The organism is Catenulispora pinisilvae (genome assembly GCF_015356865.1).
GTDB classification, from domain to species: Bacteria; Actinomycetota; Actinomycetes; order Streptomycetales; family Catenulisporaceae; genus Catenulispora; species Catenulispora pinisilvae.
In genome coordinates this window covers 1-50588 of record NZ_JAAFZA010000057.1, presented here as the reverse complement: position 1 = coordinate 50588, position 50588 = coordinate 1, and the positions used below count along the sequence as shown (strand labels likewise).

Annotated in this window: 37 protein-coding genes; 16 read left to right on the top strand and 21 right to left on the bottom strand. The window is 69.7% G+C overall.

Translation table 11 applies throughout. The features are described 5' to 3' along the window. On the top strand, positions 1-1350 hold a 1350-nt coding region (locus tag IZR01_RS18045), incomplete at its 5' end, for a C39 family peptidase (protein WP_228559689.1). A 156-nt stretch (positions 1351-1506) separates the two neighbouring features. Here the strand turns inward: IZR01_RS18045 and IZR01_RS18040 are convergent. Both IZR01_RS18040 and IZR01_RS18035 read right to left on the bottom strand, forming a co-directional pair. Continuing rightward, the gene (locus tag IZR01_RS18040; RefSeq protein ID WP_194893780.1) at positions 1507-2088 is read right to left on the bottom strand and encodes an RICIN domain-containing protein; all 582 of its coding nucleotides are present in this window, start codon (positions 2086-2088) and stop codon (positions 1507-1509) included. A 108-nt stretch (positions 2089-2196) separates the two neighbouring features. Continuing rightward, complete coding sequence (locus IZR01_RS18035; RefSeq protein ID WP_194924473.1) at positions 2197-2652, bottom strand: hypothetical protein; 456 nt, start codon at positions 2650-2652, stop codon at positions 2197-2199. 259 nt (positions 2653-2911) lie between these two features. Here IZR01_RS18035 and IZR01_RS18030 point away from each other — a divergent pair, with 259 nt between their 5' ends. Further along, positions 2912-4153, top strand: a complete 1242-nt coding sequence (locus IZR01_RS18030; RefSeq protein WP_194924472.1) for a DUF2690 domain-containing protein — start codon at positions 2912-2914, stop codon at positions 4151-4153. Here IZR01_RS18030 and IZR01_RS50680 read toward each other — a convergent pair. After that, complete coding sequence (locus tag IZR01_RS50680) at positions 4145-4462, bottom strand: hypothetical protein (RefSeq protein WP_228559687.1); 318 nt, start codon at positions 4460-4462, stop codon at positions 4145-4147. The two genes, IZR01_RS18030 and IZR01_RS50680, sit on opposite strands and share 9 nt — an antisense overlap. 217 nt (positions 4463-4679) lie before the next feature. Continuing rightward, the gene (locus IZR01_RS52400; RefSeq protein ID WP_194924471.1) at positions 4680-6059 is read right to left on the bottom strand and encodes a cellulose binding domain-containing protein; all 1380 of its coding nucleotides are present in this window, start codon (positions 6057-6059) and stop codon (positions 4680-4682) included. Between the two features lie 328 nt (positions 6060-6387). Here IZR01_RS52400 and IZR01_RS18015 point away from each other — a divergent pair, with 328 nt between their 5' ends. Continuing rightward, positions 6388-8022, top strand: coding sequence for a glycoside hydrolase family 27 protein (locus tag IZR01_RS18015; protein ID WP_194924470.1), 1635 nt, complete (start codon positions 6388-6390; stop codon positions 8020-8022). Positions 8023-8031: 9 nt separating this feature from the next. Here the strand turns inward: IZR01_RS18015 and IZR01_RS18010 are convergent, their stop codons facing one another. The 7 genes from IZR01_RS18010 to IZR01_RS17980 all read right to left on the bottom strand — a co-directional run bounded on the left by IZR01_RS18010 (position 8032) and on the right by IZR01_RS17980 (position 14625). Next, positions 8032-8751: a GH12 family glycosyl hydrolase domain-containing protein gene (locus tag IZR01_RS18010; protein WP_194924469.1), complete on the bottom strand. Its 720-nt coding sequence runs from the start codon at positions 8749-8751 to the stop codon at positions 8032-8034. A 231-nt stretch (positions 8752-8982) separates the two neighbouring features. Continuing rightward, complete coding sequence (gene larE, locus IZR01_RS18005; RefSeq protein ID WP_194893776.1) at positions 8983-9789, bottom strand: ATP-dependent sacrificial sulfur transferase LarE; 807 nt, start codon at positions 9787-9789, stop codon at positions 8983-8985. Continuing rightward, positions 9786-10946 (bottom strand): nickel pincer cofactor biosynthesis protein LarC, encoded by a 1161-nt coding sequence (gene larC / locus IZR01_RS18000; protein WP_194924468.1) that lies wholly within the window; start codon positions 10944-10946, stop codon positions 9786-9788. Before larC ends, larE begins: the two co-directional genes overlap by 4 nt. Next, entirely contained in the window at positions 10943-11674 is a 732-nt protein-coding gene (gene larB / locus IZR01_RS17995; RefSeq protein ID WP_194924467.1) for a nickel pincer cofactor biosynthesis protein LarB, read from the bottom strand. Before larB ends, larC begins: the two co-directional genes overlap by 4 nt. Beyond that, the gene (gene larA, locus IZR01_RS17990; protein ID WP_194924466.1) at positions 11671-12951 is read right to left on the bottom strand and encodes a nickel-dependent lactate racemase; all 1281 of its coding nucleotides are present in this window, start codon (positions 12949-12951) and stop codon (positions 11671-11673) included. Before larA ends, larB begins: the two co-directional genes overlap by 4 nt. Further along, positions 12948-13814 carry an amidohydrolase family protein gene (locus tag IZR01_RS17985; protein WP_194924465.1) on the bottom strand — a complete coding sequence of 289 codons (867 nt, stop codon included), beginning with the start codon at positions 13812-13814 and terminating at the stop codon, positions 12948-12950. Before IZR01_RS17985 ends, larA begins: the two co-directional genes overlap by 4 nt. Positions 13815-13923: 109 nt before the next feature. Further along, positions 13924-14625 carry a FadR/GntR family transcriptional regulator gene (locus IZR01_RS17980; RefSeq protein ID WP_194924464.1) on the bottom strand — a complete coding sequence of 234 codons (702 nt, stop codon included), beginning with the start codon at positions 14623-14625 and terminating at the stop codon, positions 13924-13926. A 131-nt stretch (positions 14626-14756) separates the two neighbouring features. On the opposite strand from IZR01_RS17980, the gene IZR01_RS17975 reads away from it, so the two are divergent. Further along, a complete protein-coding gene (locus tag IZR01_RS17975) occupies positions 14757-16145 on the top strand; it encodes a serine hydrolase domain-containing protein (RefSeq protein WP_194924463.1) in 1389 nt (462 codons plus the stop codon). A gap of 21 nt (positions 16146-16166) precedes the next feature. Here IZR01_RS17975 and IZR01_RS17970 read toward each other — a convergent pair whose 3' ends face one another. After that, a complete protein-coding gene (locus IZR01_RS17970; protein WP_194924478.1) occupies positions 16167-17942 on the bottom strand; it encodes a cellulase family glycosylhydrolase in 1776 nt (591 codons plus the stop codon). Positions 17943-18299: 357 nt separating this feature from the next. Between IZR01_RS17970 and IZR01_RS17965 the strand changes: the two genes are divergently transcribed. Next, positions 18300-19622, top strand: a complete 1323-nt coding sequence (locus tag IZR01_RS17965) for a glycoside hydrolase family 6 protein (protein WP_194893768.1) — start codon at positions 18300-18302, stop codon at positions 19620-19622. On the opposite strand, the gene IZR01_RS17960 is transcribed toward IZR01_RS17965, so the two are convergent. After that, complete coding sequence (locus tag IZR01_RS17960; protein WP_194924462.1) at positions 19600-20676, bottom strand: LacI family DNA-binding transcriptional regulator; 1077 nt, start codon at positions 20674-20676, stop codon at positions 19600-19602. The genes IZR01_RS17965 and IZR01_RS17960 overlap by 23 nt on opposite strands. A gap of 141 nt (positions 20677-20817) precedes the next feature. Beyond that, the gene (locus IZR01_RS17955; protein WP_194924461.1) at positions 20818-22284 is read right to left on the bottom strand and encodes an endo-1,4-beta-xylanase; all 1467 of its coding nucleotides are present in this window, start codon (positions 22282-22284) and stop codon (positions 20818-20820) included. A 352-nt stretch (positions 22285-22636) separates the two neighbouring features. Here IZR01_RS17955 and IZR01_RS17950 point away from each other — a divergent pair, with 352 nt between their 5' ends. From IZR01_RS17950 to IZR01_RS17940, 3 genes are all read left to right on the top strand, one after another. Next, positions 22637-24133 carry an arabinofuranosidase catalytic domain-containing protein gene (locus tag IZR01_RS17950; RefSeq protein WP_228559683.1) on the top strand — a complete coding sequence of 499 codons (1497 nt, stop codon included), beginning with the start codon at positions 22637-22639 and terminating at the stop codon, positions 24131-24133. Between the two features lie 117 nt (positions 24134-24250). Then, positions 24251-25681, top strand: coding sequence for an arabinofuranosidase catalytic domain-containing protein (locus IZR01_RS17945; RefSeq protein ID WP_194924476.1), 1431 nt, complete (start codon positions 24251-24253; stop codon positions 25679-25681). 117 nt (positions 25682-25798) lie between these two features. Next, positions 25799-27787: an alpha-L-fucosidase gene (locus IZR01_RS17940; protein ID WP_194924460.1), complete on the top strand. Its 1989-nt coding sequence runs from the start codon at positions 25799-25801 to the stop codon at positions 27785-27787. 12 nt (positions 27788-27799) lie between these two features. Here the strand turns inward: IZR01_RS17940 and IZR01_RS53325 are convergent, their stop codons facing one another. Next, a complete protein-coding gene (locus IZR01_RS53325; protein WP_194924459.1) occupies positions 27800-29905 on the bottom strand; it encodes an alpha-galactosidase in 2106 nt (701 codons plus the stop codon). 176 nt (positions 29906-30081) lie between these two features. Here IZR01_RS53325 and IZR01_RS17930 point away from each other — a divergent pair, with 176 nt between their 5' ends. The 3 genes from IZR01_RS17930 (at position 30082) to IZR01_RS17920 (ending at position 35348) form a co-directional block, all read left to right on the top strand. Next, positions 30082-31947 (top strand): RICIN domain-containing protein, encoded by a 1866-nt coding sequence (locus IZR01_RS17930; RefSeq protein ID WP_194924458.1) that lies wholly within the window; start codon positions 30082-30084, stop codon positions 31945-31947. A gap of 115 nt (positions 31948-32062) precedes the next feature. Next, the gene (locus tag IZR01_RS17925; RefSeq protein ID WP_194924457.1) at positions 32063-33082 is read left to right on the top strand and encodes a LacI family DNA-binding transcriptional regulator; all 1020 of its coding nucleotides are present in this window, start codon (positions 32063-32065) and stop codon (positions 33080-33082) included. Between the two features lie 121 nt (positions 33083-33203). After that, entirely contained in the window at positions 33204-35348 is a 2145-nt protein-coding gene (locus IZR01_RS17920; protein WP_194924456.1) for a beta-galactosidase, read from the top strand. Positions 35349-35367: 19 nt separating this feature from the next. On the opposite strand, the gene IZR01_RS17915 is transcribed toward IZR01_RS17920, so the two are convergent. Continuing rightward, positions 35368-36813, bottom strand: coding sequence for an alpha-L-fucosidase (locus IZR01_RS17915; RefSeq protein WP_194924455.1), 1446 nt, complete (start codon positions 36811-36813; stop codon positions 35368-35370). Then, complete coding sequence (locus tag IZR01_RS17910; RefSeq protein WP_194924454.1) at positions 36813-38309, bottom strand: glycoside hydrolase family 43 protein; 1497 nt, start codon at positions 38307-38309, stop codon at positions 36813-36815. The genes IZR01_RS17915 and IZR01_RS17910 overlap by 1 nt, the downstream gene beginning before the upstream one ends. 341 nt (positions 38310-38650) lie before the next feature. Between IZR01_RS17910 and IZR01_RS17905 the strand changes: the two genes are divergently transcribed. Beyond that, positions 38651-39661: a LacI family DNA-binding transcriptional regulator gene (locus IZR01_RS17905; RefSeq protein ID WP_194893758.1), complete on the top strand. Its 1011-nt coding sequence runs from the start codon at positions 38651-38653 to the stop codon at positions 39659-39661. 89 nt (positions 39662-39750) lie between these two features. Then, positions 39751-41781: a glycoside hydrolase family 31 protein gene (locus IZR01_RS17900; protein WP_194924453.1), complete on the top strand. Its 2031-nt coding sequence runs from the start codon at positions 39751-39753 to the stop codon at positions 41779-41781. Positions 41782-42593: 812 nt separating this feature from the next. Here the strand turns inward: IZR01_RS17900 and IZR01_RS17895 are convergent. Both IZR01_RS17895 and IZR01_RS17890 read right to left on the bottom strand, forming a co-directional pair. Further along, positions 42594-43718: a hypothetical protein gene (locus IZR01_RS17895; RefSeq protein WP_194924452.1), complete on the bottom strand. Its 1125-nt coding sequence runs from the start codon at positions 43716-43718 to the stop codon at positions 42594-42596. A gap of 84 nt (positions 43719-43802) precedes the next feature. Further along, positions 43803-44678 (bottom strand): LysR family transcriptional regulator, encoded by an 876-nt coding sequence (locus IZR01_RS17890; RefSeq protein ID WP_194899863.1) that lies wholly within the window; start codon positions 44676-44678, stop codon positions 43803-43805. A gap of 105 nt (positions 44679-44783) precedes the next feature. Here IZR01_RS17890 and IZR01_RS17885 point away from each other — a divergent pair, with 105 nt between their 5' ends. Both IZR01_RS17885 and IZR01_RS17880 read left to right on the top strand, forming a co-directional pair. Continuing rightward, positions 44784-45710, top strand: a complete 927-nt coding sequence (locus IZR01_RS17885; RefSeq protein ID WP_194924451.1) for an MBL fold metallo-hydrolase — start codon at positions 44784-44786, stop codon at positions 45708-45710. A gap of 310 nt (positions 45711-46020) precedes the next feature. After that, positions 46021-47628, top strand: coding sequence for a Na+/H+ antiporter (locus IZR01_RS17880; protein WP_194924450.1), 1608 nt, complete (start codon positions 46021-46023; stop codon positions 47626-47628). A 76-nt stretch (positions 47629-47704) separates the two neighbouring features. Here IZR01_RS17880 and IZR01_RS17875 read toward each other — a convergent pair whose 3' ends face one another. Together IZR01_RS17875 and IZR01_RS17870 are read right to left on the bottom strand one after the other, a co-directional pair. After that, positions 47705-48319, bottom strand: coding sequence for a hypothetical protein (locus tag IZR01_RS17875; protein WP_194924449.1), 615 nt, complete (start codon positions 48317-48319; stop codon positions 47705-47707). A 16-nt stretch (positions 48320-48335) separates the two neighbouring features. Beyond that, positions 48336-49316: an oxidoreductase gene (locus tag IZR01_RS17870; RefSeq protein WP_194899790.1), complete on the bottom strand. Its 981-nt coding sequence runs from the start codon at positions 49314-49316 to the stop codon at positions 48336-48338. A 70-nt stretch (positions 49317-49386) separates the two neighbouring features. Here IZR01_RS17870 and IZR01_RS17865 point away from each other — a divergent pair, with 70 nt between their 5' ends. Continuing rightward, positions 49387-50424 (top strand): helix-turn-helix transcriptional regulator, encoded by a 1038-nt coding sequence (locus IZR01_RS17865; RefSeq protein ID WP_323747030.1) that lies wholly within the window; start codon positions 49387-49389, stop codon positions 50422-50424. Positions 50425-50588: the final 164 nt, after the last annotated feature.

Here is a 50588-nt window from a genome sequence, read left to right as displayed (position 1 = left end):
GCGTTGGGGGTCGCGGGGGCCGGGACGGCGGCGGCATCGACGTCCGCGTCGGCGGCTACGAACGGTATGGAGATGGAGAACGAGGCCGCGGGCAGCGGTGCGGCGAAGAACGCTGACCAGGCACGAGTACGGTTCGACCGGTGGACCACGTGGTCCGACTTCCAGGGCGGGGTGTCCGACGGCATCCTGGCGTTGCCGGGGCAGCGGTTGGGCGTCGTCATCGCGGAGGCGGTGGGGACCACGTCGTACACCGACCCCTACCTGAACACCACCACGCAGTACGAGTACGCGACGTGGACCTCGCCGGTGCGCCGGCTGGCCTTCGGCGCTACACAGCTGACCGCGCACTGGAACGCGGACACGCCGAAGGGCACGTTCCTGAAGGTGGAACTCCTGGCGACGATGGAGGACGGCCACAGCGACACCTGGGTGATGGGGATCTGGGCGTTCGACGACAGTGAGCTGGACCGCACCTCGGTGAACGGCCAGAGCAACGCCTACGGCGAGGTCGACACCGACACGTGGAGCTCGGAAACCGGGCACTCGATGAGTGCCTACCAGCTGCGCCTGACTCTGTTGCGCCACCCTGGTTCGCCCGCGACGCCGCGGGTCTGGCAGATCGGCGCGGCCGCGTCCGACGTGCCCACGCGTACCACGGTGCCGGCCAGCACGCCTGGACCGGCTACCGGGGTCACTCTGGCGGTCAAGCCGTACGCGCAGTACGTGCACGACGGGCAGTACCCCGCGTACGGCGGCGGCGGTGAGGCGTGGTGCAGCCCGACCTCGACGGAGATGGTGGTCGAGTACTGGGGCAGGCGCCCCACGGCCGATCAGTTGTCCTGGGTCGATCCGGGCTACGCGGACCCGGCGGTGGACCAGGCGGCGCGGTACAGCTACGACTACGGGTACCAGGGCACTGGGAACTGGCCGTTCACCTGCGCGTACGCGGCTTCGTACGGGTTGGACGCGATGGTCGTGCGGCTGAACTCGATGACCGAGTTGGAGGTGCTGATCGCGGCCGGGTTCCCGGTCGTGACCGCGCAGTCGTTCACGCTGGCGGAGAACGGCCGCTACGCGAGCAACGGGCACTTGTGGCTCGTCATCGGGTTCACGGACACCGGCGACGTGATCGTGAACGACCCGGCCGCCCAGACCGACGCCGAGGTGTACACGGTGTATCCGCGGCGGACGTTCGAGAACGTGTGGCTGCGGACCAACTTCACGAAGGCCGACGGGAAGCCGGGGTACAGCTCCGGTGGGGTCGCGTACCTGATCAAGCCGCATGACAAGGGGCTGCCGGCCGTCGTGGATCCGCGGAACCCCAGCTGGCCTTGCGATCCCTGGGGATGAGAGCTGATTGAGCCCCCTGCGTGGCCACCATGTGACCTACCAGGGACACCTGTTGCAGTAGTAGGCAACGCCGATTGCCCGTGGCCATGACGGCCACGGGCAATCGGCGTCGGCACCGCCGGACCCCCCGCGATCCGACGGGGCCGGGCGGTCAGGTCACCGCCAGTAGCTGCGGGCAGGGGACTTCTCCAGCGTCACTACATGGCCGTACCCGTTGTCCTCAAGGCCGTAGTCCAGGTTGCCCTCTGTCCGGATGAGGGTGTCGCCGGAGCCGAAGGTGAAGCGCTGGGCGATGGTGCCGTTGCAGGTGTGGATCCACAGATCCTGATTTGCCGCGTAGCGGCCGTTGGGCACGTCCATGCACAAGGACAGGTCATAGGACGGGTGGAAATACCAGCCGCCTTCGGACGCCGGCTCCATGCACCAGTACTCGTTGCTGGCGCTCGGCGAGGAGTACCAGGTGATCACCCACGAGGTGTTGCCTCCGCCACCGTCGACGTTCAGGTATCCGGCCGGCGAGCTGTCGTTCAGGCCCATGGACTGGAAGGTCCACTTGTGCAGGCACTGGTTGGCTGCCGCCGTGGGCTGGTGAACGTGCGGTGTCGCGTTGGCCGGCGAAGCCTGAGCAGTGACGGGGCGGACGCCTGCTGCGGAGGCCGGTGCCACGGCGCCCGCGCAGGCGAGAGCGACCGCCGTGGCGGCCACGGCCACTCTCGCGGTCTTGGTTCCGATCATCATGATTGATCCTCCTGTGCTGTGATGCGTTGCGGTGTGCTGTGATGCGTTGCGGTGTGGTGTGCTGTGACGTGGTGTGTTGCTCGTTGTGTGTTCACACGACTGCTCCGGTTAGGCGGCCGTGCAGTAGTCGCTCAGGTCGTCAGCTCCGTGCTTGCGGTCGTAGTGATTGAAGGAGCCGTTGGGGAGATAGAGGCAGATGCCCCAGTCCCCGCTCAGACCCTTGTGCTTGGAACAATCCGCGGTGGATTGGCGGACGTCCCCGTCCCAACGGTCGACTCCGTAGGCCGCCCGGTAGTCCAGGCACAGAGCGATGGCCTTGTATGACGAGGGCCCGGTGCCGCTGCAATATGCGGTGAATTGCCAGTAGTTGTTCCAGCCCGAGCAGGATCCGAGCCCGGCCGGGGTGAGGGCGCTGGTGCTGGCGCTGGTGCCGGTGCTCGCGCCGGCCGTGCCCACCACGTTCGTGGTCGCGTGCGGGGAGGCGTTGGCGTACGCCGGGGCGCAGAAGCCGAGGGTGGTGGCTGCCGCGAAGGTGGCGGCGGCGATGCGGTTGAGCTTGCGCATGGAGATGTTCCTTCGTTCGGCGACCCGCTCGCGATGCGGAGAGCGGGAGGCAGTGCGGTGGCGTCATCAACAGCCGGTCAGTGCCCAGATATAGGACCTGGGCCCGGGTGTTGAGGCGGTACGGCAAGCCTTGTGGGCCAGGCGGCGCTCTGACTACAGTTCGTGTTCGGATGGGGATTTTTGGTGACGTCTCCAAGCGCTGGTCTGCGCTTTGGGAGACGGCCGGGGACGGGGTGAACGCTTCATTGGGGAGAGGCTTGTGTGGGGGAAGCTGCCCGAGGACCTCAGCGAGGAGCAACGTGCTTTGGTGGAGGCGTTGCGCGGGGCCAAGGACGAGTCGGGCCTGAGCTTGCAACAGCTTGGTCGGCAGACGCACTACAGCGGTTCGTCTTGGGAGCGCTGGCTCAACGGCAAGCGTCCGGTGCCGGTGCAGGCGGTCGCCAAGCTCGTCCAGACCGGGATCGGATCGGACGGGCTGGTCGAGTTGGCGCGTCGAGCGCGTCAGCCTTCTTCCGCCGGCCCGAGTGAGACGGCGGGCGCCGGCCGACAGGAGGGTGCAGACTCCGACCTGGAAGCGGCCGACGTCGCCCGGTCGTTGAACGTGGACGCCCTCGCCGACCGCCGACCAGTACGGCGGCGCGTTCTGCGGCTGGCTTCGCGGACGTCGGTGACGGCTGCGGGGGTCAGCATGGTTCTGCTGGCGCTCCTGGTGCCGGTACTGGGCGGCGACAGCCCGGCCGTATCGGTTGGGCTGGTCAAGACAAACCCGACGTTGAACGCGGAGGTCGCTCCCCGATGCCACGGGCAGTTGTGTGCCGGGGCGGATCCTCAGATCGCGAACTGCGGATACGACGCCCGAACAGTGACTACTCGCACGCTGCTCGGCGACACGGGGCCGTTGCTGAACGTGCAGCTTCGGTATAGCCCGGCCTGCCAGGCGGCGTGGGCGAAAGTCGCCGACGGGCGGCCGGGTGACACCGTCTCGATCCAGACCGCCGCCGGGCAGCAGCAGTCCTCACTGATCCACTACGGCATCGACGACTACACGCCCATGGTCGACGTCACAGCCCCGACGAGCGTGACAGCGTGCGCGACTGACGCCGGTGCCCGGGTGTGCACCGTGGCGCAGACCCTGCCCCCGACCGGCCCGCTCCCGGCCCAGGGCGCGACGACCGCGATCCAGGGCAGCTCACCTGCGTATATCCGCCCCGGCGACGTCGGCACCGGAGTGCGCTGCATCCAGCAGGCCCTCAACTACTGGGACCACGCCGGACTCCCCGTCGACGGCGTCAACGGCGACACCACCACCGGCGCCATCGAGCGCTTCCAGCGTGAGCAGAACCTCTCCGTCGACGGCGTTGTCGGCCCCGACACCGCAGGACCCATCTACGCCATCGACAACACTTACCTCCACTTGGGCGGAGTGTGCCGGTCTGCGCTGCCCACACCCGCGTCCGCCCAGCTACCTAGCGGGAACCCCACGGTGCCGGCGTCACCCTGACGGAGCCGGGAGGACGGCCGTAGCATCGATGACCATGCCCTCGGCTGGGTGGCCCCAGTCAGAGTGTGTCTCCCACTCCGGAACATCCGGGGTGCGCGGCGGCAGCAGTTCCTCCACCATCGGATACGTACCAGTGACCAGCGCCAGCATGAAACTTGCGAAGCCTCCGTCGAAGCGATCCCACTCTGCCAACTGCCGGTACCACACGGCGACCGGCCACTCGTCCGGCTCCCCCTCCGTCAGCCAGAACAGCTGATCGGCGTTCCAGGTGTTCCCCCAGATCAACAGTCCGCCCGGTTCCGGGTACACCGGATACGGGCACTCGTCCTGTCTCTCGGCACCCCCACCACCGGGCCGCAAGACACGACCACTCCAAGCCCGGGTCAACGGCGATGCGCGAATGAGACGCGGTACAGGGCAGTGCCGCGGGTAGCGCTGAGCACGTTGATGCCGAAGGCTACTGCCCAGGTGGAGGCAGGCAGGCGTCCGAGAAGTCGGCCCAGTCGTGACATGATCGCCTCCCCTTTCAGCTCATGGTGCAGGTCAGCGTCGGAGACGCGTTAGTACCCGAGTAGCCGGCCTGGAAGCCGAAGGACGTGTTGCCCCCCGGTGCTATCGAGCCGTTGTAGCCCGCGTTGGTCATGGTCACTCCCGACCCGCTGGTGCTCAGGACCCCGTTCCAGACGCTGGTGATCTGCTGGTTGCCGCCCCAGGTCCAGGCCACCTTCCAGCCGTTCGCCGGCGCGGTCCCGGTGTTCGTCACCGCCACGTTGGCCGTGAATCCAGTACTCCACTGATTGGTCACCGAGTATGTAGCCGTACATCCGCCGGCGCCTCCTCCCCCGCTCGAAGTCGTCGTCGCGGTCACGCCGACGGATTGCGCCGAGACGTTGCCGGCCGCGTCGTAGGCGGCGACGGTGTACGTGTACCGCGTCGAGGCGGTCAGTCCCGTGTCGGTGAACGTGGTCCCGGCGGTCGTGCCGACCTGGACGCCGTTGCGGTACACCCGGTATCCGGCCACGCCGACGTTGTCCGTGGACGGCGACCAGGACAGTGCGGCCGAGGAGGCCGTGGTCCCGGTGACTGTGGGGTTCGCGGGCACCGAGGGCGGCGAGGTGTCGCCGCCGGACCCGGCGGTGGCCGTGACCGAGAAGCTGTTGGTGCCCAGGCCCTGGCCGCCCTGCCAGATCTCGAATCCGGCCTCGACGTCGAGCAGGTAGTTCGAGGGGTTGATAGAGCCGCGGGCGACCGCGTCCTGGAACAGGGCCTTGAGATCGAGGTTGGAGACCGAGGCGGCGCCGGGGTTCAGGACGTAGGAGATGATCTTCCACGAGGACTGCTGCCCGGTCCACACGTTCCAGTTCATGCCGTCGACGTTCGTGTTACCGGTCTGCGAGCCGAAGGGCTGGACCCCGCCGCGGCTGTTGATCCAGATCATCACCTCGGTGCCGTCCGGCTGGCCGGTGGTGGTGGGCGTGGAGTTGAACCAGATGTCGTAGGCGACGTCGTAGGTGCCGGAGGAGGGCTGCGTGGTGTTCCACGAGCTGACGGCGCTGCCCAGGTTGCTCATCTGGATCGGGAAGCCGCTGTTCCCGGTGCACAGTCCCCAGTGGCAGCCCTTGTAGATCGACGGGTAGGTGGCCGGCGCGCCGCCGCTGAGGTTGAAGTTCGCGGTGCTCACCGTCCACGCGGTTCCACTGTTGTAGGTGAGGCACTGCGGCGCGGTGGAGTTCCACTCGTTGGCCTGGATCATGTAGTCCCCGGCCGGAATCGTGCCGGTGCCGGAGCACGTGGTCGTGGCGGCCGGCGCGGCCTGCGCGCCCGGCAGCGCGACCGCGGACAGCGCCGCCGTGAAGGCGATCGCGAGGGCGGCCGCGAGAGCACGCGCTCTGAGAAGACGAGCCATCTGGTTCTCATCCTTTCGAACATCCGCCGGCATATACCGCGTCGCCGGTCAACGTGCCAAGAAGGCGATCTGACCGCAAGCGTCGGTCGAACCGATTCGCCGGCCCCGGAGCGGCGGCGGGCCAGACGACGCAGGTCACGACTCGTCAGACCGGCAGCTGCCCTGGCACGCGGGTCGCCCGGTGGGAGCGAAACTTTCAGATAGCCGTGGACATCCAGGTGAGGCTCCGTTCATCGACCCTTGACACAGCACACTGACCGATGCAGCGTCTACGTCGGCGTGAGGATTGTTAGCGCTAACATTTCGTTGCCCGCACCGGAGGCGCCCCATGAACCGGAACAACTTGCGAACAAGCCTGCGGCGGGGGTGGCGAGCGACCGTGGCCGTCGCCGTGTCACTTGTCGCCGCACCGCTTCTGGCCCTCGGCGCGGCGCAACCCGCGCACGCGCTGAACAATTCGCTGGCGCTGACCCCGCAGATGGGGTTCAACGACTGGAACGCCTACGGCTGCAACGTGTCCGAGTCGCTGATCAAGTCCACGGCGCTGGCCATGCACAACGACGGTATGCAGGCGGCCGGCTACCAGTACGTCAATATCGACGACTGCTGGCTCACCCACAACCGCGACGCCTCCGGGCATCTGGTCCCGGACCCCGCCAAGTTCCCCGACGGGATCTCCGGCACCGCCGCGTACGTCCACTCCCTCGGCCTGAAACTCGGTATCTACGAGGACGCCGGCACCATGACCTGCGCCGGCTTCCCGGGCAGTCTGGGGCACGAGCAGACCGACGCGAACTCGTTCGCGTCCTGGGGCGTGGACTACTTGAAGTACGACAACTGCTACTCCGACGGCGTCAATCAAACCAGTAACGGCGGACCCAGCGCCCAGAGCCGCTACACCACGATGCGCGACGCGCTGGCCGCCACCGGCCGGCCGATCTTGTTCAGCCTGTGCGACTGGGGCTTCCAGAACCCGTGGTCCTGGGGCGCGGGCGTCGGGAACTCCTGGCGCACCACCGGTGACATCAACGCCAGCTTCGGCAGCATGCTCTCGAACTTCCACGGCAACGTGGGCCTGGCCTCCTACGCCGGCCCCGGCGCCTGGAACGACCCGGACATGCTGGAGGTCGGCAACGGCATGTCCGCCACCGAGGACCGCAGCGAGTTCAGCCTGTGGTCGGAGATGGCCGCTCCCCTGATCTCCGGGACCAACATCGCCAACGCCAACTCCACGACCCTCGGCATCCTCACCAACTCCCGGGTGATCGCCGTCGACCAGGACTCCCTCGGCAAGCAGGGCACAGAGGTCTCCTCCTCCGGTGGCCTGGACGTGCTGGCCAAGCCGCTGGCCAACGGCGACGTCTCCGTCGCGCTGTTCAACGAGAACAGCGGCACCGCGACCATCTCCACCTCGGCCGCGGCCATCGGCAAGAGCGGCGCGAGCAGCTACACGCTGACCGACCTGTGGACCGGCGCGGCGTCGACGACCACGAGCACGATCAGTGCCTCCGTCCCGGGACACGGAACCGTCATGTTCCGCGTCGCCGGGGGGACCAGCGGCGGGTCGAGCCCCGGTGAGGTGCACGCCGTCGGCGCCGGCAAGTGCCTGGACGTCCCGGGCAGCTCCACCACCGGCGGCACGCAGCTGGACATCAACCCCTGTTCCGGCGCCGCGAACCAGGTCTTCACGCACACCGGCGCCAACCAGCTGACGGTCTACACCGGCAGCGGCCAGATGTGTCTGGACGCCAACGACAAGGGCACCGCCAACGGCACCAAGGCGATCATCTGGTCCTGCAACGGCCAGACCAACCAGCAATGGACGCTCAACTCCAACGGCACCATCACCGGCGTGCAGTCCGGGCTGTGCCTGGACGTCACAGGCGCCGCCACCGCCGACGGGACACCCGTTCAGCTGTGGACCTGCAACGGCCAGGCCAATCAGCAGTGGACGATCAGCTGACCTTGGGCATCAGGAGGCGGATACCCAGTAGTTGTTCACCTGGAAGTTCATGCCACCGCTCGAAGAGGTGATCTCCCAGCCGAACTGCACGTTGCCGAGGGTGACGTTGCCGATCCAGTGCTCGGAGTTCTCCAGCCACTTCAGGACGGAGAGGATGTCGACCGTGCCGGAGGTGGAGTAGCCGGTGTTGAGGAAGGAGTAGACGTTGTTGGAGCCGTTGTCGCCCTTGTAGACGTTGAAGTTGTAGCCGCCGACCGAGACGTTCGTGACGTAGGAGCCGATCGGGCCGATGGCGCCGGTCTTGTTGAGCCACACCATGATCTCGTCGGCGTTCGAGGAGTCCCAGATGTCGTAAGCGCTCTCGAAGGCGCCGGAGGACGGCACGGAGACGGAGTAGCCGGACGTGACGGATTTGAGCGAGTTGATGGGCGTGCCGACCCATTTGCTGACGTTGGGGTAGGACTTGATGCCGCCGGTGTTCGGCTGGTTCGACCACACGCCCCAGTTGGCGGCGGAGTTGGCCCAGATCGTCTGCGGCCCGGCGCCGCCGCCCCACACGTCGTTGTAGAGCGTGTAGCCGTTGTTGTTCCACGACGCGTACTTGTCCGAGGAGGACCACGTGGCGGCCTGCGCGGGCCCGGCCGCCAGCGCGACGGTCGCTACCGCGGCGGGCACTGCGGTGAGCACAAGCACGCTCCGGCGCTTGAACAGTGGGAGGAGTTTTGCCATGGCGAAGCCTCCGGTCCGGGAAATGGTGCGGATGAAAGTCGAAGCGCTTCGAATAATCGGCCTGTCACATCTGCGAGTCAAGACACTCACAAAGGCCGGATCGGTAAAGAATCAGTCATCGAACAGCCACCAAATGTTCGACGAAAGGGGTCGAAGCGCTTCGACCATGCCAGTCAGCAGGCGAGTCCGACAGGGATTCCCATCGCATCGACATCGAACCCGCGGACGCGGTCAGCCCTCATTGAGCCGTCCAGAACGGAACGCGCTGACCTCGATGCTGCCGGCCTCGAACCCCGCCGCCTCGACTGCTTCCCGGACTCCGGCCAGCGCCGCGACCGCCTGGACGTCGGCGGCGGGCACCTCGACCCGCGCCGCCGTGCCGAGGTCGCGCACCCGCAGGTCGGTGACCGGGATGCGGGCCTGCGCCAACACCGCGCGCAACGCGGTCTCCGCGCGGTCGACGCGCGCCAGCCGGTGCGGCGTGACCTCGATGCCGTGGCGGATGCGGCTGGCCAGGCACGGGGTGGCGGGTTTGTCCCAGGTGGGCAGCGACCGCATCCGGCTGATGTCGCGCACCTCGGTCTTGGTGAGTCCGGCCGCCAGCAGCGGGGTGCGGATTCCGCGTTCGCGGCCGGCGGCGATCCCCGGGCGGAACGGGTCCGCGGCGTCGTCGGCGTTGGTGCCGGTGGCGACCTGGGTGAAGCCGTGTTCGGCGGCGAGGGCGACGATGGTGTCCAAGACCTCGGACTTGCAGAAGTAGCAGCGGTCTTGGCCGTTGGCGCGGTAGCCGGCGCTGCGCAGCTCGTGGGTGCGGGGCGTCAGGTGTGGCACGCCTTGCGATTCGGCGAACGCCCGGGCCGGGTCGAGCTCTCCGGACGCGAGGCTTTCCGAGACCGCGGTGACGGCCAGGACGTCGCCGGGCCCGAGCGCCCGCACGGCGGCCGCTAGCACCAGGGCTGAGTCGGCGCCGCCGGAGTAGGCGACCGCGAGGCGGCCGTAGCCGCCGATGATGTCGAGCAGTGTGTCTGCGGCGCTCACGCGGCACTCCCTGATGAAAGTCGCATCGCGCGTTCGGCGACGGCACGCAGCGGGAGCCCCAGCCGACCGGCGGCGGCGACGAGGTCGTCGTGCTCTGGTTTGGCGCCGTGCGGGCCGTGCTTCACACTGACCGGGACGCCGTCGATGTGGACGGTCTCGAACCACCGCGGCAGCACCGTGCGATCGACGGTGCCGCGGCGGACGCCGAGGGTGCCGGTCTCGGCGAACAGCAGCTCTTGCAGCGCGTCGCAGTCCTGGGGCCGGGCCAGCAGGTGCAGGACGTGGCCGGGCCGGCCCTTCTTCATGACCGCCGGGGTCGCCCACGCGTCGAGGGCTCCGGCCTCCAGCGAGCGGGCGATGACGTGGCCGAGGACCTCGCCGGTCACGTCGTCCAGGTTGGTCTCCAGGACGGTCACGACCTCACCGTCGCCGTCGCCACCGCCGCGCAGCCGCTCGCCGAGGGTCACGGCGACGACGTTCGGCCGGTCGGGGAGAGCGCGCGTGCCCGCGCCGTAGCCGGTGGCGCGCACCGTCATGGCCGGCACCGGATCGAAGCGCGTGTTGAGCGCGCGCAGCAGCGCCGCGCCGGTCGGGGTCACGGTCTCACCGGGGATATCAGTGCCGATGACCGCGGCCCCGGTGAGCAGAGCCAGCGTCGCCGGAGCGGGAGCCGGGATGAGGCCGTGGGCACTCCTGACTCGCCCCGTGCCCAGCGGGAGCGGCGCGCACACGACGTCGTCGACGCCGAGCGCGTGCATGGCGGCCGCGACGCCGACGACGTCCACGATCGTGTCGTGGCCGCCGAGCTCGTGCAGGTGCACGGAGGCCGGATCGGTGCCGTGGATGCGGGCTTCGACCTCTGCGATCGCCCGCAACGCCGCGACGGCGCGCGCCGCGACCGGCTGGGGCACGGCCGCCGAGGCCAGCGCGATGAGCTCGGCGGCGCGGCGTTCGGCGGCGTGATCGGTGACGCGGACGTGGACGCGGGTGGCGGCCAGACCGTGGTCGCTGACCCGCTCGGTGGTCAGTTCCCAGCCGGTCAGCCCGGTGGCCGCGATGGCGGCCCGGACCGGCTCGATCGGGGCTCCGGCAGCCAGGAGCGCGGCGAGCAGCATGTCGCCGGCCAGGCCGGTGAAGGGGTTGATCCAGCAGATCACCGGCGGTCCTCCAGGACGCGGGCGAGCCGGTGGGCGGCCATCGCGGCGCCGAACCCGGAGTCGATGTTGACCACGGTGATGCCGGCCGCGCAGGAGGTGAGCATCGCCAGCAACGCGGTGACCCCTTCCAGGGCCGCGCCGTAGCCGGTGGAGGTCGGGACCGCGATCACCGGGCAGCGCACCAGACCGCCGACCACGCTGGCCAGTGCCCCTTCCATCCCGGCGACGACGATCACCGCGTCCTGGGACCGCAGTCGGTCGCGGACTTGGAGGATCCGGTCGAGCCCGGCGACGCCGACATCGTGGACGGCGGTGACGTCCAGCCCGATCGCGGTCGCGACCGCGGCGGCCTCCACGGCGACCGGGCGATCGGAGGTTCCGGCCGCGACGACCGCGACCCGGAAGTCCCGGCTGCTCGCCGGCCTCCATACGAGCAACCGCGCCTCGGCGTCGTAGTGCCCGAGCACCGCGTTCGGTGCCGCCGCCGGGCTGGCGGGGCCTGCCGAGGCGGCCAGTGCCTCCGCCACCCGGTCGAGCACCGCCTCGGCGGTCTCGGGTTCGATGCGGGTCACCAGCACCGGGCCGGTGTTGCCGTCGAGCAGAGCCCTCGCGATCTCGGCGATCTGCTCCGCGGTCTTGCCGGGGCCGTAGACCACCTCGGGCAGCCCTTGCCGCTGCTCGCGGCCGAGATCCAGCCGGGCGAATCCGAGATCGAGTATCCCGCTCACGACACCGCGTCCGCGAGGTAGGGAATGGTCTGCGGGCCTTCGGGCAGCACACACAGCCGCGCACCTGTTCCGGCGCGCGCCAGCGCTTCGGCGACGGTGGCGGAGATGTCAGCGGTCTGTTCCAGGTGCGCGGTCGCGAGATCGGCGTCACTGAGATGGGATGTGTGCATGACGACGCGGCTTCCCGACTGGATGCGCGCCTGGATCTGCACCTGCCACTGGTCGGGGACGGTCTCGGCCCGGGCGCTGATGGCGTCGAGCAGGGCCCGCGGCGACGCCGCCGAGGCCAGGACCTCGCGGTAGGAGCCGTGGTCGGGGAAGCCGTCGCGGCACTCGGCGGCGCAGACGATCGTCCCGCCCGGCTTGACGACCTGGTACGCCGCGGACATGCCTTTCACGGCCTGGTAGAGGTTCTGGTCCAGCGGGAAGCCGGAGTTGGTGGTGACCACGACGTCGAACGGCGCCTCGACCGCCCGCATCGCGGTCCGGCGCGCGAGCGCGGTGGCCGCGGCGTGCATCGGCGACAGGTCGCCGCCGAAGGCCGCGACGATCTCCTGCTCCCGGTTAAGGACCACGTCGAAGGCGAAGGTGACGCCGGTGGCCTCGGCGATGGCGCGCACGTCGTCGTGGACCGGGTTGCCGTGGATGACGCCCCAGGCGGCGCGGGGGTCGCCGATGCGGGAGGCGTCGTGCAGCACCAGGACGGTCTCCAGCGCGGCCAGCCCCGGGGCGACCAGCTTGGGCCCGCCGGAGAACCCGGCGAAGAAGTGCGGCTCGACGAAGCCGGTGGTGATCCGGACGTCGGCCTCGGCCCATTCCCGGTTCAGCCAGACCGGGACGCCGGCGCCGAAGGTGCCCATCCAGGCGAGCTGCCCCGGATCGCGGGCGTCGTGGTTGACGATCCGGACGCCGTCCACGACCTCGTCGCCGAACATCCGCCGCAGCTCGGCGTCGCTGTTGCCGCGGTGGGTGCCGGTGGCGACCAGGATCACCACGTCCTCGGGCCGGACCACGCCGTCCAGTTCGGCCAGGATCGCGGGGATCATCAGGTGCCGGGGCTGCGGCCGGGTGCCGTCGCAGGCCGAGATGGCGACGGTCTGGCCGCGGCGCACGCGCTCGCGCAGGGGCGGTCCGGCTACCGGGTCGCGCAGCGCGGCCAGCAGGACAGCGCTCTGGTCGGCCGCCGCCTTGTGGTGGACGGGTTCGACGACCGTGGTCACCGCCGGATCCACGTCGATATCGAGGCCTGATTCGCCGTACGCGAGCCGGACTCTCATTCCGGCCCCGCCGGTACCGCCGGCAGCCAGTAGGCGCGGGCCGCGGTACCGCCGAAGACGTCGGCACGCTCATCGGAACTCAGGTGCGCGGTCAGGCTCTCGGCCGCGTCGCAGACTTCGTCATAGGTGGCGGCGAGCAGGCAGACCGGCCAATCGGAGCCGAACATCACCCGGGACGGGCCGAAGGCCTCCAGAACGGTGTCGGCGTACGGCCGCAGATCGGCGATCCGCCACCGGGAACGGTCGGCTTCGGTGACCATGCCGGACAGCTTGCAGTAGACGTTCGGCTCGGCGGCCAACTCCCGCAGCCGCGAAGCCCAAGGCTCCGTCTGGCCCGAGGCGATCGGCGGTTTGGACAGGTGGTCCAGCACGAACGTCAGCTCCGGCAGGGCGCGCACGGTGTCGATCGCGGCGGGGAGCTGATGCGGCACGGTGAGCAGGTCGTAGACCAGGCCCGCCTCGGCGACCGCGCTCAGTCCCCGGCGGACGTCGGGCCGGTTCAGCCACGCGGGATCAGACTCGGCCTGGACAAGGTGCCGGATTCCGACGAGCTTGTCCCCGCCGGTCACCGAGCCGAGCGCGTCCAGGACGTCGGCGATGGGCCCGGCGGTGAGATCGGCCCAGCCGATCACCCCGGCCACCAGATCGGAGCCGGCGGCCAGGGTCAGGAAGTCCCAGGTCTCGTCCAGGTCGGGCAGGACCTGGACCAGGATCGTGCCGTCGATCCGGGCGGCCGTCGTCGCGGCGCGCAGGTCGGTGAGCGTGAAGTCCCGGCGGATGGCTGCCGTGTCCGGTCCGTCGAGCCAGCCCTGTGGCCGGTCTCCCAGCTTCCACAGATGGTGGTGGGCGTCGATGCGGGGCATCAGGGCTGCCCGACGACGTTCCGCTGGCCGCTCAAGCTCAAGTTCGAATTCAAGCTCAGGGCTGTCGATGTCGGCTTGGCGACATGCCGGTCAAGTCTCACGCTTCGTCTCACGCCTCGTCCTCGTCCTGGTGGTCGGCGAGGCGGTCGCGGAACCAGTTCTGCGTGGCGCTGATATGCATCAGGGCCGCGGCCTCGGCCAGCGCCGCGTCGCCGGCGGCGAGCGCGTCGTAGATGGCCTGGTGTTCGGCGATGGTGCGGTCGGCGACGGCGTCGTCGACCAGACCGCGCCAGATCCGGGCCCGCACGGTGCGGCTGGAGATGCCCTCCAGCAGGGAGGCGAGGGTCTGGTTGCCGGTCGCGGCGAACACTGCGCGGTGGAACGCGGCGTCGTGCCGGTTGAGCAGTTCCACGTCGTCCTTGGCCGCGCGCATCGCCGCCAGCTGGCTCTGGACCTCGCCGAGCTCCGCGGCGGTGATCCGCGCGGCGGCCACACCGGTGGCGATCGGCTCGAAGAGCCTGCGCACCTCGGATAGTTCCAGCTGGGTGTCGCCCTGGAGCAGTTCGAAGGCCGCGCCGAGCCCTTCGAGCAGGACCGCCGGCTCAAGGCTGGTCACATACGTCCCGTCGCCGCGCCGGATCTCCAGCACCCGGGCCACCACCAGCGCCTTGACCGCCTCGCGCGTCAGGTTCCGGGACAGCCCCAGCTCTGAGGCGAGCTGCTGTTCCGGAGGCAGCCGGGATCCCGGCGGCAGCTCGCCGGACACGATGAGCTCCCGGATACGGGTGATCGCCTTGTCGGACAGGGACATGCGCGGCAGCGTAACAGCGACATCCCATGACTGGGAAGGAAATGCATCCCATGTCTTCCGGCGCGGAAGAAGGGTTCAGGACCAGACCGGTATAGTCCCCACCGCATCAACGATCTCTGACTGGAGCCCCGATGGCGCCCCTTCCGCGCTCTGCGCCCTCCGCCCAAGCCACTGACGCCCGCGGCGTCATCGCCTTCCTCGACGCGATCGAGGGTGTGCCCGGGATCGAGCCGCACGGCGTCATGCTGCTGCGCCACGGCCAGGTGATCGCAGAGGGCTGGTGGGCTCCGTACACCCCGGACGAACTCCATCACCTGTACTCGCTGAGCAAGCTCTTCACCTCCACCGCGGCGGGGTTCGCCTGGGCCGAGGGGCTCTTGGACCTCGACGCCCCGGTCATCTCCTATTTTCCGGAGCTGGACGCGGAGGTCACGGATCCGGCGAGCCGCTCGATCCTGGTCCGGCACGTCGCGTCCATGTCCGCCGGACACAGCACCGAGCAATGGGACCGGGCCCTGACCGCGGACCCGGACGAACCGGTGCGCGGCTTCCTGCTCGAACCGCCGGACGGCACCCCTGGCGTCACCTTCGCCTACAGCCAGTCCAGCACCTTCGCCCTCGGCGCGATCATCCAGCGCGTGGCCGGACAGTCGCTCGTGGAGTACCTGCGGCCTCGGCTGTTCGAGCCGCTGGGGATCGGCGAGGTGTTCTGGCTACGGCACCCGGCCGGACGAGACCTCGGTTTCGCCGGTCTGCACGCCACCACCGAGGCCGTGGCACGGCTCGGGCAGCTGTACCTTCAGGGCGGATCCTGGGACGGGCAACAGTTGCTGGCGCCGGAATGGGTCGCCGAAGCCACCCGCGCGCACGTGGACAACAGCGGCGGCGGCGACTCGGAGTCGGATTGGGCCAAGGGGTACGGCTTCCAGTTCTGGATGTGCCGCCACGGCTATCGCGGCGACGGCGCATACGGCCAGTACTGCGTCATCCTGCCCGAACAAGACGCGGTCCTCGCCATGACCTCCGAAACCCATGACATGCAAGCCGTGCTCGACGCGGTATGGACCCACCTGCTGCCCGCTTTCGACCGCGAGGGTCCGGCGGCGTCCGACGCGGAGCTCAGCCGACGGCTGACCGGACTCCACCTACCGTTCCCGGACGGAGAAGAGATCCCGGACAGCGAATTCACCGCTGCCCGCTCGGATCTGCGTTTCCTGCAACGGGTCACCCTCGGGCCGCGGACACTGACGCTGCATGAGGAGGACGGCACCACCACGACCCTGCCTTTGGCCACCGGTACCTGGCCGATCGCGGGGCACATTGCGGCGCGCGCCGCCAAGACTGATGCGGACACCGTGACCGTGCACTTGCAGTTCACACTGACGCCACACAAGCTCCGCATCATCTGCGATCTGCGGAGCGGCACCTTCGAAGCGGCCTGGCGGACAGTTCCCCTCATGGACCCGTCGAAGGTCACACTGTCCGCCGTGGCCGACCCCGCACACCGCCTGGGTCTGTGATTCGCCAGCTCCTGTGACTCGTCAGCTCGCTGTGCACACCGGAGTGGGCGCCGGGTTGGCACCGCTGTAGCTCCCCTGGAAGCCGAAGGAAGTGGTGCCCGCCGGTGCGATGACCGCGTCGGAGCTCACCGCGGTGAAGGTTTCGCTTTGCCCGCTGTGGGCTTCGGTCGCGTTCCAAGCGTTGGTGACCTGCTGACCGCCCGGCCACGTCCAGCCGACCTGCCAGCCGCGGGTGGCCGCGGTCCCGGTGTCGGTGATCGTGACGGTGGCCGTGAAGCCGTTGTTCCACTGGTTGGTCACCGCGTACGCCGCGGTGCAGCCGGAGTCGGCTCCGGCGCCCTGTGTCGTCGCGGTCGCCGGGGCCGAGGCCGGCGACAGGTTGCCGGCCGCGTCGAACGCCTTGACCGTGTAGGTGTAGGCGGTCGAAGGGCTCAGCCCGGTGTCGGTGAACGTCGTGCCGGTCGTGGTACCGGCGAGCACACCGCCGCGATAGACGTCGTAGCCGGTGACGCCGACGTTGTCGGTCGAGGCCGTCCAGGACAGCGCGACCGAGGTGGACGTGCTCACGGTTGCCGCCACACCAGTCGGGGCCGTGGGCGGCGTGGAGTCCCCTCCTCCCCCGCCGCCGCCGAACCCCGGCGCCTTGATCGTGGCCAGGTAGCCGTCCTTGACGGTGTCGACCGTGGTCCAGTCGTCGTTCAGGATGCCGCCGGTGTCGCCGGAGTCCGGGTTCCAGGACCAGAAGGTCCATTGGTAGGAGTCGGCGCCGTAAGTACCGGTCGGTCGTAGGTAGGACACCAGGGCCTTGAGCCACACCTGGTCGGTGGTGGAGGCCAGGGTGGTGCCGAACTCGCCGACCCAGACCGGCGCGGTGTTCGTCTCGAACAGGTAGCCCCAGTTCTTGTCCCAGATCCCCGGCATGTTGGCCGGGAAGGACGGGTCGGTGAACCACGGCTGGCTGGCCACGCTGGTGGCGTAGTCGTGGGCCGAGTACACCAGCTGGTTCGGGACGTTCAGAACCACGGGATAGGCGCCGGCCCCCTGGAGGTTCCCGCCCCACCAATAGGAGCTGCCGTTGTAGGTCTGCACGCCCTCGACGAAGATCAGCAGGTGCGGGTTCGCCGCCAGCACCGCGTTCCCGGCCCGTTCGGCGGCCAGCCGCCAGTCGATCGTGACGTCCCCGCAGCCCCAGCACGCCGGGTCGTGCGGTTCGTTGTGCAGGTCGATCCCGACCACCGTCGGGTTCCCCTGGTACCGGGTGGCCAGCGCTGTCAGATCATTGATCCAGGTGGATTCCGGGACGGTCGGGGTGTACCAGAGAGCTGACTGCCCACTGGAGTCCGGCCGGTGCCGGTCCAGGATCACCTTCAGCCCGATGGCGCCGGCGTAGTCCACGATCTTGTCCATCACCTGCAACGAGGTCAGGCCCTGCAGGTCGGTGTTCATCTGGTAGAAGTTGATGCTGTTCGGCATGGTGCCGGGCTTGAAGATGTCGTCGCTGTAGGGCAGCCGGATCGTGTTGTAGCCCAGCGATTTCATCTGGTCCATCATCGACTTGTAGTCGCGGGTCCAGAGCCCGTGGACCACGTAGTTGTTCGTCTCGAAGCCGAACCAGTTGACGCCGGCGATGCGGACCGGCTGGTTGGCCGAGTCCAGGATGTCGCGGCCGCTGGTGTGCCAGTAGCCGGCGCCGGCCGCCGCGGCCGGCTCGGGTACCGCCGCAGCCGGTTTGGACGCCGCCGCGGTCGGTTTGGACGCCGCGGTCGCCGGCTGGGCGGCGGTCATGGCGACGAGCATGATCAGCGCCGCGAGCAGGGCTCCGGCCGCCTTGTATCCGGGCAAGCGTCGAAGGCTGATTCGGCGCATGGCGACTCCTGTCTGCGCGGTCTGTGGTCGGTCGTGTTCACTACAGGACACGAACACCGGCCCGGCAACCGGCGCACCCGACGCGCCATCCGGCGCCGGGCACGAAACCGCTTGTCAGCGAAGCTGCCCGGAAACATCGGCGAAACCGGCGGCCGTGAAACTTTCATCGCCGGCCGGCCCCGACGCCGCCTTGAGCAGCAGGTCCGGAGCGGCCCGGACCGGCGCGTTGACGGGGTCGCGACACGCATGGACAGTGCGGGAACCGACCCTCGCCGACAGTGGGGAATCATGCTGCCCAGAACCGTAGGACTCCTACTCGCCGTAGGCTTGGCGGTGAGCACGGCCGCGACCGTCAGCCCCGCCGCCACCGCCTCGGACGCCACGTCAGTCGTCGCATCCGCCGCCGCCCCGGCGCCGGCCGGCCACACGCTGCCGCCGGACACGCGCTTCGCCGTCACCCCCGACAACGAGGCCGCCCGCCAAGCACTGACCGATCTGCACCAAGGCGACCTCACCGATGCCGCGGCCATGGCGAAGCTGGCCACCTGGCCGGAGGCGACCTGGTTCACCGGCGGCACGCCGGACCAGGTCCGCAGCCAGGTCCAGGCCACCGTCCGGACCGCCGCGGCCGAGCGCGCCGTTCCGGTGCTGGTCGCCTACGACATCCCGCTGCGCGATTGCAGCCAGTACTCCGCCGGCGGCGCGGCGTCCGATGCCGCCTACCAGCAATGGATATCAGCGTTCGCCCAAGGTGTCGGCGCCGGCCGGGCCGTGGTGATCGTCGAGCCCGACGCGCTGGCGAACCTGCCCTCGGACTGTAGCGCCACCACCGATCCGACCGGTGCCCTGACCGCCGGGCGCATCGCCGACATCAAGTACGCCGTATCCGCGCTCGAAGCCAAGCCGCAGACGGTCGTCTACCTCGATGCGGGCAACAGCCAGTGGCACTCCGTCGGAGACATGGCGCAGCGCCTGATCCAGGCCGGCGTCAGCCAGGCCCAAGGCTTCTTCCTGAACGTGTCCAACTACCAGCCCACCGACCAGAGCGACCACTACGGCACCTGGATCTCCCAGTGCGTGTGGTTCGCCACCGACGGTCCGGCATGGGCGGCCGGGCACACCGACTACTGCGCCAGCCAGTACTACTCCTCGGCCGCGCCGAACGACGGGAAGCCCGGCGACGCGGTGTCCCCGACCGACCCGAGTACCTGGCACTGGACGGACGCCTGGTACGACCAGAACGTCGGCACGCCCCCGGCCGGGCAGCTGACCCACTTCGTCGTGGACACCAGCCGCGACGGTCAGGGTGCTTGGACCCCGACACCGGGCAAGTACACCGGCGACCCCCAGGTCTGGTGCAATCCGCCCGGCCGCGGGATCGGCGCCGAACCCACCGCCGCCACCGGTGTGGCGCTCGTCGACGCCTACCTCTACATCAAGACGATCGGCGAGTCCGACGGCAGCTGCACCCGCGGCACCGCCGGCCCCGGCGACCCCGAGTACGGCGGCACGGTGGATCCGGCGGCCGGCGCCTGGTGGCCCGCCGAGGCGCTCACCCTCGCCGCGAACGCGGTACCGGCGCTGACGTTCAATCCTCGGCTGTTTCCCTGAGCCAAGTCGGCGAGGTCGGCCGCAAAAAGGCCGGCCGCGCCGACGGCCGCGGCGCCGGGCCCGTACTGCCGCGCAGCGAGATCGGCGGCACGAACAGCCGGTGCCGGGCGGGCGCGTCCGGGTCGGCGAGGCGCTCGACAAGAAGGTCCATCGCGATGGCGCCCATCTCCAGTGCCGGGACGTCGGCGGCGGACAGCGGCGGGCGGAACTCCTGAGCCCACTGGTCCGCCGCGACCCCGGCGATGGAGAACGTCCTCGGGATCTCGTGGCCCGCTCGCTCCAGCCCGCGCTGGACACCCGGCAACGCCGCCTCGTTGACGGTGACGATCGCGGTCGTCGCCGGGCGGGCGGCCAGGATCTCCGCCACGCAGCGCTCGCCGCCGGCGATATCGTCCTCGCAGCAGAACTCTGATCCGCTCACCGCGCGCCGGCCGACCGCCTCGGCGAACCCCTCCCGCGCCCGCCGGCCGGGGCCGTAGCCGGCGGCCACCATGCCGGCCGGCCGGTTGACCAGCGCGATGTGCCGGTGACCGAGGTCGACCAGGTGCTCGACGCACTGGCCGACCAGCGTCGCGTAGTCCACGTCGACCCACCACGTCCCGTCCGGTTCGGCGACCCGGCCGATGGTCACGAACGGCGTCTGGGTCTGCGCGAGGCTGGCGACGCGCGGATCCCGCAGCCGGATCTCCATCAGGATCACGCCGTCCACCCGCCGCCCTCCGACCAAGCGCTCGAACGAGCCGTCATGGTCGCCGCCGGACGGCGAGAGCAGAACGTCGAGGTCGACCCGGGCCGCGGCCTCCACGACGCTGGCGACGAAGCCCAGCTGCATAGACGTCAGCCGGGCATCGGCAGGCGGGATCACCAGGCCCACCGTGCGGGTCCGGCCCTCCTTCAGCGCGCGGGCCGTGGCGCTGGGGCGGTAGTCGAGTTCGTCTATCACCTGCTGGATCCGCCGCCGGGTCTGGTCCGAGACCGGGCGCTTGCCGCTGAGCGCGTACGACACGGTGCTGCGCGCCACCCCCGAGCGGCGCGCTACCTCTCCGATGTTCATGGCTCTCCGCGGTCGGCAGGTCGAATCGATCGGTGATCCGAAGTGTACGGCCGTGACGAGCCAGGCCGCACCGGGCCCAATCGATTTGCGCGCCCGGCCTCAGTCGGCCGGGCGCGCTCTCACAGACCTACCCGAAAGTTCTCAGCTGAGGGTCCATTGCTGGTTGGTCTGGCCGTTGCAGGTCCAGAGTTGGACCAGGGCTCCGTCGGCGGTGGAGGCTCCGCTTACGTCGAGGCAGAGTCCTGATTGGACGCCGGTGATGGTGCCGTTGGAGTTGAGGGTCCATTGCTGGTTGGTCTGGCCGTTGCAGGGCCAGATGATGACTTTGGTGCCGTTGGTAGTGCCCTTGCCGTTGGCGTCCAGGCAGTCGGTGGTCCCGGAGTCGGTGACGGCGAGCTCACCGGTGGAGTTGTGGGTGAAGCTCTGGTTGCTTTGGCCGTTGCAGTCGTAGATCTGCACCTGCGTGCCACCCGTGGTGGTGGCGTTGGGCACGTCCAGACACTTACCGGCACCCACCGCGTGCAGCGCACCACCGGAAGAACCGCCGCCGGGTGTTCCGCCGAGAGCACTCACCGTGGCGTTGTAGGAGGGCTTGGGCTGGTAGTTCTGGTCATACATCGTGGCCGCGCCCCATCCGGAGAACGTCCCGGGAATCCAGGAGTCGGGGTCTCCCACACCCCATTGGGAGATCCCGACGCAGCGGCTGACGGCGAGGCAGTCCTTGACGACCGCGGTGTAGTCCGAGGCCTGCTGTTGGAGGTTGGCCGAACTGGCCGGGAGCTGGATCCGGTCGTCGAGTTCGGTCACCGCCACGTCCAGGCCCAAAGCGGCGAAGCGCTGCATGTTCGCCTGCATGTCGGACGGTATCTGCCCGAGGATGAAGTGGCTCTCGAAGCCGATGCCGTTCAGCGGCACGCCCTGCGCCAGCAGCGACTGCGCGAGGCTGTACATGGCGTTGCTCTTGGCGTTCTCGCCCTCGATGTTGTAGTCGTTCAGGTAGAGCTTGGCGTTCGGGTCGGCGGCGTGCGCCGTGCGGATGGCGTCGGCGATGTAGCCCGAGCCCATGGCGTTGTAGAACGTGTCCTGGCGCAGCGAGCCGTCGTCGTTGAAGGGTTCGTTGACGACGTCCCAGGAATACACCTTGCCCTTGTAGTGCGTCGCCTCGGTGGTGATGTGCGCTTCCATGGCGCCCTGGACCTGATTCGACGGCAGAGCGCTGACCCATCCGGGCAGCTGGCTGTGCCAGACGAGGTTGTGGCCGCGCACGCGGAGGTTGTTGCTCTGGGCCCAGGAGACGATCTGGTCGCCGGGACCGAAGTTGTAGGACCCGTTCGAGGGCTCGATCGTGTCCCACTTCATTTCGTTCACCGGCGTGACCATGTCGAACTGCGCGCTGGCGACGTTCGCGATCGTGCCGCTCAGGCCGCCGTCGGCCAGGGCCGTGCCGAAATACCGGTTCTGCGCTTCGGCCAAGCTCCGCAGCGACGTCGCCGCGGCGGCCGGCTGGACGGTGAGGGCCGCGGCGGCCGGGACCGCCAAGGCGACCGCGGCCGCCATGGCCAGGCCGCGGGCCAGGCCGCGACGTGCCGGGATTCTGCTCTGGATCATCAAGAACTCCGCTGGTCGGACAGGACTGGGGAACAGCTCGCGACAATCGGCCCGGCATCCGTGGTGGGCGAAGCTGTGACTCCCACGAAAGCCCGCGGCGGGCGCGGTGTCAAGAAACTGCGAAAGTTTCGTAGCTCCGCCGAAACAACTTGACTGGTCATCAGAGAGCTCTTGACAGAACACACAACGTGCAGCACCGTCTAGCGCCGAGACACCCCCGCGACATCCGCTCTGCCGAGCGCTGGCCGCGGGCCGAAATGTTAGCGCTAACATTCCGCCGCTCCGGACCGGCAGCCGAGGGCGTCGGAGGGCAGCGCCCCTCATCCGAAAGAGTCGCGTTCTAGGAGCTCAGATGACACACAGCGCAGCGCTATCCGGAAGTCCACCGGTTCGCCACCGATTGCGAGCGCTAACATTTCTCGCCGCGGCGGTCCTCCTCGTGGCCGGCGCCGTGGCGACCGGGATGGCCAACGCCACTCCGGCCCGCGCCGCGACCACCGGGCCCTGCGACATCTACGCCTCCGGCGGCACGCCGTGCGTGGCCGCGCACAGCACCACACGCGCGCTGTACGGCACTTACAACGGTTCGCTCTACCAGGTGCGGCGGTCCTCGGACAACGCCACGACGAACATCGGCGTGCTGAGCGCGGGAGGCTTCGCGAACGCCGCCGCCCAGGACTCCTTCTGCGCGAACACGACCTGCGTGATCACCGTGATCTACGACCAGTCCGGACGCGGCAACAACCTCACCCAGGCGCTCGGCGGCGGCGCCGCGCCCGGCGCGGACAACCTCGCGGTCGCCACCGCCGCTCCGGTCACCTTGAGCGGGCACGAGGCTTACGGCGTGTTCATCCCGGCCGGTACCGGCTACCGCGACGACTCCACCAACGGCATCGCCACCGGTGACAACGCCGAGGGCGAGTACGCGATCTTCGACGGCTCGCACTACAACGGCGGCTGCTGCTTCGACTACGGCAACGCCGAGACCAACAACAACGACGACGGCAACGGCACCATGGAAGCCATCTACTTCGGGAACATCCGGGTCTGGGGCTACGGCTCCGGAAACGGCCCGTGGATCATGGCCGACATGGAGAACGGCCTGTACTCCGGACAGAACGCCGGCTACAACGCCAACGACCCCAGCATCAGCGACCGGTTCACGACCGCGATCATCAAGGGCACCGCGAACCAGTGGGCCATCCGCGGTGGCAACGCGCAATCCGGAAGCCTGTCCACGTTCTACTCCGGCCCGCGCCCCAACGTCTCCGGCTACAACCCGATGCGCAAGCAGGGCGCCATCATCCTGGGCACCGGCGGCGACAACAGCCGAGGCTCGGACGGCACCTTCTACGAAGGCGTCATGACCTCCGGCTACCCCTCAGACGCGACTGAGAACGCCGTCCAGGCCAACATCGTCGCAGCCGGATACTCCACCAGCAGCACCGGTTCTTCCGGTGGTGCGCTGCACGCGGTGGGTGCCGGTAAGTGTCTGGACGTGCCCAACGCCACCACCACGGGTGGCACGCAGGTGCAGATCTACGACTGCAACGGCCAGAGCAACCAGAGCTTCACCCACAACTCCACCGGTGAGCTCGCCGTCACCGACTCCGGCACCACCGACTGCCTGGACGCCAACGGCAAGGGCACTGCCAACGGCACCAAAGTCATCATCTGGCCCTGCAACGGCCAGACCAACCAGCAATGGACGCTCAACTCCAACGGCACCGTCACCGGCGTCCAATCAGGACTCTGCCTCGACGTGAGCGGAGCCTCCACTGCCGACGGAGCCCTAGTCCAACTCTGGACCTGCAACGGCCAGAGCAACCAGCAATGGACCCTCAGCTGAGGCTCCGGCTTTCCAGAAGGCTTCATCGAATCGATTCGAGAACCGTCACATCTCGGAGGTGAAACAGTGTTCAGATCCATCCTCACAGGAGTCCGCAGACCCCTGCGCCCGGTGCTGATGCTCGCGTTCGCGGCCATCCTGGCCGTGGCCGGGATCCAGGTCGGGGCGACGACCGCGCGCGCCGCCACGTCGCTGCCCTGCGACGTCTACGCCAGCGGCGGTACGCCCTGCGCTGCCGCGTACAGCACCGTGCGTGCGCTCTCCGCCTCGTACGACGGGCCGCTCTACCAGATACAGCGCGCGTCGGACAGCAGCCGCACGGACGTCGGCCTGCTGGCCGCCGGCGGCTACGCCAACGGCGCCGCGCAGGTCTCGTTCTGCGCCGGCACGTCGTGCACCATCACGAAGCTCTACGACCAGACGTCCCACCACAACGACATGCCGATCTCGTCGGGCGGGTTCTGGAAGGGCCCGGGTCCGAACGGCTCGGACGTCGGCGCGGACGCCATGGCCCTGCCGGAGACCGTCGACGGCCACCAGGTCTTCGGCGTCAAGGTCCATCCCGGTGTCGGCTACCGCATCGACAACACCGCCGGCCTGCCCACCGGATCGCAGCCGGAGGGGGTCTACATGGTCACCTCATCCAGCTACTACAACTCGCAGTGCTGCTTCGACTTCGGCAGCGCCGAGACCGACCACAGTGACGACGGCAACGCGACGATGAACGCGATCGAGTGGGGCAACGCGTGCTGGTTCGGCGGCTGTACCGGACCGGGGCCATGGGTGGAGGCCGACCTGGAGAACGGCATGTACAGCACCAACACCGGCCCGAACACCTCGAACAACCCCGGCGTGAACCATCCGTTCGTGACCGCGTTGGAGAAGAACAACGGGACGTCGAACTTCACTCTGAAAAACGGGGACGCGACCACCGGCGGCCTCGCGACGACGTATTCAGGGCCACTACCGAACAACTACAGCCCGATGAAGGTACAGCCGGACGTCGAACTGGGCACCGGCGGCGACAACAGCAACGGCGGCCAGGGCGAGTTCTTCGAGGGCGCCGTCACGACCGGTTTCCCCACGGACGCGACCGAGAACGCGGTCCAGGCGACCATCACCGGCGCCGGCTACTCGGCACCGGCACCGCCGCCCGGCGGCGCGCTGCACGCGGTCGGCGCGGGCAAGTGCCTGGACGTGCCGAACGCCACCACGACCGGTGGCACGCAGGTGCAGATCTACGACTGCAACGGCCAGAGCAACCAGACGTTCGCGCACAACTCCACCGGTGAGCTCGCCGTCACCGACTCCGGCACCACCGACTGCCTCGACGCCAACGGCAAGGGCACTGCCAACGGCACCAAAGTCATCATCTGGCCCTGCAACGGCCAGACCAACCAGCAGTGGACCCTCAACTCCAACGGCACCGTCACCGGAGTCCAATCAGGACTCTGCCTCGACGTAAGCGGAGCCTCCACCGCCGACGGAGCCCTCGCCCAACTCTGGACCTGCAACGGCCAGAGCAACCAGCAATGGACCCTCAGCTAAGGCTCCCCCCAAACGCCGGGGCGGCGCTGAGGGATCGCCGCCCCGGCCCCCTCCTGATCCAGTACCCATCGAGCACTGACCTCGCCGGAGGCTCCCGCCACGTCGAAAGGACGTCGAATGCCCTCCTCCCGCTTCCCCATCAGCCGCCGCACTCTCCTCACCGCCGGAAGCGCGGGCGCGGCCGCCGCGTTCGGCCTGCTGCGTTTCGCGCCGGCGGCCTCGGCCACCGGCGGCCCGCAGAGCTACACGGCATCCTGGTCCTCCGTGGATCAGCACCCGGCGACGCCGGAGTGGTTCCAGGACGCCAAGTTCGGGATCTACTACCACTGGGGCGCCTTCTCCGTCCCGGCCTTCAGCAGCGAGTGGTATCCGCGCAACATGTACAACCCGGGCTCGATCGAGAACCAGCACCACATCGCGACCTACGGGGACCCGTCGGTGTGGCCGTACCACAACTTCATACTCGGGGCGAACGACAAGGCGGGCAACTTCACGAAGTTCGCGCCCAAGCTGACCTCGGCCGGCGGCGGCTGGGACCCGAACGCGTGGGCTCAGCTGTTCAAGGCCGCCGGCGCGAAGTTCGCCGGCCCCGTGGCCGAGCACCACGACGGCTACTCGATGTGGAACAGCCAGGCCAACGAGTGGAACTCGGTGAAGACCGGCCCGGGGCTGGACCTGGTGAGCCTGCACGCCCAGGCGATCCGCGCGCAGGGCCTGAAGTTCATGACGTCCCTGCACCACGCCTACCACTTCCTCGGCTACTACCAATACGTGCCGCAGCAGTCCACGGCGACGTTGCAGAAGCTGTACGGACAGATGGGCTCCACGGCGGAGAACCAGTTGTGGTTCGCCAAACTGGTCGAGGTGATCAACGGCTACCAGCCGGACATGATCTGGCAGGACTTCGACCTGAGCAACGTCCAGGAGTCCGAACGCCTGGCCTTCCTGGCGTACTACTACAACCAGGCCGTGGCCTGGAACAAGGACGTCGTGGCCACCTACAAGGACGGCTTCGACACCTCCGGCGAGGTCTTCGACTTCGAACGCGGCGGTCCCGACGGCCTGCTCACCCCGTACTGGCTCACCGACGACTCCATCTCCTCCTCCAGTTGGTGCTACACCGTCGGGATCGGCTACTACACGACCCAGGCGCTGCTGCACGCGCTCATCGACCGGGTGGCCAAGGGCGGCAACATGCTGCTGAACATCGCCCCGATGGCCGACGGCACCATCCCCTCCGGCCAGCAGGCCATCCTGCTCGGCATCGGCGACTGGCTCGGCCGCTTCGGCGAGGCGATCTACGCCACCCGCTCGTGGAGCTCGTACGGCGAGGGCCCGACCGCCATGGGCGGCGGATCCTTCTCCGGTCCCAAGGCCGGCACGCCGCTGGATGTCCGCTTCACCCGCAGCAAGGACAACACCGTCCTGTACGCCACGGCCCTGGGCTGGCAGGGCGGCACGATGACCGTGACCACCCTGAACTCCAACCAGATCAACCTCAGCACCCTGGTCTCCGCGCAGCTGCTGAACAACACGGCGGGGACATACACCAACCTGCCCTCGCCGGTTCAGGACGCCGGCGGCCTGCACTTCACGATGCCGTCGTCCACCGCACCCTTCAACGCCCTGGCCTACACGGTCAAGCTGACGTTCTCCGGGCAGATCCCGGCCCTGGGCGCCGGGCCCGTCCCGACCGGCTGGGCGAAGATCGCCAACGCCGCCAGCGGTCTGGTCCTGGACAGCGGCGGCGGCGTCGCCTCCGGCTCGGACCTGAAGCAGTGGAGCTACAACGGCAGCACCAACCTGCAATGGCAGCTGGTCCCGCTCGGCGGTGGCTACTTCCGGATCGTCAACAACACCAACGGCATGGTCGCCGACAGCTGGGGCGACACCGCCAACGGCGCGCCGGCCCGCCAGGCGGCGTGGAACGGCGGCAACAACCAGCAGTGGAGCCTGAACAGCGCCGGCAACGGGCTCTACCACATCGTCAACCGCGGCACCGGCACCGCGCTGGACGGCGCGGGGAGCACGACGGCCGGTGCCGCCACGGTGCTGTGGAGCCCGAACTCCAGCCCGAACAACGCGTGGTCGATCGTCGCGGTCTGACCCGAGAAACCCTCACCCGATCGCGATGAGGCAGGCGGTCCCGGGTTCAGGGAGCTGCACGGTCAGCTCACCTGTCCCCGGGATCCAGCCGATCGAGCATTTCGGGTCTTGCGGGAACAGGACGCTGACATCGACATCACGGCCCTTGAGATGCGGTATGAGCAGCGTCTGCCCGGCGGCGGACTCCTCCCCGGGACGGCGCCACACAGTCACGTAGGTCGTCGCCGCGCCGCGCAGCCCCAGCGCGATCCAAGGGTCTGTCCAGCCCGGCAGTCCCAGCGGCCACAACGGCACAGAGGCCGCAATGTCCGTACGGATCCGTTTGTAGACGGCGACCGCGTCGGCGACCTGGGCGTGCTGCTCCGGCGTCATCCGATCCAAGTGCCCTGAGAGGTAGAAGCGGCCGAGCAGTGCGTTGCACAACGCGAAGGCGTTCTCGGCATCGCTGAAATCAGGCTGCGGATACGCCCAGTTCGCAGCCTGCTCCGGGGCGATGGCGGCCGGCGCCGCGGCGGCGATCGACGGGTAGCGGTAGTGCTCCTGCTGGTCGCTGGTCGACTGGAGTTGGAGACGGGACAGCATCGCGTAGTCGCTGCGCATGGCGCCGGAGGCGCAGTTCTCCAGCGTCAGCCCGGGGTGGCGGTCTAGGACGCCGTCGAGCCAGGCCAGCAACGCTCGTTCGTGGCCGAGCAGGCCCGCGCCGGGATCGCCGGTGGGCAGGTCGGTGCCCGGGCCGGGGTTCACGTTGTAGTCGAGCTTGAGATAGCCGACCCCGTAGTCGGCCACGAGCCGGTCGACCACGGCGTCGAGGTGTCCGACCGCGGCCGGGTGGCGAAGGTCGAGGTGATACCGGCCGTTGTCGACGACACGCTCACCGGCACGCTGGAAGAACGCGGCGTCGGGCAGCGTCTCGGCCAGCGGGCTGCGCACGCCTACCACCTCGGGTTCCAGCCAGAGTCCGGGAACCATGTCCCGGGCCCTGATCCGGTCCACGACCTCGATCAGGCCGCCGGGGAAGCGGACCGCCGACTCCTCCCACTCCCCGACCGTGTTCCACCACCCCTCCCACCCGGCGTACCAACCCGCGTCGATGACGAAGTACTCCGCACCGGCCTCGGCCGCGGCGTCGATCAGGGGCCGCAGACGCTCAGTCGTCGGGTCGCCCATCACGGTGTTCATGTAGTCGTTGAAGATCACCGGGAGGTCGGCGTGGTCCGGATGCGGGCGCCGCAGAGCCCTGCGATAGGCGGTCATGGCCGCAGTCGCCTCGGCGAACCCGTCGCCGCCGTCCCCTGAAGCACCGATGGCGACCGCCGCGGGGACCGTCGTGAATTCGCCACCGGGATGGAGCCCCTGGTGCCACTGGTGGTCGCGGTCGGTCGGTCCCAGCAGCGCGACGTACGCGATTCCCGTGTACTCCCCCACCTCCCAGCGCCATCCCCCGGGACTTTCCACTTGCCACATCAGGGTCCGTCCACTGTCGCGGGCGGTCAGCGCCCCCATGGGCAGGTGACGCCCCGTCGACCAGGTCCCCTGGCTGGTCCGCGAAAAGCTGCTGCGCGCCTCTTGGCGGTGCCGGCCGAAGTTCATGTCGACGAGCACCTCGCGCAGCGCGCGCCGCTGCCAGCGGCCTTCGGCCAGCCATTCGTTGTCGGCGTGCCAGACGTCCAGCCCCGCCACCCCGCCGTCGCCGTCGGCGATGCCGCCCAGAATCATGGACGTGACCGACTCCACGACCAGGCTCTGCTCGCCCCGGTTGGCCAACCGGACCCAGCTCTGCACCGCGCTGACGCCGTCGGGGGTGCGCAGATGCACCTGGGCGGTCAGCCCGGTGTCCGGATCCGCCAGATCGACGCGCAGGCACAGCCATCCGCCCTCGCGGGACTCCTCATGACGCTGATATGCCAGGCGCTCGCCGAACACGGTCCCGGTGGCGCGCTCGGCGGCCGCCCACCGTCCGTGCCCGGCGACGAGTACTTCGACCAGGGGCAGCCCGTCGGAGGGATCGACCGGACCGTCCGGGCCCACTCCGACGATCCGGACGCGGCGCTGTGTGTCGACGTGGAAATCGACGCGCAGCGCCGCGTGGCCCCAGGAGAACGTTGCTTCGTCTGTCACGCGTACCCCAGATCTCGATGATCGCTGTCAACCGCTTGCGGAACGGCCGGCTCGGTCTGTCTCTTGACCGATACCTGACTCGTCGTTAGCTTCTTCCATCAGAAACATTCGCGCAATGATAGCGAAACTTTCGCTCCGCCTCGCCATCCCAGCACCGCCACCCTGTCGGAGGGGCCATGCACAGATCTGCCCGTACCCGTTTCCTGCACCTCGGCGCGGCCCTCGCGCTGGCCGCGGGCGGCACGATCGCCGCGGTCGCACCGGCGGCGTCCGCTCAGCCGCTGGTCTCCGCCAGCACCTCCGCCACCGTCACGGTGAACGCCGACCAGTCCCTGGCCACGCTTCCGGCGACCGGCACGGGGGTCAACTTCGCCGTCTACGACGGCACCATCGCCACCTCGCCAGTCCAAAGCGCGCTGCGCACCGGAGGCCTGGGCGCCGTGCGCTATCCCGGCGGCAGCTACGCCGACGCCTACCACTGGCAGACCAACACCGTCGACGGAGGCGGCTACGTCGCTCCGAACACCGATTTCGACGACTACATGAGCACCGTCCGCGCCGCCGGAGCCCAAGCGGTCATCACCGCCAACTACGGCTCCGGCACTCCGCAGGAGGCCACGGCCTGGGTGCAGTACGCGAACGTCACCAAGGGCTACGGCGTCAAGTACTGGGAGATCGGCAACGAGCAGTACGGCAACGGCGAATACGGCTCCAAGTGGGAGAACGACACCCACTCCAGCCACAGCGCCACGACGTACGCCACCAACCTGCTGCAGTACGCCTCGGCGATGAAGGCGGTCGACCCGACCATCAAGATCGGCGCCGTGCTGACCACCCCCGGCTCCTGGCCGGACGGCATCGTCGGCCCCGGCGACACCCAGGACTGGAACCACACGGTCCTGTCGATCGCCGGCTCGAAGATCGACTTCGTGATCGTACACACCTACCCGAGCAGCACCAGCGAGGCCGACCTGCTGACCAAGCCGCAGGCCCTGGTCCCCGGCATGATGAGCGCCGTGCACTCGCTCATCAACCAGTACGCCGGCGCCAACGCCCCCAACGTCGGCATCGCGGTGACCGAGGCCAACGCCACCTCCTACCGGGACACCGCGCCGAACGGCCTGTTCGCCCCGGACGAGTACCTGACCCTGATGGAGAACGGCGCGTTCAACGTCGACTGGTGGGACCTGCACAACGGCACCGACTGCACCAACCTCACGACGGTGGACGGCGCCACCGATTACAACGACTACGGCATGCTCTCCAGCGGAGCCTCCTGCGAGCCGGCGCAGAACACCCCGTTCCCGGCCTACTACGGCACCGAGATGATCTCCAAGCTCGGATCGCCCGGCGACACCCTGGTGTCGGCGAGCGCTTCGACGTCGCTGCTGTCCGCGCACGCCGTGAAGCGCGCGAACGGCGATGTGGACGTCATGCTCATCAACAAGGACCCGAACAACAATGCCTCGGTCTCACTGTCCTACAACGGCTTCACGCCGGGTTCGGGCACGCCGACCGTGTACTCGTACCTGAAGAACGGCACCTCGATCACCTCCTCCGCGACCGGCAGCGCCACCAGCCAGACCGTCCCGGCGTACTCGGTCGTGGTCGTCCAGCTGCACCCGGGCACCGGCGGCTCCCCAAGCTCGACCGGCGAGCTGCACGCGGTCGGCGCCGGCAAGTGCCTGGACATCAACGGCGCCAGCACGACGGCCGGGACCCAGGCGCAGATCTGGGACTGCTCCGGCAGCACCAACCAGATCTGGACGCACACCGCGTCCAACCGGCTGACCGTCTACAGCGGCAGCAGCCAGATGTGCCTGGACGCCTACGGCAAGGGCACCGCCAACGGCACCAAGGCCGACATCTGGTCCTGCAACGGCGGGGCCAACCAGCAGTGGACCCTGAACTCCAACGGCACCATCACCGGGGCCCAGTCCGGATTGTGCCTGGATGCCAGCGGCGCCGGAACCGCCAACGGCACCCTGGCCCAACTGTGGACCTGCAACGGCCAGAGCAACCAGCAGTGGACGCTCGGCTGACGCCGCGGTCACGCTGGGCGCCGGTGCGGGCAACTTTCTGCCCGCACCGGCGAAAGTTTGCAAGGATGCCACGACCGTGGTGTATGAATAGGGCGTGGCGGACGAGGAGACGCAAGTGAGCGAGCCGGGAGGACAGCGCGAACGGGGGCCCGTGACCATCGCGCACATCGCGGAGACGGCCGGCGTGTCGGTGCCCACCGTGTCCAAGGTCCTCAACGGCCGGTCCGGGGTGTCGGAGCAGACCCGGGCCCGCGTCGAGGAGCTGATCGAGCGCTACGGCTACCGCAAACCGCCGGTCAAGGGCAACGACATCCTGGAGCTGGTGTTCCACGAGCTGGCCGGGATGCAGGCCGTGCCGGTCATCCGCGGGGTCGAGCAGGTCGCGCGCAAGCACCGGTTCGGCGTCGTGATCTCCGAGTCCGGGCCGGCCGCCGCCACGGCCACGGCCGTGGACGACCTCCTCGAACGGCGGCCGCGGGCGGTGCTGGCGGTGGCCCGGCTGTCCGAGGCCGGGCGCGACCTGCTCAAGACCCGCGGCATCCCCTACCTGGTCCTGGATCCGACCACCGAGCTGCCGGACGATGTGCCGTTCGTCGGCGCCACGGACTGGCGGGGCGGGCAGACCGCGACCCGGCACCTGATCAAGCTGGGCCACCGGCGCATCGCCGTCATCAGCGAGCCGGACCAGCTGCCGTGCCGCGCGCGCCTGGCCGGTTTCCACTCGGCGATGCAGTCCGCGGGCCTTCCGGTGGCTCCGGAATCGGTCGTCGAGGCTCCGCTGACCCGCGAGGACGGCTACGCCGCCGCGCTCGGTCTGCTGGCGCGCGCCGACCGGCCGACCGCGATCTTCGCGTCGAGCGACCTGCAGGCGCTGGGTGTCTATCGCGCGGCGCGCGAGGCGGGCCTGCGCATCCCGGAGGACCTGAGCGTGGTCGGGTTCGACGACCTGCCGGTCGGCGCGTGGGTGGAGCCGCCGCTGACCACCGTGCACCGGCCGCTGGCCGAGATGGCCGCGGCCGCCGCCGAGCTGGCGCTGAGCCTGGGACGCGGGGAGGAGCCGGCGCAGATAGGGGTGGAGATGGCCACCACGCTCACCGTGCGGGAGAGCACCGCGCCGCCGGCGACAGCAGGCTGACACCCCGTCCTGATCAGGACCCTGAACCCTGGCTGGCCGCCGGACTCGTCGATCGACGCCGCGGCCACCGCCCGGGCTGTCGAAGCGCGGGCTGACCCACCGATCACCGGGAGACCGTCACATGGCTTCTCTGCCCGACCGCGTCCTGTTCGGCGCGGCCTACTACCACGAATACCAGCCCTATGAGCGACTCAAGACCGACCTGGACCTGATGGCCGAGGCGAAATTCACCGTCATCCGCGTCGGCGAATCCGTCTGGTCCACCTGGGAGCCCGAAGACGGCCGGTTCGAGCTGGACTGGTTGCGGCCGGTCCTGGACGGCGCGCACGAGCGCCGGATATCGGTCGTCCTCGGCACGCCGACCTACGCCGTGCCGCCGTGGCTGGCCCGGCGCTACCCGGAGATCGCCACCGAATCGGCCACCGGCACGCGGGTCGGCTGGGGCGCGCGCCAGGAAGCAGACTTCTCCCATGCCGCGTTCCGGTTCCACGCCGAGCGGGTGTCCCGGGCCATCCTGGCGCGTTACGCGTCGCATCCGGCGGTCATCGGCTTCCAGGTGGACAACGAACCAGGCCTGCGGCTGCCGCACAACGAGGGCGTCTTCCAGCGCTTCGTCGACCATCTGCGCGCCGAATACGGCGACGTGGCGACCCTGAACCGCGAGTGGGGGCTGGTCTACTGGTCGCACCGGTTGACGAACTGGGCCGACCTGTGGCGCCCGGACGGCAACGCCCAGCCGCAGTACGACGCCGCGTGGCGGGCCTTCCTGGCCCGGCAGACCACCGAGTTCGTGGCCTGGCAGGCCGCCATCGCGCGCGAGTACGCCCGGCCCGACCAGTTCGTCACCACGTGCCTGTCGTATGCCCACGTCGCCCTGGAGGACGACGAGCTGACCGACGCCTTGGACGTCGCGGCGGGGAACCCGTACTACACGATGCAGGACGGCCTGGCGTTGCCGGACCCGACGCCGGACGGCCATGAGCAGATATGGCAGACCACCGGTGTGTGGGCTCTGTACCAGAGCGCGGACCGCATGTTCTCCTCCCGCCAGGAGCCGTTTCTCGTCACCGAGACCAACGCGCAGGCCATCGGATCGCCGTGGGACAACCGGCCGGCCTTCGACGGGCAGTGGCGGCAGGCGGCCTGGGCCCTCGTCGCCCGCGGCGCCCGGATGGTCGAGTACTGGCACTGGCACACGCTGCACTTCGGCGCGGAGACCTACTGGGGCGGGGTCCTGCCGCACAGCGGCCGCCCGGGGCGGGTGTACGCCGAGCTCGCGCGCCTGGGTGCGGAGTTCGAGGCCGCCGGTCCCCTGGTCGCCGGAATCGAACCCGACGCCGACATCGCCTTGGTCTATTCAGTGCCGAGCAACTGGCTCATGCAGAAGTACCCGCCGCTGGCCGGGCCCGACGACGGTCCGGACGCCGCGTCGTACCACCGCATCTTCGACTCCTTCTACCGGGGCGTGTTCGAGGCCGGACGGCAGGCTCGCATCTACCACGCCCGCCAACTGCACGATCCGCGGGGCGAGCGGGCGGGGATGACGCCTGAGGAGATGGCCGGCAAGCACCCGGTGCTGATCGCGGCCGGCCTGTATCTCGCCGACGACGCGACGCTCGACTGGCTGGCCGCCTACGCCCACGCCGGCGGCCACCTCGTCCTGGGCCCGCGCACCGGCTACGGCGACCACGAAGCGCGGGCCCGGCACGAACCGGCTCCGGCGCGCCTCGTGGCGGCTGCGGGGGTCTGGTACGACGAGTTCAGCAATCTGGACGCCGAACTACCGGCGCGCGCCGTTCCCGGCAGTCCGCTCGGCCTCCCGGCCGACGCCGCGGCGACCCGCTGGGTCGAGGGGCTGACCGTCACCGGCGCCGAAGTGCTGGCGGAGTACGCGCATCCGCACTTCGGGCGCTGGCCGGCGGTGACGAGCCGGCGCCACGGCGCGGGCCGCGTCACCTGCGTCGGCACCGTCCCGGGCCGGTCGATGGCCCGCGCGCTGGCCGCCTGGCTGGCGCCGACGCCGCGCGGCGGCTGGCGTGACCTGCCGGAGTCCGTCACCGCGACGACCGGCACCGCCCGGGACGGGCGTGGCGTCCATGTCGTGCACAACTGGAGTTGGGAGCCTGTCCGGGTCGCGGCGCCGGTCGACCTGGACGATGTCCTGGCCTCCGGCTCCGGCTCCGGCTCCGGCTTCGTCGCCGCCGGCGAGGTGATCGACCTGGGTCCCTGGGACGTCCGGGTCTTCGTCGTCGGCGACGTCGGGTAGCGGTGGGCAGCTGCTCGTGTCAGGGTGCTGCGGGTGTCACCCGCAGCACCGGCATGGGCGCGTCCGCGCGGCCTTCCGGCAGGCGCACCATCAGCTCCTGCGGCCCGTGCTCGAACTCCAGCGGGTCGGGATGGCCGAGCAGGTGCACGGACCCGACTTCCCGGTTGTAGAGCGTCAGCTCCCGCCCCAGCGACCGCACGTGGATCCGGCCATCGTCGGCGCCGCCGAGCGCCGTCACGTACAGATGCTTGTCCCGCGTGGTGAAACGCAGGTCGGCCGGGCCGTAGGCGGGCTGGTCGTTCTCGGTGAACTGGCCTTCCTCGACGCGCGAGGGTCCTTCGCCGTAGACGAGCCACGGGCGGCTGGCATACACGGCCTCGCCGTTGACGGCGAGCCACGCGCCGATCTCCCGCAGCAGCCCGGCTTCGTGCTCCGGGATGCTGCCGTCGGCCTTCGGCCCGATGTTCAGCAGCAGACAGCCGTTCTTGCTGACCACGTCGAGGAGGAAGGCCAGCAGGTCGGTGCCGCTCTTGTAGTCGTGGCCGTCCACATGGCCCCAGGACGTGCGGGAGACTGCGGTGTCGGACTGCCACGGATCGGGCCGCAGTTCGGCGCTGGCGCCGCGCTCGACGTCGTAGACCGCGGTGCCGGGGGCGAAGGCGTCGTGCTTGTAGGCGAGCACCGGTCCGCGCTGCCAGGAAGCGGCCTTGTTGTAGTAGTAGGCGGCGAGCCGGGGCAGGTACGGCTTGAACGCGGGCTGGTGGATCCACCAGTCGAAGTACAGCATCTGCGGCTGGTAGCGATCCACCAGCTCCGCGGTGCGGGCCAGCCAGTCCTCCAGGTACTGCGGGGTCGGCGGCAGTTCCTGCGGTTGGGCCGGTCCGTAGAGGTCTGCGTGGCCGCCGGCGCGCACGTCGGAGTCGAAAGCCATCCCGCCGTTCATGAACCACCAGTGTTCGGCACGGTGCGTCGACACACCGAACACCATCGACTGCGCGCGCACCGCGGTGGCGAGTTCGCCGATCACGTCCCGCTGCGGACCCATGGCCACGGCGTTCCACGGGTTGAGAGCGGTGTCGTACATGGCGAAGCCGTCGTGGTGCTCGGCCACCGGGACGACGTACTGCGCGCCGGCCTCGCGGAACAGCGCGGCCCAGCTGTCGGCGTCGAAGTTCTCGCCGGTCAGCTTGGGGATCAGGTCCTTGTATCCGACCTTGTCCTGCGGACCGAACACCTCTCGGTGGTGTTCGTACTCCGGGGAGCCCTGCACGTACATGTTGCGCGGGTACCACTCGCTGCCGAACGCCGGGACGGAGTACGGGCCCCAGTGGATGAAGATCCCGAACTTGGCATCCCGGTACCAGTCGGGCACTCGGTATCCGGCCAGAGACTCCCAGCTGGCGCCGAAGGGACCGGCCCCCACGGTCTGGTCCAGGGCACTCAGTATCTCGGGCACGGTCGTCATCAGAATCCTCCGGAAACATAGTCGAACCAGTCGAAGCGCACCGTGCCGGCCGTGGCGTACATGCCGATCACCCGGCCGGTGAAGCCGCCGGCCACTTCGGTGGACAGATACCGGCCGTCCAGCGCGGCCAGGTCCGTCGACCCGCCGTCAGCCTCCGGCCCGGCAACCGCGAACGACACGGTGTCCGGGCCGCTGCGCGCGTCCTCGGCCTGCTTCTCGGTGATCTGGACGCTGAGGACGAGCGGTCCGGCCGGAACCGGCTGGGACGCCACGACCGTGCGCAGCGGGCCGATGCGGGCCACGACGCGCACTTCCCCGTCGCCGGTCTCGATCTCGTAGTGGTGGTGCTCGTCGAGCCGGACGGCCAGCCCGCCCCGGCCGTCGGCGGCGTCGATCAGGACGTCGGCCCGGCACGACAGGTGCTGCTGGCGGCGGCCGACGAAGACGACGTCGGCGGCGTCCAACGAGGTCCCCCGGGCGCGCAGGGTCAGCCAGCCGGGCCGCTCGGCCGTGGTGCAGAACTCCTCGGGGCGGTCCCGCAGCGAGATCCACTGCGGTCGCAGAGAGCTGTCGTCGAAGTCGTCACGGACCGGCTCGTCCGCTTGCTCCTGGAGCGGCCAGGGGATCCCGGAGAGGTCCGAGGTCACCTCGCCGACGACCGGCCAGCCGTCGACCCACTCCACCGGCGCGAGGAAGGTTTCCCGGCCCAGGACGTGCCAGCCGGGCGTGCCGCCGCCCGGGCGCACCCCGAGGAACACCATCCACCACGATCCGTCAGGGCCCTGCACCAGATCGGCATGGCCGGTGTTCTGCACCGGGTGTTCCTCGCCGCGGTGCGTCAGGATCGGGTTCGCCGGGCAGGCCTGGAACGGCCCGGTCGGCGCCGGCCCGCGCGCGATCGACACGGCGTGCCCGCGCTCGGTGCCGCCTTCGGCGATCATCAGGTACCAGTACTCGCCGATCCGGTACAGATGCGGCGCCTCGGGGGCCTTCGCTCCGCGTGTTCCCGACCAGATCCGGTGCGGTTCGCCGAGGACCTTCCCGGTGTGCGGGTCCAGGCGGACCTGGGAGACCCCGGCGACGGTGCACCAGCAGGTTCCGTCCTGGTCCCAGGCCAGGTCCGGATCGATGCCGGGCACCCCGGGCAGCATGACCGGCTCGGACCACGGACCGGCCGGATCGGTCGCGGTGACCAGGAGGTTGCCGCCCTCGCCGCTGGCGTTGGTCGTGATGAGCCAGAAGCGGCCGTCGTGGTGGCGCAGGGTCGGGGCGTAAATCCCGCCGGAGGACCCGGCCCGGGACAGCCGCAGCTGGCTCGGCCGGTCCAGCGCGTTGCCGATCTGCCGCCAGTGGACCAGGTCCCGGCTGTGGAAGACCGGGACCCCGGGGAAGTACTCGAAGCTGGAACACACCAGGTAGTAGTCCTCCCCCACCCGGCAGACGCTCGGATCGGGATGGAACCCGGGCAGGACGGGGAGCGGAGCAGTGTCGCCCACGGTGGCAGCAGCCTTTCGCCAGAAAGTTTCTAGGATTGTGTGCCGATAATTTCTCAGGCACGCTAGCGGGGTACCGAACTCTCGGTCAACGCCCTGTGCGGCAGCTTCAGTCGAAGCGCTTCGATATCATCCTGGACAGGCTACAGCCGCCGGGGATACGCTTCTGAGGCGCGGTTGGGGGGCTTCGGTCAAGCCCTGCGTCGAAGCGCTTCACTGCCATCGCCGTCAGCGGGCGCCGAATCCATGCTCCCACCACGCCGATCCGCCGCCGGAGGCGGCAGTTCCTTAATCCACAAGGCCCGCGTCCGCCGATACCGTCGGGGCACGGCACTGGAGGACTCATGGTGACCATCGCCGAGGTCGCGCGCCAAGCGGGTGTCTCGTCGTCGACAGTTTCCTATGTGCTGTCGCGAAAACGCTCCATCTCCGAGGACACGCGGCGCAAGGTGGAGGCGGCGATCCAGGACCTGGGCTACCACCCGCACGCCGGTGCCCGCGCGCTGGCCTCCAACCGCTCGGACATCATCGCCCTCATGGTGCCGCTGCGCAGCGACATGTTCGTACCGGTGATCATGGAGATCGCGATGGCGGTGACCACGCAGGCCCGCGAGTTCGGCAAGGACGTGCTGCTGCTCACCAAGGACGAGGGCACAGGCGGCGTGCGCCGCGTCTCCGGGAGCGGCCTGGCCGACGCGGTGATCCTGATGGACGTCGAGCTCGACGACGACCGGGTCCCGGTGCTGCAAGGGACCGGCTCCCCGGCGGTCCTGATCGGGCTGCCCGCCGACACCGCCGGCCTCACCTGCGTCGACCTGGACTTCGACGCCACCGGCGGGGCCTGCGTCGACCATCTGGCCGACCTCGGCCACCGCGACGTCGCCCTGATCGGCGAGAGCGAGGCCGTCTACCGCCGGCACACCGGCTTCGCCGCCCGCACCCTGGCCGGGTTCCAGCGCCGCGCCGCCGAACGCGGACTGCGCGCCGTGCACCGGCCGTGTGAGGGCACATATGAGTCCACCGCCGGGGTCCTGGCCCGCATCCTGGAGGAGCGGCCCACCACGACCGGGTTCGTGGTCCAGAACGAGGCCGCCATCGCACCGCTGTTGAGCCTGCTGCGGCTGTCCGGGCGCGTCGTGCCCGAGGACACCAGCATCGTGGCGATCTGCCCCGACCAGGTGGCGCTCCAGTCCTCGCCCCGGTTGACCAGTGTCTCGATCCCCGCCGAAGAGATGGGGCGAAACGCTGTGCGCCAGGCGATGGCGCAGTTGCAGGGGGACCGCCGATCATCCGTGATGCTGCTTCCGCCGCGGCTCACCGTCCGGGAGTCCAGCGGCGCCGCCCCGACTGCCTGAGAACGGTCAACGGTCCCAACCTTTGCAGCGCTTCACCGAGCCCGCCATGCCGGTCGTCGGTCCCATCCGCTTTGAAAGGGGTCTGCCATATGTCAGAAGAGAACCCGCTCGCCTCCCTCGCGCACGAGAGAGGCGAGTTCCGTGTCGTAGCGGGCGGTCTGGAGTGGACCGGTCGTTCCGAGACGCTGTGTGTTCAGTCCTGGGGCCAGGACTCCCTGCGGATCCGCTCCAAAGTCGGCGGCCCGATCCTCGACGGGCTCCCCGGAGCGCTGCTCGACGAGCCGTCGCAGAAAGCTGCTTCGCTACCCGACGTGGCCGTCGCGGCGACGGAGGCGACCGTCGTCAACGGCGCGATCACCGCCACGGTCTCGCTGACCGGCCGGATCCGCTTCACCAGGACCGCCGACGGCACCGAGCTCCTGGCCGAGCAGGACGCGCATTTCTGGTGGCCCGGGCCGCGCCTGCGTACGGCACACGGCAACGGCTACGCCCGCCTGGAGCAACGCTTCGCCGCCTACCCCGGCGAGAAACTCTTCGGACTCGGGCAGCACCAGCACGGCATTCTCGACCAGAAGGGCGCGGTGGTCGAGCTCGTCCAGCGCAACTCCGAGGTCTCCGTCCCCTTCCTGGTGTCCTCCCGCGGCTACGGCTTCCTGTGGAACAACCCGGCGATCGGGCGCGTGGAGCTGGCCGCCAACGGGACCCGCTGGGTGGCCGACAGCGCGCGCCAGCTCGATTACTGGATCACCGCCGGCACGACGGCCGACGTCCAGCGGCACTACGCCGATGCCACCGGCCACGTGCCGATGCTGCCGGAGTGGGCTGCCGGGTTCTGGCAGTGCAAGCTGCGCTACCGCTCGCAGGAGGAGCTCCTGACGGTAGCCCGGGAGTACCACCGGCGCGGCCTGCCACTGGCCGTGATCGTCGCCGACTTCTTCCACTGGACGCACCTGGGCGAATGGCGCTTCGACCCGCAGGAGTGGCCGGACCCGGCCGCGGCGGTCAAGGAGCTGGCCGGCTACGGCACGAAGCTGATGGTCTCGGTGTGGCCGTCCGTCAGCCCCCTGTCGGAGTACCACGCGGAGATGGAACGCCGCGGCCTGCTGATCGGCACCGAATTCGGGCCGGTCGCGCACGCGGACTGGCCGGACAAGGGCGTCGACAAGACGGTACAGGTGGCCTTCTACGACGCGACCAACCCGGCCGCGCGCGAGTACGTGTGGGAGAAGGTGCGCGACTCCTACCTGTCGATCGGCATCGAGGTCTTCTGGGCGGACGCCTGCGAGCCGGAGCTCAAGCCGGGCTACCCGGCCAACCTGCGCTACTACGCGGGCGCGGGCCTGGAGGTCGGCAACATGTACCCGCGCGAGAACTCCCGGATGTTCTTCGACGGCATGCAGGCCGAAGGCCGCGCGGACGTGGTGACGCTGAACCGCTCGGCCTGGGCCGGATCGCAGCGCTACGGCGCGATCCTGTGGTCCGGCGACATCGACACCGACTTCGCCACCTTCCGGCGCCAGATCGCGGCCGGCCTGAACACCGCCATGAGCGGCATCCCGTGGTGGAACACAGACATCGGCGGCTTCCACGGCGGTGACCCGCGCACCCCGGAGTACCGCGAGGTCATGGTGCGCTGGTTCCAGTTCGGCACGTTCAGCCCGATCTTCCGCCTACACGGCCTCCGACGGCCCTCCGAACCCTTCGGCCCGTCCATGACCGGCGCCCCGAACGAGATCTGGTCCTACGGCGAACAGGCCGAGCAGATCATGTCCGACTACATCCGCCTGCGCGAGCGCCTCAAGCCCTACATCCTGAACGCGATGCGCGAGGCACACCAGACCGGTCTGCCCCCAATGCGGCCATGCTTCCTGGAGTTCCCGGCCGACCCACGCGCCTGGGACGTGGACAGCGCCTACCTGTTCGGCCGGGACCTGCTGGTAGCGCCGGTTCTGGAGGCCGACGCCCGGGTCTGGGACGTGTACCTGCCGGCGGGAGCGTCATGGCGCGACGCCTGGACCGGACAGGAGTACGAAGGCGGGCAGGCGGTGACCGTGGACGCGCCGCTGGAGCGCATTCCCTTGTTCCTGCGCGACGGTGCCGAGTTGCCGATCGCGGTCTAGCGCCGCATCAGGCAACCTTTGCCCGGGAGTTCGCGACGCGCCGGGCGCCGGTCGGGATCCGTTCCTGGCCGGGGCTGCGGGCAGCATGACCCGTGCTGAGGCGACGGCGAGGGGCTTCTTTTTTTGAGGGGCTGGAGTTTGCAGGCCGAGTTGCTTTAGTTTGTTGGCTTCAAAGCTCTCTACGGCCTTCGGTCATGGTTGTGCCGGTTCGGGGTTCGGGTCGGCGAGTGTGTCTGTCGGCTGCCGGTTGTCGTGTTCACAACCCCGGCGCATCTCAGGCCTCTTCAGCTCCGGCAAGTCAGAGCACGAGCACAAGCACAGGCAAGAGCCAGATCAAGAGCAAGATCAAGAGCCCAAGCAAGATCAACGGCAAGAGCACAAGCAAGATCAAGGTCAAGAACTGTGATGAAGAGCCCGGCGCCTCCGGCGGGGGCTCTCGGCTCCCTCGGGGAACTGGCGCGGTTCCATAGGGGGGTCACCTCAGGGCCCTGCGCTGGCGGTTTGTGAGGTGGCTCCGGTCCGTTCCCCACGGTCGCGTCGTCAGCCCCAAGGGGTACAGCGCCGAACCCCGGGAGTAAAGTCCGCGCCCTTGCGGTCAGGCGTGGAAGTGGCGGCCGCGTACAGCGCGAACTTGACTCCCGAGAACCGGCACTGTAGGCAAAGCCCTGCCGACGCGACCGAGGGGAACGAACCGAAAACCGACCGGAGAAATACAAAACTCGGGGGTGCGGGGCGGGCAGCTTGGCGATTTCGGCTGCCGGTTCAGATGCTGGCAACGCGACACCCCAGCATCCCCGAGGGCGCCACATTTATCAGGATGGTGAATCCGTCGCGGACGGGCTCGGCCGCCCCTGCAGTTGGAACGGCCAGCCCAGCAGCGTTCCGAAGTTGTCCTCGGTGACCAGGCGGAAGACCAGGCCGGGCTGTTGGTTCGCCGATGTGGCCGACAGGCGCACCACGTGTGCCGAGCCGCCGAGGACGTCGGTCTGTGGGGCGGTCAGCTCCTTCGACCATGGATTGTTCTGGACGAGATCGGTTCCGGTGGTGACCGCCTTGGTGAAGGCCGTCGCGATCGTCTTCGCGCCGGCGGCGTCGGATGCCGCGACGCAGATCTCCTCTTGGGCGTCGGACGCGTTGGTCGCGGTGACGCCGAAGGCGATGGCGGTGGCGGCACTGTTGCCGATCGTCTTGGGGTCGGTGAGCACCATGGCGCCGAGTGGGGAGCCCAGGCAGTCGGCGAGGGAGCTCAGTACGTTGTCGCTGGACAGTGGCTTGGACTGGGCGGGCAGTGCGGCTGCCAGGTCGGAGGTCGCGCCGCCGTAGGCGATGCTTGTGTTCGAGACCCAGATGACGTTCAGCCAGCCGGTCATGCCCGGGCCGACGCCGGTGGTCGGGTCGAGCTTGGTCGCGTCGAACTTGTGGTCGTCGTTGCTGATCCAGGCGGTGACGCCGCCGCCGCGGTCCTGCTTCTTGTAGCCCCAGGCGGCAAGTTTGGCGCCGATCGCGGCCGGGTCGAAGGAGCCGTAGAGGACGCCGACCGCGTTCGGGGGGTTTCCGACGGTGACCGCGCTGGTCACGGTGGTCGAGTCGAAGCCGGTCAGGGGCGGCAGGAGTGCCCAGTACTGGAACAGCTGCTCGGCGCCGATGCCCTGCAACTGCGTGAACGGGCCGCCGGTCGCCGGCTTCGTGCCGCCGGCCAGTTTGGCGACCTGGGCCGTGGCGCCGTACTCGATGTAGTCGCTGGTCTGTGCGACGGCGTGGATGTTCTCCAGCGTGTCCTTGAACGAGCCGGAACTGTCGCCCCCGCCGGCCGACGTCGAGCCGCTGCTGGAGCACGCCGCGGCCGAACCCGCCGCCAGTGCCAAGGCCGTGACGAACGCCGCCGACCGGCCGAACCGCCGCATTGCCATGCCCCGCCGCGTTGCTATGCCCATCATCCATCCCCCTTTGACAGCCCTCGGACGAGCTCCATCAACCTTAGCTAATGAATCTGGAAACACATTCGCTGGGGTGGATGAGCGTCAGCTTCCTGTGCCGGCGCCGTAGGTCTGAGCCGCGACCCGGACGAAGGACCGGACCAGCGGGTCGTCCCGGGAGCCGGCCCACGCGACCACCACGGTGGTCGGTGGTGCGTCGGCCAGGGGGACGAAGGTCAGCCCCGGCGGCAGGGCCCCGACTCGGGGCGCCAGTCCGATCGTGCCGTTCCACAGCACCGCTTGCAAGCATTCCTGCACGGTTCGCACGATCGGGCCCTCGCGCATCGGGCCCTGCGGCGTGGTCGCGTTCCAGAACGCGCGCCACAGCGGATCGGCGCTTTCCGGGAGCCGGAACCAGCGGCGGTCGGCGAGCTCGGCCAGTCGCAGGACTTTGCGATCGGCCAGCGGGTCGTCGCTGCGCAGCACCGCACCGACCGGATCGGTCCGGAGTCTTCGAACGCTGATACCGGTCTCGTCGAACGGGCCGTGGGTCAGCGCCACGTCCACCAGCCCGGAGCGCAGGCCGCACGTCGGATCGGCCAGGTCGGCCTCCCGGACCTGGACGTCTACGTGCGGGTGCCGCTCGCGGAAGGCCTTGACCAGGCGGGAGGCGTCGGCGTCGGAGCCGTCGGAGAGCATGCCGACGGTCAGCGTCGCGGCTCCGGCCGCCGCCGCGGCCTTGGCCCGCAACCGGTCGGCCTGGTCGAGCAGGGCTCGCGCGTCCTGGTAGAACCAGACGCCGACCGGCGTGAGGGCCACCCCGGACGGCGACCGCTCGAACAGCGCCACGCCGAGGTCGGCCTCCAGCTGCCGGATGGCCCGGCTCAGCGGCGGCTGGGTCATGTGCAGCCGGCGCGCCGCGCGTCCGAAGTGCAGCTCCTCGGCGACGGCGGCGAAATACCGGAGCGAGCGCAGTTCCAGGTCCATCATCGTTCCTCGTCCATCACAAGGGACGATACCCGCGCGGTATCGGGCGTGCCCGATCGGACTTGGACGGTCCCGGCCGGCCGATGGTGCACTCGATCCATGGCTGAATACCCCTTCCCCGACCCGATCGTCGAGATCTCCGACGTCCGCGAGCTCGCCCACGACCTGGTGGTGGTGCCCAACCGGGACGTGGACCTGGTCCCCAACGTCGGGCTGATCGGCGGAACCGAGGCGGTCCTGGTGGTGGAGACGGGCCTGGGACCCCGCAACGCCCAACGGATCCTCGCCTTCGCCGCCGACTATTCGAAGGGCCGCCGCCTGTACCTGACCACCACCCACTTCCACCCGGAGCACGCCTTCGGCGCGCACGAGTTCAGCGGCGAGGCCACCTACCTGGTCAACCAGGCGCAGGCCGACGACCTGGCCCAGAAGGGCGCGGGTTACCTGGCGATGTTCACCCAGCTGGGCGCGCCGGTGGCCCGCGAGCTCGACGGCACGCGGCTCCCGGAGCCGGACGTCATCTACGACGGCACCTACGACCTGGACCTGGGCGGCCGCACCGTGCGCCTGCGCCCCACCGGCCGCGCCCACAGCCGCGGCGACCAGGTCGTCGAGGTCCCGGACGCCGACGTCCTGTTCACCGGCGACCTCGCCGAGACCGGCCAGTTCGCCATCTTCCCCTGGTTTCCGCCCCACGACACCGACGTCTCCGGCATCCGCTGGCTGCGCGTGATGGAGACGCTGGCCGCCGAGGCACCGGGCATCGTGGTCCCCGGCCACGGGGCCATCGGCGATGCCGGGCTCCTCGCCGACGTGCGCGACTACCTCAAGGAGCTGCGGGATGAGACGTGGCGGCGCCGCGACTCGGCGGTCAGTGAGGAGACGGTCGCCGAGGAGGTCAGGGCGCTGATGATCGAGCGGCATCCGGACTGGCGGATGCGGGAGTGGATCGAGCGGGGGGTGGGGTGCTTGTGCGCTGAGCATGCGGCGGTGGGGAGGGCGGGAACGGAGGCCGAGGCGGAGTAGGAGGCCAAGGCCGAGGCGGAGTAGGCGCTGGCGGGGCGACTGCGAGCGGCGGGGCTGGCTCGGTTTGCTGGGCGCAGCCAGCGCGGCTCGGCCAGCCAACCAGCCAGTCAGCTCGGCTCGGCTCGGCTCGGCTCGGCCAGCTCGGCTCGGCTCGGCCAGCTCGGCTCGGCCAGCTCAGCCCAGCTCAGCTCGGCCCAGCCTGGGCCGGCGCGCCTCCGGTTGGTTTCCCCCTGGCTGGAGATCACCTCTTCCGAGGACCCACCCGCCGCCGGTCCCGCCGGCGGCCGGCCCACGCCTGGAGGCTGCCCGCGTGCTCGCGCTCACGGTGATCGTCGTGATCGGCGCCTGTGTGCTGGTCAGCGGCATCGTGGGGAACCGGTTCGGGATCGCGCCGCCGGTGCTGATGCTGGCGGCCGGGGTGCTGGTGGGGTTCGTGCCGCGGCTGCGGACCGTGAATCTGCCGCCGGACACCGTGCTGCTGGTCTTCCTTCCGGCTCTGCTCTATTGGGAGAGCCTGAACGCCTCGGTGCGCGCCATCTGGCGCAGCCTGCGTGGTGTGGTGCTGATGAGCACGCTGCTGGTGCTCTTCTCGGCGGGGATGGTGGCCGTGGTCGCCCACGCGTTCGGGGTGCCGTGGGGCCCGGCGTGGATCCTCGGCGGGGCGCTGGCGCCGACGGATGCCACGGCGGTCGCGGCGCTGGGCCAGGTCCTGCCGCGCCGGGTGATGAACCTGCTGGCCGCCGAGAGCCTGATCAACGACGGCACCGCGCTGGTCGTCTACGGCGTCGCGGTCTCCGTCACCATCGGCTCCGAGCACTTCAGCACCGTGCACGTCACCTGGCTCGTCGCCCGCTCCTACCTCGGCGGCGCCGCGTCGGGCGTCGCGGTGGCGTTCGTCGGCGGCCGGCTCCGCGCGCGCCTGCAGGACCCGCTGCTGGAGAACGTCGCGATCCTGCTCATCCCGTTCAGCGCCTTCCTGCTCGCCGAGGCGATCGGGGCCTCCGGCGTGCTGGCCGTGGTGGCGTGCGGGCTGATCATGGGCCAGCTCGGCCCGAAGGTGGGGACGCCGGCGGTCCGGCTGCTCTCCCAAGGCTTCTGGACGATCGGCACCTACGTCCTCAACGGCGCCCTGTTCGTCCTGATCGGCCTGCAATCGCAGTCCGCGGTCCGCAACCTGACCAGCTTCGACCTGGCCCGCGCCCTGTCCGCGGTGGCCGCCGTGTGCGGCGTGCTGATCGCGGCCCGCTTCGCCTTCCAGTTCACCGTGATCCTCGGCATCCGCGCCGTGGACCGCCGCCCCTCCCAACGCGCCCGCCGCGTCACCCACGGCTTCCGGGTGATCACCGGCCTGGCCGGCTTCCGCGGCGCGGTGTCCCTTGCCGCCGCCCTGGCCGTCCCGAACACCCTGGACAACGGCCTGCCGCTCCCGGACCGCGACGTCATCGTCTTCGTCACCGCCGGCGTCATCGCGGCCCTGATGCTCCAGGCCTTCGCCCTGCCCCCGGTGGTCCGCTGGGCCAACCTGCCCGAGGACACCGTGATCGAGTCCGAGCGCCGGATGGCCAACCGCACCGCCGCCGAAGAGGCGATGGAAGCCCTCCCCGACATCGCGGCGACGCTGGGCACCTCCCAGGAGATCGCCGACCTGGCCCGCCGCGAATATGAGAAACGCCTCCGTATGAACCGGGCCGGCGACCCCGACGACGACGGTGAGGACCTCGACGACGACGCCGCCGAACGCCTCCGCGATTTCGACGACCAGTACCGCGAGCTGCGCCTGGCCCTGCTCGGCGCCAAGCGGGCCACGCTCCTGCGGCTGCGCGACGAGCGCCGGATCGACGACGCCGTGCTCCGGCAGATCCAGGCCAAGTTGGACATCGAGGAGGTCCGGCTGGCGCGGACGCAGCTGGTCGACTAGGGACCGGAAATGGTGCCGGTACCGGTATGGCGAGCCGGCAGCGCCAGCGCAGCTAGTCGGCTAAGGCGCTAAGGCGCTATTCGAGTTCCAGCCGCGGACGACGCCCCGACCCCGCTGCCAACTCCCCGCGCGCACTCACCGCTTCCCCCAACTGCCGCGCCAGGTGCGGCACGGTCGTCGAGGCGAGATACAGCTCCGCCCCCGCGTCGAGCAGCCGCCGCACCGGACCCTGATAGCTGACCCTGAGCTCGGGATCGTCGATCTCGGCGATGACTATGCGCGCCGAGGGGAACATCGAGCGCAGGTTCCGCAGCAGCTGCGGGCTGATCGGCGGGACGAGGAGGACGTCCGCGGTGCGGGGCGCGGCGTGCATGTCCAGGACGATGTAGTCGGCGCCGAGTTCGGTCGAGAGCTTCGTCCGCGCGCCGTCCGACAGCTTCATCGCGGTGGCGACGACCGTGACGCTGTCGTCGGCCGCGTTCGGGTTCGGGTTCGGGCCCGGATTCGGGTCTGGGTTCGCATGCCCTGAAATGACCATGCCCTCCAACGGAGCCGAACCGGCAGCGGTGATCGTCGCAACCGGTTCGCCACCCTGCGTGAGAACCAGGCTTCCGCCGGGGGTCAGCGTCGCTATCAGGTCCGCGACCGCGTCCGGTAATCGGGCCAACTCAACTCGACGTGCCTCGTGCATCAGGCCAATCTATCCACTACATCAACCGCTCGCTGACGTCCCACAACTTCGTCGCGGCATCCTGATCCACGGCGTGGGGCAGAACCCCGGGCAGCTCCAGCACGTTGTCCGCCGCCAGGTCCTCGGCGGCCATGACCGGGCTGATGTCGCAGTCTTCGCAGTAGACGCCGCCCAGACCGTCCAGCATGGGGCTCGTCGCGCACCACACGGTGGTCGCCGCTCCCTGCTCGACGGTCTTGACCGGGTGCCCGGCGCCCATGACGCGTCGGCCGTCGACCTCCACCACACCGGCCGCCCGCAGCGCCGCGTCGTCCATGTGCCGCGTCAGCGCGGTGTCGAGGATCGCGCCGGGGTGCACGGCGAAGGCCCGGATCCCCTCGTCCCGGCCGCGCCGGTCGAGTTCGAGGGCGAACAGCGAGTTGGCGGTCTTGGACTGGCCGTATGCCTCGAACGGCACGTAGGGCCGGCGCTGGAAGGCCAGGTCGTCGAACACCACCGGCGAGAAGCGGTGGCCGCGGGAGGTCAGCGCGACGACCCGGGCCCCGCCGGCCGCCGCCAACGCCGGCCACAGCCGCGTGGTCAGCCGGAAGTGCCCGAGGTGGTTGACGGCGAACTGCGCCTCGTTGCCCCGCGCGTCCCGGGAGAGCGGCGTGGCCATGGTGCCCGCGTTGTTGATCAGCAGGTGCAGCGGACGGCCCTCGGCGAGGAAGGCGTCGGCGAAGGCATCGACGGAGGCCGGGTCGATGAGGTCGAGGGGTTCGACGCGGACGCCTTCGAACTCCCGCAGCGCGGCCTTGGCGCCGTCGACGTTGCGGGCCGGGACGATGACCTGCGCGCCGGCGGCGTGCAGCACGCGCACGGTCTCCAGCCCGATGCCGCCGTAGCCGCCGGTGACGATCGCGGTGCGGCCGGTCAGATCGACGCCCTTGATCACGTCGTCGGCGGTCGAGGTGGCGTCGAAGCCCGAGTTCAGGGGCTTTTGGGGGGTGGTGGTCATGGTGGTCGGGTCCCTTCTGGAAGTGCTTTCAGGACCACCGTAGGCGGGGCGGGATGTACGATGAATACTTGTGAGTTCGGAAAAGTTGCTCGATCGTTCAGAGGGCTCGGCCGCCGGGGCTGCTTATCCGGCCGCCGCCGCCGCCGCTGCCGAAGCCTCTGCCGCTGACCCCGACAGCCCGACCGCCGCCGACGACCCGCTCTGCGACGCCCTGGCCCTGGCCGACGCCCACGCGGCCCTGTCCGGCGCGTTCGTGGCCGGCGGCGAGTGGGCCATCCGACTGCACTCTCCGGACCGGCTGAAGGTGAACTGCGTCGTGCGCGGCAACCCGGTCCTGGTCCGCGAGGACAGCGGCCAGCACGTGACACTCACCCCGGGCGACGTCATCGTCTCCGACGGCGGACTGCCCTACGTCATGTGCAGCGATCCCAGCGTGACACCGCAGCCCTCCAGCCCACTGCCCATCGATCCGACGACCGGCTTCCGGCGCATCGGCTCCGGCGAGGACGTCATGTGCGTCGCAGGCCACGTCGATCTGAGCCGAGACCGCGGCGGCCTGCTGCGCGGTGCCCTGCCGGACCTGATCCACGTCCGCAGCACCTCCACCGAGGCCACCACCCTGCGCCGCCTGATCGAGCAGCTGCTCGACGAGATGACCGGCCGCCGCCCCGGCGCGGCAGCGGCCATGGACCACATCGCGCAGCTGGTCTTCCTCCACGTGCTCCGCATCAGCCTCGTCACCGAGAACCTGCCCGCCGGCTGGCTCCGCGGCCTCGCCGACGACCGCATCGCCCCGGCCCTGCGCCTGATGCACGCCGACCCCGCCCGCCCCTGGCGCCTCGAGGAACTGGCCCAAGCAGCGTCCTTGTCTCGCACTGCCTTCGCCGTCCGCTTCCGCGAAACCGTGGGGGTACCGCCGCTGGCCTACCTGCTCAACTGGCGCATGAGCCTCGCTGCCCGGGAACTGCGGCACGGTGACGCGCCGGTGGCGCTGCTGGCCCGCGAGGTCGGCTACGGATCGGAGAGCGCGTTCAGCAACGCTTTCAAACGCGCGATGGGCACCTCGCCACGCAACTACCGGCACGCGCTGACGAACTCGCGCGGGTAGCGGGTAGCGGGTAGCGGGTAGCGGATAGCGGATAGCGGATAGCGGATAGCGGATAGGTGACGGCCGCGCACACCTAAATTCCGCCGCTACCCCAGCGTCGCCTCACCCATCAATCCGAGCCCTGACCTCAGCCGCCTCCTCAGCCAACCCCAGCTCCTGTCTCT

Excerpts from the sequence above, each read along its gene's own strand:
- IZR01_RS17965 (WP_194893768.1), top strand. The coding sequence starts at position 18,300 with ATGCTGCCCAGAACCGTAGGACTCCTACTCGCCGTAGGCTTGGCGGTG.
- IZR01_RS17940 (WP_194924460.1), top strand. The coding sequence starts at position 25,799 with ATGCCCTCCTCCCGCTTCCCCATCAGCCGCCGCACTCTCCTCACCGCC.
- IZR01_RS17985 (WP_194924465.1), bottom strand. The coding sequence starts at position 13,814 with ATGCCCCGCATCGACGCCCACCACCATCTGTGGAAGCTGGGAGACCGG.
- IZR01_RS17870 (WP_194899790.1), bottom strand. The coding sequence starts at position 49,316 with ATGACCACCACCCCCCAAAAGCCCCTGAACTCGGGCTTCGACGCCACC.
- IZR01_RS52400 (WP_194924471.1), bottom strand. The coding sequence starts at position 6,059 with ATGGCTCGTCTTCTCAGAGCGCGTGCTCTCGCGGCCGCCCTCGCGATC.
- IZR01_RS17875 (WP_194924449.1), bottom strand. The coding sequence starts at position 48,319 with ATGCACGAGGCACGTCGAGTTGAGTTGGCCCGATTACCGGACGCGGTC.
- IZR01_RS17980 (WP_194924464.1), bottom strand. The coding sequence starts at position 14,625 with ATGTCCCTGTCCGACAAGGCGATCACCCGTATCCGGGAGCTCATCGTG.
- IZR01_RS17975 (WP_194924463.1), top strand. The coding sequence starts at position 14,757 with ATGGCGCCCCTTCCGCGCTCTGCGCCCTCCGCCCAAGCCACTGACGCC.
- IZR01_RS17895 (WP_194924452.1), bottom strand. The coding sequence starts at position 43,718 with ATGATGGGCATAGCAACGCGGCGGGGCATGGCAATGCGGCGGTTCGGC.
- IZR01_RS17955 (WP_194924461.1), bottom strand. The coding sequence starts at position 22,284 with ATGATCCAGAGCAGAATCCCGGCACGTCGCGGCCTGGCCCGCGGCCTG.
- IZR01_RS17950 (WP_228559683.1), top strand. The coding sequence starts at position 22,637 with ATGACACACAGCGCAGCGCTATCCGGAAGTCCACCGGTTCGCCACCGA.
- IZR01_RS17970 (WP_194924478.1), bottom strand. The coding sequence starts at position 17,942 with ATGCTCGTCGCCATGACCGCCGCCCAGCCGGCGACCGCGGCGTCCAAA.
- IZR01_RS18010 (WP_194924469.1), bottom strand. The coding sequence starts at position 8,751 with ATGGCAAAACTCCTCCCACTGTTCAAGCGCCGGAGCGTGCTTGTGCTC.
- IZR01_RS18015 (WP_194924470.1), top strand. The coding sequence starts at position 6,388 with ATGAACCGGAACAACTTGCGAACAAGCCTGCGGCGGGGGTGGCGAGCG.
- IZR01_RS17885 (WP_194924451.1), top strand. The coding sequence starts at position 44,784 with ATGGCTGAATACCCCTTCCCCGACCCGATCGTCGAGATCTCCGACGTC.
- IZR01_RS18040 (WP_194893780.1), bottom strand. The coding sequence starts at position 2,088 with ATGATGATCGGAACCAAGACCGCGAGAGTGGCCGTGGCCGCCACGGCG.
- IZR01_RS17945 (WP_194924476.1), top strand. The coding sequence starts at position 24,251 with ATGCTCGCGTTCGCGGCCATCCTGGCCGTGGCCGGGATCCAGGTCGGG.
- IZR01_RS17930 (WP_194924458.1), top strand. The coding sequence starts at position 30,082 with ATGCACAGATCTGCCCGTACCCGTTTCCTGCACCTCGGCGCGGCCCTC.
- larA (WP_194924466.1), bottom strand. The coding sequence starts at position 12,951 with ATGAGAGTCCGGCTCGCGTACGGCGAATCAGGCCTCGATATCGACGTG.
- IZR01_RS17900 (WP_194924453.1), top strand. The coding sequence starts at position 39,751 with ATGTCAGAAGAGAACCCGCTCGCCTCCCTCGCGCACGAGAGAGGCGAG.
- IZR01_RS17920 (WP_194924456.1), top strand. The coding sequence starts at position 33,204 with ATGGCTTCTCTGCCCGACCGCGTCCTGTTCGGCGCGGCCTACTACCAC.
- IZR01_RS18035 (WP_194924473.1), bottom strand. The coding sequence starts at position 2,652 with ATGCGCAAGCTCAACCGCATCGCCGCCGCCACCTTCGCGGCAGCCACC.
- IZR01_RS17915 (WP_194924455.1), bottom strand. The coding sequence starts at position 36,813 with ATGACGACCGTGCCCGAGATACTGAGTGCCCTGGACCAGACCGTGGGG.
- IZR01_RS17905 (WP_194893758.1), top strand. The coding sequence starts at position 38,651 with ATGGTGACCATCGCCGAGGTCGCGCGCCAAGCGGGTGTCTCGTCGTCG.
- IZR01_RS17960 (WP_194924462.1), bottom strand. The coding sequence starts at position 20,676 with ATGAACATCGGAGAGGTAGCGCGCCGCTCGGGGGTGGCGCGCAGCACC.